The organism is Actinoplanes regularis (assembly GCF_900188005.1).
GTDB classification, from domain to species: Bacteria; Actinomycetota; Actinomycetes; order Mycobacteriales; family Micromonosporaceae; genus Actinoplanes; species Actinoplanes regularis.
The window spans coordinates 1-54,667 of record NZ_FZNR01000018.1 but is presented as its reverse complement, the minus strand read 5'-3'; the positions used below and the strand labels follow the sequence as shown (position 1 = coordinate 54,667).

The window sequence follows — 54,667 nt, the reverse complement described above, 5'->3', positions numbered from 1 at the left end:
CCGGCCACCCGGAAGCCCGGCCTGGTCACCGGTCCGGAACCAGTGCTCCAGCACCTGGATGGTCTCCGCCATCCGGTCCACGCGCGTCCCGAACGGTTCCCAGGCGACCCCGGCCGCGTCGAACTCGGATTTCATGTAGCCGGCGCCGAGCCCGACCTCGAGACGTCCGCCGGTGAGGATGTCCGTCGTGGCGATGTCCCGCGCCAGCAGGGCGGGATTCCAGAAGGCCGCGTTGAGCACCAGGGTGCCGACACGGAGCCGCTCGGTGGCGTTCGCGGCGGCGACCAGAACCGGGAACGGCGCCGGCGCGCCGACGTGGTCGGGGGCGAAGAGGGTGTCGTACCCGAGGCGCTCGACCAGCCGGCACCGGTCGATGAACGCCTCATGTGTCTCGACCCCGAACACGTTGCAGGAGAATCGAAAGTCACGCATGCGCCACAGTTCACCACAGGCGGCCGAATTCGGAAGATCAACTGTTTGTAGGGTTCCTCGGATGGGGATGGTGTTCTCGCTGGTGCTGCTGCTCGGGGTGCTCGGGTTCGCGGTGGCCCGCCCGGGGGGATTGCCGGAGGCCGTGGCCGCGGTGCCGGCCGCCGTGGTGGCGGTGGCCGCCGGGCTGGTGCCGGTCCCGGTGGCGTGGCGGGAACTGGTGGGGCTGGCGCCGACGGTCGCGTTCCTGGCGGTGGTGCTGGTGCTGGCGCACCTGGCCGACGAGCACGGGGTGTTCCGCTACGCCGCGGCGGTGGCCGCCCGGGCCGGTGCCGGTCGCCCCGGCCGGCTGCTGGTGGCGGTGTTCGCGGTGGCGTCCGCCGTCACGGCGGTGCTGAGCCTGGACGCGACCGTGGTGCTGCTGACCCCGGTGGTGTTCGCGGCGGCGTCACGGGTCGGCGCGCGGGCCCGGCCGCACGTGTACGCCTGTACGCACCTGGCGAACTCCGCCTCGCTGCTGTTGCCGGTGTCGAACCTGACCAACCTGCTCGCGTTCGCCGCCACCGGGGTCGGGTTCGCCGCGTTCGCCGGGCTGATGGCGCTGCCCTGGCTGGCGGTGATCGCTGTGGAGTATCTGGTGTTCCGGCTCTTCTTCGCCACCGACCTGGCCGTCGCGGCCGAGCCGGCGCCGGTCGAGCCCGTCCCGGCGCCCCGATACGCCCTGGTCGTGCTGGCGGTGACGGTCGCCGGGTTCGCGGCGGCCGAACCCGTCGGGGTACACCCGGCCTGGGTCGCCGCCGCCGGTGCCGTGCTGCTCGCCCTGCCCCGGCTGCGCCGGACCCCGGGCCGGGCCGCCGCCCGGATGCTGCGCGAAGCGAACCCGGCGTTCTGCGCGTTCGTGTTCGCCCTGGCCGTCGTCGTGCTCGCGGTGCGCCGCCACGGCCTGGACCAGATCGTGACCCTGCTGGCCCCGGACCGGGCGACCTTCGCCGGGTTGCTGGCGGCCGCCGGCCTCGCCGCGATCCTGGCGAACCTGATCAACAACCTGCCGGCCACCCTGGTGCTGGTGCCCGCGGTCGGTCACCATCCCGGGCTGGTGTTCGCCGTGCTCATCGGTGTGAACGTGGGCCCGAACCTGACCTTCTTCGGATCGCTGGCCACCCTGCTGTGGCGCCAGATCCTGCACCGGCGTGACGCGGCGCCGGACACCGCCGAGTTCCTCCGCCTCGGGGTGGCTACCGTGCCGGCGTCCCTGCTCGCCGGGGTTGCGACGCTGTGGCTGGTGCTGACAACCTCAGGGATGTCATGAAGATTCTGGTATGGCTGGCCGAGGGCACCTGGCGGGCGGGCGTGGACGCCGTCCGGTCCGTCCCGGCCGACGCCGAGATCGTCCTGGCGCACGTCGCCGACCCCGCGCTCGCCGCCGGTGTCGCCGCCGCCCGCGCCGGTCTGCTCGGCCGCGGCCGAGCCCCCGCCGGCGGTGGCGAGGCGATCGACCCCGCGGTCGAGGAAGCCGAACGGGCGTTGCTGGACGCGGCCCTGACGCGGCTGGGCCGCCCCGCCCGGCCGCTGCGGCTGCGCGGGCGCGCCGACCGGCAGGTGACCGCGGCCGCTGCGGACGTGGACCTGCTCGTCGTGGTCCGCGACGGCGACCACAGCAGGCTGGGACCGCACAGCCTCGCCCCACCCACCCGCTTCGTCGTCGATCACGCGCCTTGCCCGGTCCTGCTGGTCTGGCCCGACCGGCCGCCCGCGCTCGACACCATCGCGCCACCGCCCTGACCCGGGGGAGTGCGTCCACCTGTCTGCCTAAGCTGTCGCGGTGCCGCTGCTGACGTGGAACGACATGCTGCCCGGCCGGCCCAGGCGGGTGCTGGTCGCGGGAACCTCCGGTGCGGGCAAGACGACTCTGGCCACCCTCGTCGCCGAGAGCTGGCAGTTGCCGAGGGTCGAGCTCGACGCCCTGCACCACGGGCCGGACTGGCAGCCGCGTCCGACCTTCGTCGCCGAGGTCGAGGCGTTCGTCGAGCAGCCGGGCTGGGTCACCGAGTGGCAGTACACCTCGAAGCTCGGTGACATCCTGCAGAGCAGGGCGGACTGTGTGCTCTGGCTGGATCATCCCCGCTCCCTGGTGATGCGCCAGGTCCTCGGGCGCACGCTCGGGCGACGCCTTTGGCGCGAGCGACTGTGGAACGGCAACATCGAGCCTCCGCTCTGGACCGTGTTCACCGATCGTGACCATGTGCTGCGCTGGGCGTGGCGTACGCAGGGCGGCCCGGGAGAGCGGGTGGCGGCGCTGCTGGAGCGACGAGGACACGACGTCGTGGTGGTCCGGCTGCGAGGCCGCCGCCAACTTTCCCGCTGGGTCAGCCGCAACCTCGGCGAGCGCGATCGCTGACCGAAATTGAGTCAGTCGCGGCGGCGGGGGCCGGATGAGAGGCGGGCGATCGTCCACCAGACGCCCAGCGCCAGCAGGATCAGCACACCGGTGGGTGGCCGAGTCCGTGAACAGGGCCGGCGTAGTGCCCTGAGGCTCCCGTCAGCCGGGCGTATCGATCGGGCGCGGGCGCAGGACCATGAGCGCGTCCTCCGGGTTCGCCACCATGGCGAACGGGAACCGGTCGGCTTCCAGGCAGAGTGCGACGTCGTCGACGTGGATCCCGGGATGGCCGCGCAGCACCCCGTCCTTCAGGTCGGCGGCGGCCTGGGACTCGGCGGCACGGCGCAGGAAGCCGGCTACCTCCGTGCCCGGGTCGACGACCCGGCCGGCGATGTACTCAGCGCACGCCAGGTCCTCGTCGGCGCGTCCGTGGCCGCCGGTGACCACGAACGTGACGTCCTCGCCGTACGCCCGCAGCAGTTCGGCTGTCGCTCCCGCGACCGCGAAGCTGGCGCACAGCAGCAGCGAGGCGCCCCTGGCCGCGTGGACGCCGACCGTCCCGTTGGTCGTCTTCTGCACGACCGTCCGTCCGGTGAGGTCGATCGAGCTCAGCAGGCCCGGCGAGTTGACCAGGTCGAACCCGGGTGCCGGTGAACCGTCCTTGAGGGTGATCCAGTCCGGGTGGGCGGCCTTGAGGTCGAGGGCCTCCTCCAGCGATCCGGCGAGCACGATCTTCTCCGCGCCCTGGGCGAAGGCCCAGGCGGTCACCGTGAAGGCGCGCATGACATCGATGACGACAGCGACCGCCGGAACCTCGGTCATCTCGGCGATGCCGGCAAAGCGAGTGTTCATCCGAGAGATGATCTCGTATCCCGGGCCGCCGGGAGCGCCCGGTCAGGTCCGGCCGGAGGCGGGTGCGGAGGAGGAGCGGACGACCAGCTGGCAATCGACGGAGTGGACGCCGGGGGTGTGACCGTTCTCGATCGCCTGCAGCAGCAGCCGGCCGGCCTGCCGGCCCACCTCGCGCAGGTTCAGGTCGACGCTGGTCAGGGGTGGGCGGCACTCCTCGGCGATCGGGGCCCAGTTGTCGACGCCGACCAGGGCGACGTCTTCCGGGACCCGGCGGCCGGATTCGCGCAGACCGTCGGCGACGCCGCGGGCGATCGTGTCGCTGCCGCAGAACACCGCGTCCACGTCCGGGTGCTCGCGGGTGAGCGCGGCGGCGGCGAAGCGGCCCCACACCTCGCTCCAGCCGCCGTACCACGGGTCGCCGACCGGTTCGAGGCCGGCCGCTCGCAGCGCGCGGGACACCCCGGCGACCCGGGCGATCGCGGACGCGTGGCCGTGCGGGCCGGTGACGTGGGCGATCCGGCGCCGGCCGGTGCGTACCAGGTGCTCGATGGCGAGGACCGCGCCACCCTCCTCGTCGGTGACCACGCTGCAGTCGCCCTCGTCCGCGGAGCGGGCGAAGGCGTAGACGACCGGCACGGGCGCCCGGGTGATCAGCGGCGGGCGTGCCTCGGCGCGCCGGCCGGCCACGATGATTCCGTCGACCCGGCGGCCGAGCAGGCTGCGCACGTAGTGCTGCTCGCGGATCGGGTCGTCGCGGGTGTCGCAGACGAACGCGAGGGTCTCCGCCCAGCCGAGCGCGTCCTCCGCGCCGTGCAGGACCGGCAGGCTGAACCGGCCGTGGTGGTCGGTCATGATCAGGCCGACGGTGAACGTGCGGCCGGTGAGCAGGCTGGTCGCGACGGAGCTCGGGATGAAGCCGAGCTGCTCGGCGGCGGCCTGGACGCGGGCGCGGGTCTCCTCGCGCAGCTGTCCGCGATCGTTCAGCGCCTTGGAGGCGGTCCCGATGGAGACGCCGGCGAGGCGGGCCACGTCGGCGATGCCGGCCCGGCCTGAGGTTTTCCCTGGCACGAGCACACGCTACCGGCGGAAACCCTTTTCCTCAACCGCCTCCATTGACCACCGTGAACGTCCCTCGTAACCTGGCGGAAACCGCTGTCCCCCAACGGCAAAAACTTTCCGTACGCCCCAACGGAGACGAGCACTGATGAGACCCTCCCGGCTACTCGCCGCGATCGCCGCCGCCGGGCTGCTCACGGCCCTGCCCGCGGTCCCCGCCGCGGCCGCCGACGACCTGCCCGGCCCGGTGGTCGTCTACGACTTCGACCACGACGACCTGAGCGGCGTCATCACCGACACGTCCGGCCACGGACTCGACGGCACCCTGGTCAACGGCGGCACCGCGACGCTGACCGACGGCGCGCTGCGACTGCCCGGCGGGGCCACGAACTCGGCCGGCGCCTACGTCACGGTCCCGCGCGGCGTGCTCGCCGGCCGCACCGACCTGACCGTTTCCGTACGGGTCAACTGGGACGGTGTCACCGCGCCCTGGCAGTGGATCTACGCGCTCGGCAAGGACACCAGCCGCTACCTGTTCAGCACGCCCTACAACGGTGACGGGCTGCTGCGCACCGCGGTGACCTCGAACTACGGCGGCGCGGAGGCACAGGTCACCGGCGCGTCGGCGCTGCCGGCCGGGGTCTGGAAGACGCTCACCGTCACGCTCGACACCACGGCCGACCGGATCACCACCTACCTGGACGGTGTCGCGGTCTCCTCGGCCGCGACCACGGTCAGCGCCGCCGACCTGCTCGACACCGCGACCGGGATCTCCGGCTACCTCGGGAAGTCGTTCTACGCCGACCCGCTCTTCGGCGGGGCGGTCGACGACTTCCGCGTCTACGCGAGCGCGCTCACCGCCGAGCAGGTCGCGACCGTCCACGGCGGTGCCCTGCCCACGCTGGAGGGGCTGGCGCAGACCGATTTCGAGGTACGGACGACGATCGGCGTGGCGCCCGCCCTGCCGGCCACCGTCCGCGGAACGTTCTCCGACGGGTATGCCCGCGACGTCCCGGTCGCCTGGGCCGCCGTCGACCCGTCCCGGTACGCCCAGCGCGGAACGTTCACGGTGAGCGGCACCGCGGCCGGCCGGGCGGTGACCGCCACCGTGACCGTCCTCCGCGAGGGCGAGATGACCATCGACCTGGCGAAGTCCACCGGCCCGTTCCACGGCGGCGCCGCCGGCTCGCTCTACGGGCTGTACGGCGACGGGGTCCCGACCGGCAACCTGATCGAGGGCATGCACCTGCGCACCGTCTCGACCAAGGCGCAGGACGGGCCGCAGCACCCCGGCGCGGACGCCCTCGAGGTGGTCAAGCCGCTGGCCGACAGCACCGGCGGCGACGTCTACATCTACATGACCGACATCCACCGCGGCTTCCCCTACCAGTGGCCGGGCAGCACGCCCGCGGAGAAACTGGCGACGTACCAGCGGAAGATCGGCGAACAGGTCGACCAGGTGCTGACCCTCGAACCGCGATACCAGCGGCACGTCGTGTTCGTGCCGTTCAACGAGCCCGAGGGCAACATGTTCGGCACCGGCGAGTGGAGCTACAACGGCGTGAGCTGGCTCAGCGACCCGGACGACTACTTCGCCGCCTGGGACGCCGCCTACCGCCTGATCAAGGGGAAGATGCCCGCGGCGCGGATCGCCGGGCCCAACACCAGCGTGCTCTACACCCAGATCCAGGACTTCCTGCGGCACACGCGGGCGGCCGGCACCGTTCCCGACGTGATGACCTGGCACGAGCTGAGCCACCCGGAGAAGGTGCGGCAGGACGTCGCCCTGTACCGCGAGTGGGAGGCCGCGATCCTCGGCCGGGAACTGCCGATCAACATCAACGAGTACGCGTTCAACTACCACACCTCCGTACCCGGGCAGATGATCCAGTGGATCTCCGCGATCGAGGAATCCAAGGTCGACGCGGACATCGCGTACTGGAACATCGACGGCAACATCTCCGACTCCGCGGTGCAGGCCAACCGCGGCAACGGGCAGTGGTGGCTCTTCAACGCTTACGGCGGCATGACCGGGGACACCGTCCAGGTCACCCCGCCGTACCCGGGACGCAACTACACGCTGCAGGGCGTCGCCACCCTCGACCGGCATCGGAAGCAGGCCCGGGCGATCATCGGCGGGGCGACCAGCGCCGGGTACATCCGGTTCGACAACGTGCCGGCCGCCGTCTTCGGCGCGACGGTGCACGCTACGGTCCGGGAGATCCCCTGGACCGGCCAGGTGGGCGACTCGGCGCAGCCGCGGCTGCTGGCCGAGACGGATCTGCGGGTACGCGACGACGCCGTCGCCGTGGAGTTCGACGGGACCACGCTGCCGCGACTCGCGGACTCCTCGGCGTACGAGATCATCCTCTCGGCGGGCCCGGCCCGGCAGCAGTCCGGCGCCGTGCCGACCACCTGGAGCGGGTCCTACGAGGCCGAGAACGCCACCTACACGGGCGGCGGCTACAGCCGGAACGGCCCCGAGGGGTCGACCTCGGACGTGTCGAAGTTCTACACCTCGGGCGGCTACGACGTCGGCGGACTGCGGACCGGCAGCGACGGGGTGCTCGACTTCACCGTGGACGTCCCGGCGGACGGCACCTACGACCTGAGCGTCTTCGCCAACTCGCTCAACACCTACAACCTGGTCCGGGAGCAGGGCCCGACGAACGTGTTCCTGCGCGTCGACGGCGCCGCGGAGCAGGAACTGTTCCTGCCGCTCGGCTACAAGTGGGTGGTCTGGGACCACACCGACACGAAGGTCACGCTCAGCGCGGGCCGGCACACGATCTCCCTGGCCGCGAAGAGCCTCGACGGCACGAAGGCCACCAAGGGCGATGCGATCCTGGACCGGATCACCCTGTCGCTGCCGAACCCGGCGGCGGCCAACGCCCACTATCCGGCGGCGCGGGCGGAACTCACCCTCGCCACCCCGGTCGCCGACCGGATCTCGCTGCGGCGCGGCGGCACGGCGACGTTCTGGGTGTACTCGAAAGCGGACGCGGAATCGACCCTCGACGCCGGGATCCGCTCCGGGGCGGCGTCGGTGACGGTGAACGGCATCGCCGTACCGGCAAAGGCCGCCGTCTCGCTCTCCGGCGGCCTCAACAAGATCGTCGTCACCGCGAAGATCAACGGCACGACCCTCGACCGATTGACCGTACGACCGTCCGCGCACCTGCCGTCGATCGTCCTGGAAGCCGAGTCGGCGGCCCGGACCGGCACCGCCGCGGTGGTGCCGAAGTCACTGGCCGCCGGCGGCGCCGCGGTCACCGGCGTCGGCAACGGGCCGGCGAACACACTCACCTTCACGGTTCCGGCCGCTCGCGCCGGCACGTACGCGCTGCGGATCCGCTATGCCAACCCGGAACAGGCCGAGGCGACCCACTACAACCCGGATCCGCTGGCCCGGCACGCCGACATCTCGATCAACGGCGGCGCGGCCAGGCGGGTGCTCTTCCCGCACAGCTTCCACGACAACAACTTCTGGGAGCTGACCGTCCCGGTCACCCTGCGCCGCGGCGGCAACGAGGTCACGTTCTCGTCCGCCGAACTACCCAATTTCGACGGTACGACCTACGCCTCGCAGACGTGGCCGGGCGTGCTGCTGCGCTCGGCGTACGCGCCGGTCCTCGACCGGGTGACGGTCACCCCGTACTCGAAAGCCCTGTCCCGCTGACCGCGAGGCGGCCCGGCGCTGAAATGCCGGGCCGCTGCGGCCTCGGCCCATCGGATCGTCACCGAAGGACGGCTTCGATGAGGTCGGCGGCGCGGGCGGCACCGCCGTTCGCGCGCAGCTCCCGCTTGATCTCCGCGCTCCGGGCGGCCACCGCCGGATCCGTGGTGAGCCCCAGCAGAGCGGCGCGCAGATCGTCCGCGGTGACGGTCGCCGAGTCGACGACCCGGCCGACCCCGAGGGCGGCCAGCTGCTCGGCGTTGGCGAACTGGTCGGCGGCCTGCGGAGCGGCGATCATCGGCACACCGCAGTAGAGGCCCTCGCTGCTTCCACCCATGCCGGCGTGGGTGAGGAACGCGTCCGCCTGCTTCAGGATCGCCAGTTGTGGCACCCACGGGTGCACCTCGACGTTGCCGGGCACGGCGCCCAGCTCGGCGGGATCGACCTTGCTTCCGATCTGCAGGACGGTGTGCCAGGCCGGCAGCGCGCCGAAGGCGGCGATGCAGCGCCGGTAGAAGTCGGGATGCTGGGTGAAGGTGGATCCCAGCGACACGAGCAGCACTTTCTCGGCGGTGGCCGGCCTTTGCCAGTCGCCCTGCGCCGACCGGGCGCCGAGGATCGGGCCGACGAAGTCGTAGACGCCCGGGTCCACCCGGTCGGCCTGCGGTTGCAGCGCGCGGGGGATGAGGGCCAGGCAGCGGTCCGGCCGGCCCTGGAACGCGATGCTGTCGGTGCTCGACGATCCGCTGGCGGAGAGCCACGCGGAGAACCGCCGGTAGTAGTCGGCGCCGCGCGGATCAGCGCGGAGGCCCTCGATGGCGGCGGCCATGTCCTGTTCGTAGCCGTCCCACGCGACGAAGGTGGAGGAGAGCTGGACGGCCGGGATGCCCCATTGCTCGGCGAGGATGCGCGCCGGTGCTCCGGCGATGTCGTAGAGGAACAGGTCGGGGCGGTCGTCGGCGTACGCGGCCCGCAGTTGGGGAAGCATCGCGATCGCGTCGTCGAGAAAGCGGGTCAGGTGGTCGATCTGATCCCCGGTCCAGTCCTGGTCGGTGCTGGGCAGCGTCGACTCGTACGGCTTCAGTTCGGCTCCGGTCTCGCGGATCGTGCCGGCGAAGGAGGCCGCGTTGGCGTAGGTGACGCGATGGCCGCGGGCCACGAGGGTACGCACGATCTCCAGGCTCGGGTTGACGTGTCCGTGGGCGGGGATGCTGACCATGGCGATGTGCGGCATGCGGGTTCCTCTCCGGGGCGGTGCGAGACGAGACGGTCCGTCTCGCTATGGCAGTCGGAACCGTAGCATGACGCGAGACGATCCGTCTCGTCTCGGTTGCTGTAGGGTCGGCCCCGTGACCGCACCCCGCCGCAACGAGCGTTCCCGCCGGGCGATCCTCGCCGCGGCCCTGGAGCTTCTCTCCGAGACGAGCTATCCCGACCTGACCATCGAGGCGATCGCGGCCCGCGCCGGCGTCGGCAAGCAGACGATCTACCGCTGGTGGCGCAGCAAGGGGATGGTCATCCTGGAGGCCCTCGTGGACTCCGCCGGAGAGCCCGGCGACATGGCTCTGCCCGACACCGGCGACCTGCGGGCCGACCTGCGCACGGTCCTTCGTGCCACCGTCGCCGAGTTCGCCGATCCCAGACTGTCGGCCACCACCCGAGCGATCACGATCGAAACGCTCGCCGACGACGACCTCGCCGAGCAGGTCCGCGATCAGCTTCTGCGACCCCAGCTCAGCGCCGTGCGGGAGCGGCTGCGGGCGGGCCGGCGGGCTGGGCAGGTCCACGAGAGCGTGGACCTCGACCTGGCGGTCGAACTGCTCTTCGGGCCGATCTATCACCGCTGGCTGCTGCGCAACGGGCCGCTCACCGAGGCGTACGCGGACGACCTCGTCGACCTCGCCATGGCCGCGATGGCCCCGGGGCGGAGCCGGCTCGAGGCGGCGCCCTGAGGCACGGGAGACCACGCCCCAGCGCGAAGGCATTTGACGCGGGTGGCATCATCACGACCATGATCAATAGAATCGAGCCCTCCGTCCGCCGGTGAGCGTGACGACCGAGCCTGGGCTGCTCGGACCCCAGATCACCCTGTTCGACCACGCCCTGCGTCTGCACCAGCGGGATCCTGACGCTGTTCTGCCGCGCGACGGCGAGCCGTACCCGGACGACGAGCGCTACCGCTCGCGGACCCGGCCGGAGATCGATCCTCGTCTCGTCGGGGCCGACGTCGCCGCCATTCTCGACCGGCACCTCAGCCGACCCGACGCACCACCGAGCGAACTCGCCGGCGCGCTGCAGGGCGTCTTCGTCCCGATCCATCGCAACGAACACATCGAGGCCGCGGCGCTGCGCGCGGATCGGCGGCGGGTGCGGCAGGCCGGCCACTGGCTGGTACGGCACGGCACGGACCGAGATGTCGTCACGGTGGGGCTGGCACTGCTGGCCACCGACCGGACCGAAGGCGACATCCCGCTGATCCGAACCATCGGCCTGCTGTCGAACTCGTTCGGGGCGCTGGCCGCGGAGGCGCTGCAACGCCGCCACCGCGGCGGTTCGGAAGCGCTGCTGTGGCTCGCCGAGCGGGTCTCCGGCTGGGGCCGGGTCTACGTCGTCGAGGCGCTGTGCCGCTTCGGTGCCGGCAACTCCCGGGCCTGGCTGCTGCGGCACGCCTGCGACGGCGACTTCCTCGACGGCTACTTCGCCGGCAAGGTCGCCACCGCGGCCCACCTGCACGAAGCGATCACCGGCGCCGATGTGGACGACGATCTGATCGACCACACGGGCCGGCTCCTGAAAGCCATGGCCGACTGCGGTGGCATGAGCACGACCCTCGAGCACTACCCGCCGGCACCCATCGTCCTGGCCACGCACGCTGATCACCTCGGTCGGCAGGCGCCGACGGTGGCCCGGTACCTCGATGCCGCGGTCATCGCCGACCATCTGACGGCCAAGCCGCCGCAACGATCCGGATGCACGGTCGAGCAGCGGGATCGCATCGTGCGGCAGTACCTGGCGGCGCTCCAGCAGCCTGACTGGTGCGATGCGGTCCGTGCGGGCCTCGACCTGAACGGTGACTTCGCCGCCTGGTTCGCCGAGAACGTGGCAGCGCGGCTGAACCTTCGCGCCTTCGCTGATCCGGCGGGGTGACTCCGCGGCGGCCCGGCGCCCTCGAGGGGGTGCCGGGCCGCCGTGAACCGTCAGGTGTTGTTCGCGAGAGCGATCAGCCTGCTGCGGTCACCGTTGAAGTAGTTGCGGTCAACGGCACCACTGATGCCGGCGACCGAGCCGCTCGACGTGTACTGCCAGAAGCTGTGGTACGGGGCTCCGGCCGGCAGGGTGCCCGGCGCGCTGGCCCACCGGGCGATCCACAGCGGATGGTTGGCCCACGGGCCGCTCCAGTTCCCGGTGCAGCTCGTCCACCAGCTGGTCGTGGTGTAAATGACCGCGTACCGGGTGGTGCGGCTGCGGTAGGTGCTGAGGAAGTCCGAGATCCAGGTGCGCATCGAGGCCTGGCTGAGGCCGTAACACGAGGTGCCGTACGGGTTGGCTTCCAGGTCCAGGGCGGCGGGCAGCGTGCGGCTGTCCGCGGACCAGGCGCCGCCGTTGCTCGCCAGGTAGTTGGCCTGGGCCGCGCCGGTGGAGCGGTCCGGCAGCGCGAAGTGGTACGCGCCCCGGATGACACCGGCGTTGTAGGCGGCGACGTAATTCGTGTTGAAGTTGGGATCCTTGAAGCTGACGCCTTCGGTGACCTTGATGAAGGCGAACTCGATGCCGGCGTTACGTACGCTCGTCCAGTTGATCGAACCTTGGTAACGGGACACGTCGATGCCGGCGGTGGTCGCGGCCTGGGCCGGCGAGGGGGAGACCAGCAGGGTGGCGGTGATCGTGGCCGCCAGGGTGAGCAGTCCGGCTGCGAGTCGGGGTAGCGACCGCCGGGCAACGGGGGAGGTGGTCATCGTTCCTCTCGGGGGATGCGAGGGCGGATTAATGATCCATCTCTATACATGAATGCCATTTGGGTGGCAACACCCTTGATCGATTTGGGTGTGTCGCGCCTGACCTAGTCGTAAGTCAACTAGCTGTGCGACTCGTTTCTTGTGCTGAGAGGGATGTACGCTAGTCAACATGTCATACGACACCTCCGTAGGCATCATTCAGCGGCACAATGAGTTCGCCGAATGGTGGTGCGCCTCTCTCGGCCTGCCCCCTCCCAAGCCGTGGACCGAAGAGGATGAGTCGCGGTTCCAAGCCTGGATCGACGACGGAAATCGCCGGGCGGCAGAGTTCTTCGCCGGGCGTGGCAGCGAGGCCGCATGACCGGGAACCTCAGTGCTCGAAGCGCAGATTGTCCTGAACGCCGCCACGTCGACGTGGGATCACCTGCTGGCCGGCCGGGTCCTTGAGCCTCCGCTCGTCGGGCACGCCTCGATCGAGGCGGGTGACCTGGCCCGGCCCCGGCTGGAGAACTATCCGATGCACCGGGTGCTGACCGGCCCACCGATAGTCGGACAGGTGCTGCGTGAGGCGTTTGCGATGAGCGGCGCGATCGTCACCGCCATACCGGAGAACTACGGTGGCCATAGCGTGCTGCTGACCGTCATCGAGTAGACCCGCTGGGCGGGCGGCCGTTGTGGCGGGCGGCGTCGAGAGTTTGCCGCGTCCCCGACCATGGGTCGGGCAGACCGGGGCGTGCTGCCGGCGGGGACGCGTACAGCCAGTCGAGCCGGTCCAGCAGGTCGTGTTCCGTCCAGGCGGCGAGCATCGCGTCGCGCTTGTCAGCGGCTGGGCCGGAGGGGTGGTAGATCTCGCGGCCGAGGTAGCGCGAGGTCTGTTGCACACGCCGGGTGTGTGCACTCCGCCGCGCGGTGTAGTGGGCGAAAGCTGGGATCGGAGCCTGCTCGGCAAGAGCGTCGCCCAGGCAGACCGCATCCTCCAGCGCCTGGCAGGCGCCCTGCGCCGCGTACTGCAGCATCGGGTGGGCGGCGTCGCCCAGCAGGACGACTCGACCGTCCTGCCATCGGTCGCTCGGGTCCCGGTCGCACAGGACCCAGGCCTTCCAATCCTGGGCGAGGGTGATCAGGCGGCGCGGGGAGGGGTGGAGGTGCCCGAAGTTGGCGGCCATCTCGGCCGGCTCGACGGGGCGGCCGGCGACGGGCTGATCCGCCCCGGTGTCCCGGGTCAGCACCAGGTTGACCAGGGTGGATCCGGCGATGGGATAGTGCACGACGTGGCAGCCGGGGGCCGCCCACAGTGTGACGGCGTGCCCGCGCAGGTCCTCGGGCATCCGGGCGGCGGGGATCACCGCGCGGTAGGTCGTGTGGCCGGAGACTCTCGGCGGGCCGTCCCCGACGAGTTGCCCGCGTACAGCGGAGTGCAACCCGTCCGCGCCGATCAGGCCCACGCCGCGGAGCCGCCTGCCGTCCGTGAGCGTCACGGTCACACCGTCGTCGTCCTGGTCGTACCGCTCGACCCCGTTGTCGGAGCACAGGTCGACCGCGTCGCTGGACCGGCAGGCTTCGAGCAGTGCGCGATGCAGATGACCACGGTGCGCCACCGCATAGGGGTGGCCGTACCGCTTCCGGAAGGTCGTTCCCACCTCGAGCCCGGCGATGAGGTGGCCGGTCAGGGCGTCCATGAGCCGGAGCCGGTCGACGAAGACGGCCCGCTCGGCAACCGAATGGGTCACTCCCAGTTGCTCGAGGGCCCGGAACGCGTTCGGGCCCAACTGGATACCGGCTCCGAGCTCGCCGAACTCCGGCTGCCGCTCCAGGACCACAGCCCGGTACCCGGCTCGGACCACGGCGAGCGCGGCCGCGAGCCCGCCGATCCCCCCGCCGGCGATCATCATGGTCGACATCGTCTTACGAGTGTGGCGTCTTGGTGCCTGAGCAAAGTGATCCGAGGTAGGCGCTGACCGTTTGGCCTGAGGAGGAACGGTCAGCCGAGGCCGTCGCCCATGGCTTGCCGTTGCGCATCGCCACGTAGGTTTGCCTTGCCGAGTCCACATAGCCCTCCCGGACGTGGCGCCAGGTCACCGGCTGTTCGAACTGGGCCGCCAGGGCGGCCAGCGCGGTATCAGCGGTCTTCCCGTCCCCGGGCCGATAGACCCAGTCGATGAGAGAGCTTTGCGGTGAGGAACAGCCGAGAGCCGCGAGATCTCCCGTGTGCCATGCGCCGGCCGGGTCCAGCACCTCGATCGCCACCGGGGCGTCCTGGCTGCTCCCGGTGTCGTACGAGCAGTTCAACTCCATCCGCCCTGGAGCAGCACCGAGAATCAGGACGGTCCCCGAATCCACCGGATCGCCTCCGCTCACCCCTGCCCGCTGGTCCTGGTTGTAGTTGAGGTAGACACCGGACTTCCCGGACGTGTTCTGGACGCGAAGGTGCACGCCGTCGCGCTGGGCTGCGAACCGGGTCGCCGAGACCCTGGTGCCGGCCGGGGAGCAGACGACGTCCACCACCTCGGCGGCCACTGGCACAGGGCTCGGCGAGGCGGCCTGGTCGGCGCGCGTGGCAGGTGGGGTGGAGGTGCCGCATCCCGTGGTGATCCCCAGCGCCACCACGATCACGATCCTCGCGATGGGTCTTCTCATGTCCTGGCCCCGTTCGTCAGTGTCCCGCCGTCCAGCGGTCGCTTCTGGAACCGGTAGGACGCGCGTCCCTCGCCCAGGGTTCCCGATACGACGAACCGTCGTGTCGTTCGGCGAACTCGGCGCCGTCGAGGCCGATCCCGACGACATCGGTGCAGCGCGGGGAAATGCCCACCTAAAGCGTGAACTTAAGGGCGCTAATCGATCATGTCAACGGCCATGGTCCGGTGTCCGCGGCCGCCGCGATGTCGTGCCGGCGCTCGACGAAAGGCGGGGCTCAGGTCGTGGAGCGGCTCAGCGCGCGTGTGCGACCGTACTCGGCGAGGGCGTGGAAGGCGGCCTTGGGCGTCCACGAGCCGTCCGGCAGCACTCGCACGATGCCGCGCGCGGCCAGGTCGAAGTCGTGCTCCGGGTCGTCGGTGGTGGGTAGGTGCCGGTTCGCGAAGGTGTAGACGAACGCCGCCTCCACGCCGCCGGCCTCGTAGTCGCGCAGCAGGTCGACGATGTAGCGGGCCTGGCCCTGCTCGTCGCGCTCCAGCGTCGCGGTCAGCTCGGCGGCGTGACCGTGATCGTCGTACGTCACCGGCTCCGCCCCGCCCGCGACGTCGGCCGCGCCGCGGAAGGTGCAGCAGCCGAATTCGGTCGCGGCGTACGGTCTGCCCTGGCCCACGGCGGCCGCCAGGGTTTGCGGGAACGTCGCGGCGCTGGTCGCGTCGCGGTAGCCGGCGTCGCTGGCGATGATGTCGAACAGGGCCCAGTCGACATCCTCCAGCGGGATCGAGGCGTAGCCGATCGGTCCGCCGAAGCGTTCCCGTACCGCGGGCACCGCCTCGGCGAGGAAGTCGCGTACCGCGGCGCGAGCGGCCGGGATCGCCTCCCGCATCCGCATCGGATCGGTGAACAGGGTCAGGCGCTCGGCCAGGTCGCGGCCGGGCAGGAAGCCGTCGGTGAACATGGAGATCTCGGAACCGGTGAGGTAGACGACCGAGGCCCCGTCGCGCCGCAGCCGCTCGGCGCGCTCGGCACCGTCGAGGACGAACGCCATGAGGGCGTCGCGGTCGAGGCCGTTGGTGAACGGGCAGTACCACACCTCGAGCCCGGCCTCGGCGGCGAACCGCGCGGTCAGCTCGAGCCGGTCCTGGACCCCGCCGGTGATTCGCACCGCGTCGCAGTGCAGCTCGTCGCGGATGACGCGCAGGTCGCGCCGCACGGTCGCGGGGTCGAACGGCTCGTGGGTGGTGGAACCGGCGCTCACGAATCCGGTGTCGTAGTTCATGCCGAACACGCGCATCGGGGAATCTCCTCGCTCGTAAGGTACGCGGCGTACCTTATAGGGTACGTCCAGTACCCTGCAACGGTGAGCACGAGGCGCCGGGGTGCGGAACTCGAGTGGGCCATCCTGCGGGCGGCGGCGGAAGAGCTGCGCGAGTCCGGCTACCCGGGGATGACCATGGACCGGGTCGCCGCCCGGGCCGGGACCAACAAGAACGCCATCTACCGCCGGTGGCCGCACCGGGCGGCACTGGGTGTCGCGGCGTACCGCCACCTGACCGACGCCGTGATGCCGGACCCGGACACCGGCGCGCTGCGCGGCGACGCTCTCGAGATGCTGCGACAGGCGAACCAGACCTGGTCCTCGCCGCACGGAGCGGTCCTGCGCGGCCTGCTCGCCGCCGCTGTCGACGATCCGGAGCTGCTCACCCTCATGCGTGAGGGGTCCGGCGCGGACACCATGGACCGTGCCTGGCTCACGATGATCGAACGGGCCGTGGCCCGGGGTGAGGCGCCGCCGGCCGCCGCGCACCATCGGGTGGCGACCACGCCGATGATGCTGCTGCGCGCCGAGTACGCGATGCGCGGCGTCCCCTCGGTGCCCGATGAGGTGCTGATCGAGATCGTGGACGAGGTGTTCCTGCCCCTGGTGCGTGGCCGCGGCTGACACGGCATCGGCCGGGGGTCGAGTGCTTCCGGGAAGCTGACCGGGACTGGTCGCATGACATCTAGGCGTACGACTTCCTTTGTTCAAGTCAGGACTGTACGCTCGTCAACATGTCAGACGACACCCCTGAAGAAATCATCCGGACCCGGGAGTTCGCTGAAAGCTGGTGCGCTTTCCTCGGTCTACCCCCTCCGAAGCCGTGGACCGTCGAAGACGAGGCGCGCTACCAGGCGAAGAAAGCCGACACCGACCGACGGGTGAGGGAATGGGTTGCCCGGCGCGAGAGCGAGGCCGCATGACTCTGGAGCCTCCCCGGATCCTCGACGCATCCGCGCTGGTCCAGCTCTTTCACGGGCATCCCGACCTGATGAAGATCCTGAAAGACTCGGATCTCGGCCAGTTCAGCGTGGCGGCTCCGGCAGGCGCCGTCCTTGAGGCGCAGGTGGTTCTCAAGGCGACCACGTCGATGTGGGATCACTTTCTCGCCCACCGGGTCTTCGAGTTGCCGCTCAGTGGACATGCGTCGGTCGAGGCGGGGGACCTGGCGCGGTCCCGGCTGGAGAACCATCCGATGCATCGGGTGCTGACCGGGCCGCCGATGGTAGGGCAGGTCCTGCGTGAGGCTTTCGCGATGAACGGCGCGATCGTCACCGCGATCCCGGAGAACTACGGCGGCCACAACGTGGTGCTCGCCATCCTCGATTGAGGGCCGACGCGCGCTTTGCGTCGTACCGGAAAATTGTTCTGACCGGAAAGGGTCCGCCCGCCTCGGCTCGGCGATATTGGACGGTCTGCCGGGTCGAGGCGAGCGCGGCCGTGGGCGGTTGTCTGGGTCAGCGGGTCTGCGGAATAGCATGCGGGCATGTGGATCGTGGAGCTGACCTTCACCGAAGATCCTGAGCGGCTCGCCGCCCGGCCGGCGCACCGGGAGCTGCTCACCGCCCTGCACGAGGCCGGCACCGTGCGGATGGCGGGGCCGCTCGCCGACGACTCCGGTGTCCTGTCTCGTTGATATCGAGGCAGTCTTGTTACTGAAGATGTCAATTTCTCACGAGCATGTCGCCGGACATTTCGGTTGCGACATCTTCGTGAGAATTGATGGTCTAGCAGCAGTTGACCTCGTGGAACATCACGCATACGCCTGTTCCAGGACAGCCAGGTCGCGGTTGGCGAATTGCACGTGCGCCCACTGGTCATTGACGATGACTTGCACGCACTTAAGCGCCGTGCGTTCGGCGGGTGGAGGGCAGCCGATCGCGGTGTTGGGCCTCCGCACTCGGTCAAGCTCCTCCTGCGTGACCTGCGCCAGATACGCGCGCAGATCGGCGATCCGCTCGTCGCGCACGGCGAGGATTTCGCCGAGGGTGGGCGCGGCCGACTCGTCGATGCCGAACTCGGCGCCGTTGGTGGTGAACGATGCGGGCACGCCGATCGGATGGAACGGGTTCGGGCGAAGGGCTGCCGCGTGGCCATACCAGGCGTCCACGACGAAGATCGTGTGGCGCAGGGTTTGGGCGAGTGACCATTCGTCGTTCACTGATCTGTAGACGGCTTCCTCCGGCAGCGCGCTCGCGCGTCGGACCGTCGCGTGCCACAGCTCCTCGATGACATCCACCGCGTCGCGCGCCGTCTCGGGTGTGGTCGGCCGCAGTCGCAGCCGTTCGGGGTGCAGGCGATCCAGCTCGGCTTCGACCAACGGCTTGACCTCCACGCCATTAATCCGTAGCCCGTCGATCGCTCCGTCGATGTCGGCGTTGAACAGCAGCACGCCACGCATCCGGGCTTCGCTGAGATCAACCTCGCGGAAGGTGGCGCTGGCCATTGACAGGTCGATGAACTCCGCGCCCGTGTAGTCGGACTGCTGCACGAATCTCGTCATCGGCGCATTGTAGGAGCCCGGTATGACAAGACCACCAAATCAAGATCCAGCGTCACACGCGGCCAGCGTGCCACAACCGCGCCTTCTCCCGCCTCACCAAATCGAGCCCTGGACTCGCCAATCAAACAAGATGCGTCGGCGCAGAGGATGCCATTCCCGACGGTTGCCTCAAGATCAGCAAGACGCGGCAATTGGCCGCCTGTCGCACCTATCTGAGGCACCGCAGCTCAGCAAGCTGCTCACGCCTCATGATCAACGATACGGGACATCCGGGGCGGTCATCATCCTCGACACCCTGGATCCGGAGGCTGTCATCGCGGTCGATCCCTACTTCGCCACGCCCGGTGTCACGGTTGCGAGCGTCCGTGAGTGGCGGCCCTTCCTCGCCTGATCGTCCGTTCGAACGCCTCGTGGGCCAGGTTCTCGGCAACGGCCGCGGGTCGAGGAGGCAGGGGCGCGCTGTCTCGACGTCGTACGTGAGAATCGACGACCATGATGACGCGGGTGGAAGCGGAGAACCTGGCCCGGCGGATGTACGCGGCGGCGAGCGCCGGTGACGTCGCCGCCGTCGATGAGATCTTCACGGTGGACTTCTTCAGCCATCCGATGCAGACCCGTGGCCGGGAGCACATCCGGACCGCTTGGCAGGCGATTCTCGGAAAGTTTCCGGATCTGCAGGTTGAGGCGCAGGACATCCTGGTGGATGGCGACCGGGTTGCGGTGCGGGGCCGGATCCGGGCCGGTGGGCAGGATGCGACGCTGATGGAGATCTTCCGGGTGGCCGACGGGCGGATCGCCGAGCTGTGGGGCGTGAGCAGCCTCGCGCTGCGCTGAGGGCTATTCCGGTCGGGGCGGGTATCCGATCTCGGCGAGGTCCTCGGTGAGGTCGGCGACCAGAAGATCCGGGTTCAGGCGGCGGACGAGCTCATCGGTCAGCGGGCGCAGGGCGAAGATCTCGCCGATCGTCGCCAGATCCATCGTCGTCTCGTAGTAGTCCTCGGCGAACTGCTGGTACGCAAGCGGCGTGCCTTCCATCAGCACGTGGAACAGCCGGTCGGCGCCATCCGGGTCGTCCCTGTCCGGGAAGTCGACATCTCCGGCGTGCCACCGATCGTCGTCGTGCTGCCGCCACAGGCACACGGTCGCTTCCAGGGTGCCCTTGAAACTGAACGCCGGCTCGTTGACGCAGCCGGAGAAGACCTGCGGCACGGTGTCGACCAGTCCCGGCCAGAGATCACCTGGACCAGCGCACCGGGCCATCGGTGATTCGTGGTCGAAGCCGCGGATGAACGCGCCGGCCCGCGAGAACACGATCGACCACGCGTCGCCTGATCCGTTTCTCATGGATGCCATCTGCTCATCCGGCGCCCAGCGAGTGTCAAACGAGTAGTAGCGGTACTCCCAATCAGGGCTGACGATCGCGTCCAGCGTCGCCAACGCCTGACATCGCCGCCGAAGCGCCGGCAGGTCCGGCAGGGCGCGCGCTACGTCGTAAACGGTCACCGGCATATCTAACCTCGGCGCCGATGGTTTCGATCCGGAAGGCACGGCTTGTCATATTCCGTTATCGGAATATGATGGTGGGCATGGCACGAGCAGCGACGACGTCGGACGCATTCAACGCGATCGCCGAGCCGCAGCGCCGGGACATCCTGGCGCTGCTGCGGGCGGGTGAGCGGCCGGTGACCGACCTGGCCCAGCAGCTGGGGATGAGCCAGCCGCAGGCGTCCAAGCACCTGCGGGTGCTCCGGGAGGTCGGGCTGGTGCGGTTCCGCGGGGAGGGCAAGCAGCGCCTCTACGGCCTGGACGCCCGCGGGCTGCGGCCGATCCACGAGTGGGTCGGCGGCTTCGAGCGGTTCTGGAACGAGAGCTTCGACCGGCTGGACAGCTACGTGCAGGACCTCAAACAGACACGACAGGGGGAGTGATCGATGGCAGGGGAAACGCGGGCACAACCGGCGACGACCGACCGGGAGATCGTGCTCTCCCGGAGCATCGACGCCCCACGGGAGCTGGTGTTCGAGGCGTTCACCGAGGTCCGGCACCTGTCGCGGTGGTGGGGCCCGACGGGGTTCACCACCACCACGCGGTCCTTCGAGTTCCGCGTCGACGGGGTCTGGGATTTCGTGATGCACGGGCCGGACGGGACCGACTACGCCGAATGGATCACCTGGACCGAAATCGTCCCGCCGGAGCGGATCACGCTGTCGCACGGTGAGTCCCGCGACGACCCGAACGCCTTCGAATCGGTCCTGACCTTCGAGCCCGACGGTGCGGCGACCCGGATCGTGATGCGCACGGTGTTTCCGACGAGACAGCTGCGCGACGAGGCGATCGAGAAGTATCACGCGGTCGAGGGCGGCCGCCAGACCCTGAGCAGCCTGGCCGCCTACGTCACCGAGATCGCCCGGAAGGGGGCGGAGGGCTGATGGCCGGAAAGGTGTTCTTCAGCGTGTCGATGTCGCTGGACGGCTTCATCGCGCCCGAGTCCCCCGAGGAGCTGATGGGGCGGCAGTGGATGGAACTGCAGCAGTGGATCTTCCCGCTGCGCTTCTTCCGGGAGAACCTGAAGCTCGGCGGGGGCGGCGAGGAGGGGCGCGACAACGACATCCTGCGGGAGACGTTCGAGCGCACCGGCGCGAGCGTGATGGGCAAGCGCATGTTCGACGCCGGCGAGCGGGCGTGGCCGGAGGAGGCGCCGTTCCACACGCCGGTCTTCGTGGTGACGCACACCGAGCGTGACCCGTGGGAGCGGCCGGGCGGGACCACCTTCCACTTCGTCAACGACGGCATCGGGGCGGCGCTCGACCGGGCCCGCGAGGCCGCCGGCGACCGCGACGTCCGCGTCGCCGGCGGCGGTGCGACGATCCTGGAGTACGTGAACGCCGGCCTGGTCGACGAGTTCTCGATCGCGCTGTCGCCCGTGCTCTTCGGCGCCGGCATCCGCCTGTTCGACGGTGTGGACGCGTCCAGGGTCGCGCTGGAGCCGGTCCGTTCGGAGTCGTCGTCGCGGGTGACGCACCTGACCTACGCCGTACACCTGCGGAAGTAGCCTACGAAGGCCCCGCCGCCGGCGGGGCCTTCGTTCGTCCGTGGGTCAACGCTTCTCGCAGGCGATGCCGTCAACGTCGCGATCGGACTTCTTGTTCGCCAGGTACAGCGGGTTGGACACCTTGAAGTTGGTGACCTTCTTCGTCGTCCCACGCACCTTGTCCGTCGCGCCCTTGCGGCCCACACCGTGCGGGTAGACCCTGTTCAGGGCGGTGCAGTTCAGATACGTCTTCGCCGCGGCCTCGGCCGGGACGGTGACGATCGCGGCCACGCCGCCGAACACCAGAGCCGTGGCGAGACCGCCACGGATCACCATGCGGATCATCTGTCTCCTCGATGAGTGGATGGGCACGAACCGTATCGATCGCCCACGAACACGAAAGAGAACCCTCAGGTCGACAAATGCGGCGTGAACCGTTAGGGGACGGTGCGGTGCGCCGCGTCGCTCACGGCCGCGCAGACCTCCGGTCGCTCCAGAACGTCGGTGCTGTCGCAGATCTGGTCGATAGAGCCGACCGGCGCCCGGCCGTCGAGCAGGGCTTCGGCGAAGCGACCGGCGCCGATCACCGGATAGCCACGGTCGAAGAACGGCCGGCGCCGGGTCTGCAGCGGCGGGCAGAGTCGCAGGGCGTTCTGCCGGCGGGCGGCCTCCTCATAGGCGGCGCAGAGCGCAGCGGACCGGCGACCGGCCTCGTCCGCCGACAACGCGCCGGCGAGGTCCGCCGCCACCGGATCGCTTCTGATCGCGACGGACAACCACTTCTGGTACGGCGGCCAGCGCCGCTGTTGCAGCAGGAACAACCGGGCGAGATCCCGGACCAGGCGGGCCGCGACCATCCGGGATCCCGGGTCGTCGCCGATTTCCGCGGTACGGCCGACGAACGCCTCCTCCTGGCCGATCCGCGCCCACTGGCAGCCCAGCACGTACCGCCAGAGGTCGTCCGGATACCAGGACCACCGGCGGCGTACGGCGCCCAGTTCGCCCTCCGGATCGTGGAAGACCGCGCCGCCGGTGAGCTCGGCGAGCCGCTGCCAGGGCACGGCCAGCCAGCCGGGGTCGGCACCGATCCGGTCGCGCAGCCACGTCCCGAGGCCGGTGATGGTGACGTAGTGGTTCACCGGGCCGTCGGTGTCGGCCATCGAGCGGACCCGGGCGCCGGGCGGGACGAAGTTCGTCGGCCAGCCCAGGAAACGCTTCGGCAGCCGGTCACGCAGGCGTTCGTCGAGATCGCCGGGGTCGTCGAGGAACAACTCGACGCGCGGGCCCCAGTCGTGGTCGGTGGACCGCTCGGTGTCGAAGCCGAGCACGTCGCTGCCGGGGCCGATCCGGGCGGCGAGGTGCGGGCGGCCGTCGAGCAGCGGGCGGACCGCTTCCCGGTAGAAGCGGCGGGCAAGCTCCACGCCGGGGCGAAATTCGGGCATGCGGCCGGTCTACCATCCGAGACCATGTGGATCATCGGGATATTCGCATCGTGAGCGCCCCCGCCGAGGAGCTGATGCACGCCACGGCCAATGAGGTCACCGGCGGGGTGTGGCGGGTGCCGTGGGGCGACGGGACGGCGGTGCGGAAACTGGTCATGCCACGCCGGGCCGGGGCGGCGGCTCATCTGGCGGCCAGTGACGACCCCGGGAACTTCAACTACTGGCGGCGCGAGCCCATCGCGTACGAGAGCGGGTTCGCGCGCGACGCTTTCGCCGCGGGTGGACTGTCCGTTCCGGAGCTGTACGAGCTCGAGGAGCGACCGGACGGGTCGGTGGCGATGGTCCTCGCCGATGTCCGCGGGCTTCCGCTGGCGTCGTGGCGGCCCGGGCAACTGGGTGACATCGCGTACCGGCTGGGGGTCGCGCAGTCCCGGTGGCTCGGCGGTCCGCCGGCGGCGGAGTGGCTGGCCCGGGACTTCCTGCGCGACTACACGCTGGCTCAGCCCGTACCGCCGGAATTGGATTTTGATCATCCTGTCGTGGTCGAGGCCTGGGGGCCGGAGTTGCGGGCCCGGCTGCGGGAGATGTGGGAGCGGCGGCATGATCTGCTCGCCGCGGCCGACCGGTTGCCGCGCACCCTCTGTCATCACGACGTGTGGCCGATGAACGTGATCCTTGCCGACTCCGGGCCGGTGCTGCTGGACTGGGCGTTCGCCGGGCCGGGCGCGATCGGCGAGGACGCGGCGAATCTGGCGCTGGACACGTTCTTCGACGGGCTGATCGACCTGTCGTTGCTGGACGGCGTCCTGGAGGCGGTGGTCGACGGTTATGCGCGGGGGATGTCCGAGATCGATCCGTCGCTGGTCCGGCAGGCCATCATGATCACCGGGGCGGCGAAGTACTTCTGGCTGGCGCCCCGCATGATCGACAGTCTGCTGCGCAACCAGCAGTCGGCGGCTTACGACTCGCGCGGGTGGCCGGAGCGGTTCGCCGGGCGGGCCCCGGTGCTCGAGGTCGTGGCCCGGTGGGCGGGGGAGGCGCTGCGCTGACCCTCAGCCTGTGCTTCAACCCGTGCGGCGGGGTCTGGTGCCGTTCTCGTGGTGGGCCGGTCGCTGATGCGCCTGGCCGGTGACCAGGATGAGTCCCACGTCGTGGCGGGTGGCAGCGTGTCGGTTGCGGGAGCCGGGCGGGCGTCCGGGGCCAGGCCCGCCCGGTTCAGGTGCACACACCGCCGATCTCCGCCGTCGAGCACGACCGGACTCATGACCGGACGCTGAGAGTGGTGCGAGTGATCAGCGGACGGTTCCACCGGGCCAGCAACTCGTTCGACAGATCCGCGACCGCGAGCAGGTCCTGGTTCCTCGCCCGGACCCCGGCGGCGGACAGACCCTTCGGAACAGCGTCGGCGTCCAGGAGCACCCGCCAATCGTCCAGGTCGAGTTCCAGGTATTCCAGACCGGTCAGCAACGCGACCTCGCGCGGGTCGGCGAGACTGCCGGGGTCGGCCGCGAGGGTGCGCAGCCGGGGCAGTCCCGAGAGGGGCGCGAGGCGGAACTGCCCGGCCTTCGACGATCCGAGGCTGAGTACCTCCAGTTCGGGGTGAACGAGCAGGTTCCCGTCCCTGGCGTAGGCGATCACCGGGGTCTGGTCACCGGTGGGGCCGGCGTAGTCGTAATGACGCTCGCGCACCATCAGGTCGGTGAGCGATTCCGCGATCGGCGCGGCGCCGACGCTCTCCTCGTGGTTGATCAGGATCACCTGGCCCTGGTAACCGCGCGGGCCCGGGGTGAGGTCGATGGCGTACTGGTCACCTCCGCCGTTGCCGGCGAACGCGATCCAGCCGGGTGAGCCGACCACGCCTTGCACCAGGGCGTCCGGATAGGTGATCACAGCATCCTTGGCCGCGAACTCCCACGGGCAGGGCCGGGACGCGGCGTCGGCGACGAAGACGACGTCCGGCCCCAGCAGGTCGAAGCCGAGCGCCTCGAACAGGCCGTCGAGGGGATCCTCCCGGCCGGCCCGGACCACGCGGTAGAGCACCTTGAGTTCCTCGGGCAGAGCGACGCCGAGCCGCGCCTCGGCTGCGGCGATCTCCTCCTCGGTGGCGCCCCGGACCGTCGGCAGCCGCTCGCGAAGGTGCCGCTCCAGCAGCGCTGGATCGGCCGACGGGGACGCCGCAGTCCCGGGTGCCGGCGCCGGTAGGCGACGCCAAGGCTCCGCAATCGCGCCCTCGACCAGCAGGAGCGACCCGACGCTGGTACCGAGGCCGTCCACGGCAGGACCGGTTTCGATCAGGTGCAGCGCAGACCCGTCCAGCACGAAGGAGATGTCTTCGAGGTCGTCCTCGGTCAGGGCGCCGAGCACGCGCTCGACAGCCGCGTGCTCGATGTTCCAGTCGCGGTGGGGCCCCGGAACGCTCCACCCGGCCGGGCTGACATGGCCGTTCACCGGGCCGTCGGCGCCATTGCCGGCTCGCATCAGCTGGACCAGCAGTTCCCACGTGGTGACGTCGTAGATCGAGGGCATTGATCGATTATCAGTTATGCAACGCCTGCTGACGAACTGCTGTCCGGCAACACCGCGCCGAAGCCTGAGGTTGATTGCCAAGCTCAGTGCCGGTCACGCCACTTCAAGATCGAGTTATCGGGCCGGGCCGGCTTCAAATGCTGCCGCGTCGATGTCCGGAAGGCTGAGCGTCACAGAGGCGGCGTGTCCGATCGCTCGCGCCGTTCGTGGCCGCGTTCGGTACCTCCTACCGGTTGATCACCCGCTTTTACCTCCTACGCTGGCGACCATGCTTACCGACCCGATCAGGCCGCCGCGGAAGTACCTCACCCGCGTGCTGCTTGCCGGGTTGCTCGGTCTCGCCTTGCTCGGTCCTGCCGGTGCGCTGAGCCTGGTCGTGGAGGATGCGACGGGCAACCACACCTTGGGTGGCCTGGCCGCCTGGCTCTTCTCGGCACCCTTCGTGGTGTGGCTTGCGCCCAAGGTGTCGTATCGACGTCGCGACGCCCTGCTCGGCCCCTGGATGCTGGGGATCATCGCGTGGCGGATCTCGTACCTGCCGTACCACGATTGGTCGCCGCGCGACGACCAGGTTTCGCTGACGCAGTGCCTCCGCGAGGCGGAGTTCGGCGCGGAATGGCGGCCGGAATACGCCGGTCTGTGGCGGCTGCGGTCATGACCTTCACCGCCGGCCGTTGCGAGACAACTGCTCAGCCGGTGGTGCGTCGCCGGTAGCGGGACATCTTGTCCCGGCTGCCGCAGGAGTCCATCGAGCACCAGCGCCTGTTGCCGGCACGTGAGGTGTCGATGTAGAGCAGGGAACACTCCGGGCCGGCGCACTCGCGCAGCCGGGCCGCCTCCGGGTCGCCCAGCAGGTCGACCGCGTCGCGGCCGATCAGTGCGAGCAGGCCGGGTGGAGTCGGCTCGTCGAGCCGTGCCGACAGCCCGTCCGGGGTGGGCCGCAAGCTGATCGGGGCCGGCCGCCGGGCTGCCCACAGGTTCACCAGCGCGAGGTCCGCATCGTCGGGGTGGCCGTGTCCCAGTCGGGTGCGTGCCAACCGGTAGATCGCCTCGCGCAGGTGGTGGGCGTCCGACAGGTCCTCGGGGCCGGTCGCCATGTGCTGGTCGGTCACTCCCGCCTCGACAAACCACCGGGCGAGGTCGGCCGGCGTGGCCAGCCGCTCGACGCCCGGCTCGCGCCACCGCAGGCCCAGAGTCGCGGTGAAGTTGACCGACAGCCGGCCGCCCAGGAAGCGGAAGTCGCTCACGCTTGTCACGTTACCAGCTTAACCGGTAACTTTGACGGCATGAGGATTCTGGTGGTCGGAGCCGGTGCCACCGGCGGGTTCTTCGGGGCGCACCTCGCTCGGGCCGGGCGCGATGTCACGTTCCTGGTGCGCCCCGGCCGGGCCGCGCAACTGCGCGAGCGGGGGCTGCGGATCACCGGGCTGGGACCGGACGTCGTGCTCGACCCGCGGCTGGTCACCGCGGCAGAGGTCGATCGGCCGTACGATCTGGTGCTCCTCGCGGTGAAGGCCGCCGGGCTGCCGTCCGCGCTCGACGACCTCGCGACCGCGGTCGGCCCGGGCACCGTCATCGTCCCGTTCCTGAACGGCCTCGCCCACCTGGACGTGCTGAACGCGCGGTTCGGCGAGGAGCGGGTGCTGGGCGGTGTGGCGAGGGTGATGACGATGATCGACGACCAGGGCGACATCGTCCGGCTCGGCCCGATCGCCGACCTGGCCATCGGCGAGCAGGACGCGCGCCCCTCCGACCGGCTGAAGGCGATAGAGGCGGAGCTGACCTGCGCCGGGTTCGGCATCGCGGTCTCGTCCGACATCATCCGTGCCATGTGGCACAAGTGGGTGTTCATCAGCACGCTCGGAGCGCTCACCACGCTGATGCGCGGCTCGGTGGGCGAGGTCGTGGCCGTCCCCGGTGGCGACCGGCTCGCTCCGCGGATCCTCGCCGAGGCCACGGCGGTGTCGGCCGCGGCCGGATATCCGATGTCGAAGGGCGGGATCGCCGCCGTCACGGCGCTGCTCACCGAGGCCGGTTCCACCGACACCGCCTCGATCTACCGCGACCTGGTCGCGGGCCGTCCGGTCGAGGTCGAACAGATCTTCGGCGACCTTCTCGATCGGGCCCGCGCGCTCGGTGTGGCGACACCATTGCTCGACCTGTCCACCATGGGCCTGCGGGTCCATGAGAACCGCCGTGTGCGCCAGCGGTCAAAGTAGTTGGGCGCCGAGACCGGATCCTGATCGAGCGCGAGGAGAAAGAAAAGTGGACCAGCGGGTGGCCCGGCGGGCCTTCGGCTTTGCGTTGGTGGCCCATCTCCTTGCCGCGGCCAGTTTCCTGGTCCTGGACGCAGCCGACCTGGAAGGCTGTGATCAGGGCGACGGTGCCGCCGCAGCCCTGGCGCTGGCCATCGTTCTGGATCTGGTTCTCGCCGTGACCCTCCTGGTCGTCCTGCGCCGGCGGCACCCCGGCGAGCGCCGTCAGGTCCTTCTCGGCTGGGCGGCCGCCCTGATCCCGGCGATTGTCGGTGTCGTGGTGGCCTATGAGTACGTCGAGAGTTTCCTCTCAGGCTGCCCCTGACCCTCCGGCCGCTCGACTCGAGACGCCGGCGAGAAAGATGTCCACTCCGGCGAGGAACTGTTCGCGGTCGTCGTGCTCGCGCAGCAGCGACGCCGACTCCCGTACGAGTGGATGGTCGTCGTGCCGCGCCCACTCGGCGGCCAGGCGCTCGAGGTATTCCTTGCGGGCCGCGTCATCCTGGGCGCGCCGGGCGCCCATGGCGTACTGCGCGGCCGCGCCGAGCACATAGTTGACCAGCGCCGCTCCCGCGTCGGGCAGGGCCGTCCCGGTGACGCCGAGACGATGCAGTTGCACTCCGACGCTCTTCCAGATCCGCAGGACGGCGGGTTGGAACGGTTCGCGGGACAGCTGAGTCCCCACCCACGGGTGCGCGTCGATCGCCTCGAAGATCCCCAGCGCCAAGGCGCGGATCGCCCGCGCCGGGTCCTCATCACCGGCGGCCTTCTCCATCACCTGGCCGATGACGCCGTCCGCGGCCCCGGCGAAAAGTTCGTTCGCCGACGCCGGTGCCGCGCGACGGCGGCTCGCCGCGATGCTCGACGGGGCGGAGCTGGGCCAGGCGATCGCCGCGCACCCCGGCGACCCCGAGACCGCCCTCGCGGCCTTCGAGGAGGTCATGTTCCGGCGCAGCGAGGCCGAGGCCGTCGCGGCGCACGACACGGTCGAGCTCATCTTCGGCGCCGGTGCACCTGACGGACTCGTGAAGCTCCTGACTCCGGAACACTGACGGGCGCGTCGGCCTGAGCGGGTGGCGCCCGATGTAGCACGATGGGGCATGCTTGTCGTTCACGTGGACGTCCACGTGCGGCCCGAGCGGGTCGCCGACTTTCTCGAAGCCACCCTCGCCAACGCGCGCGCCTCGGTGCGGGAGCCGGGCGTTCTGCGCTTCGACGTGGTGCAGGACCAGGCTGATCCGGCGCATGTCGTGCTCGTGGAGGTCTATCGCGACGCCGACGCGCCGTCCGCGCACAAGGCGACCGCGCACTACGCCACCTGGCGGGACGCTGTCGAGGAGATGATGGCTCGGCCCCGGGCCTCGACCCGCTTCTCGCCTGTCTTCCCGGTCGGGGAAGCGGGCTGGGAGAGCCCGCCGGCATGAGTGAGCTTGCGAGCGAGTCAATGGGCACGGTTGTCGGCTCATGGGGACGCTGGAGCGCAGCGGAGGGGGCGTCATGAGCGGGGTGTCGTTCGGGTTCGCCACCGCGACCAGCGTGCTGTTCGGGCCCGGGCGGGCGGCCGAGTTGCCGGACCTCGTCGGTGGTCTCGGTGCCCGGCCGTTCGTGTGCACCGGGGCGCGCCCGGACCGGCATGCCGAGCTGATCGACCGGCTGCCGTCGCCGTACCGGATCTGGCAGGTGGCCGGCGAGCCGGCGGTCGACGACGCCCGTGACGCCGTCGCGGCCGCCCGGGCGCACGGCGCCGATGTCGTCGTGGCCGTCGGCGGCGGAAGCGTACTGGATCTCGGCAAGGCCGTGGCCGCGCTGCTCGGCAACGGCACCGACCCGCTCGACCACCTGGAGATCGTCGGGCGCGGCCGGCCGATCACCCGTCCCAGCGTGCCGTTCGTGGCCGTGCCGACCACCTCCGGCACCGGTGCGGAGGTCACGGCGAACGCGGTGCTCACCGTCCCCGAGGCGGGGCTGAAGGCCAGTCTGCGCGGCCCGCACCTGCTGCCCCGGGTGGCGTTGGTGGACCCGCTGCTTACGCTTGGCTGCCCACCGGCGGTCACCGCGTCCAGCGGACTGGACGCCCTGACCCAGTGCCTGGAGCCCTTCGTGTCGGCGTACGCGAATCCGGTCAGCGACGGGCTCGCCCGCGAGGGTCTGCGCCGGGCCGGACGGGCGCTCCGCCGGGCCTGTGCGGATGGGTCGGACGTCGAGGCCCGTACCGACATGGCGCTGTGCAGCCTGCTCGGCGGGATGTCCCTGGCGAACGCGAAACTGGGCGCGGTGCACGGGTTCGCCGGCGTGGTGGGCGGGATGGTCGCCGTACCGCACGGCGTGGCCTGCGCGGCCCTGCTCGCCCCGGTCGTCGAGGCGAACGTCCGGGCGCTGCGGGCCCGCGACGCCGCCGACCCGGCGCTGGAGCGGTTCGCGGAGGCCGCGCGACTGCTGACCGGACGGCCCGAGGCGACCGTCGAGGACGGGCTGGCCTGGCTGCGGGAGACGGTCTCGCTGCTGGGTGTGCGAGGGCTCGACGCGTACGGCCTGGCCGCGCGAAGCTCCGACGAGATCGTGACCAAGGCGGCCGGGTCCAGCAGTATGCGGGGGAATCCGATCGCCCTGTCTCCGGCGGAGTTGCACGCGGTGCTCGCCGCGGCCCGGTAGCCGTTCTATCCCTTGTGGCCGGTGTTTTTCCAGGTGGTGCCGCGCCTCTCGTATTCGAGGAGCTCCTCGACGGCGTGCGCCACGCGCGGGCCGAAGTCGCGTTCCAGCAGATAGAGGCCGAGGTCCAGGCCCGAGGTGACCCCACCTGCGGAGATCAGGTCGCCGTCGTCGACGACGCGGGCGCGGACCGCGTTCACACCGGCGGCCTCGAGCATGCCGAAGCCCTGGATGTGGGTGTTCGCGTACCGCCCCTCGATCAGGCCGGCCATCGCCAGGGCCAGGGAGCCGCCGCAGACGGTCGCGACCGTCACCTGCGGGTCGGCCAGCGCACGCCGCAGCAGCGGCGCCGCGCCGGCGGCGAACCGGGCGAGCAGCACCGGAATCGTCTCCACGCCCTCGTCTGGGTCACCGTCGATCGGGCCGGCCGCGCCGGGGACGACGACATAGCCGGGTGCCGAGGGGTCGAGGGCCGCGGTCGCGGTCAGGCTGATGCCCGGGGTTCCGGATGCGACCGTCCGCGGGCCGTCCACGCTGACGAGTGCGACGTCGTGTGCCGTGCCGGGGCCTGAAAACCCGCTTCCGGCGCAGAGGATTTCGTACGGGGCGACGACGTCGAGGGCGTCGAAACCGTCGAAGAGCAGGAACTGTGCACGCATGTCCCCATGGTCATCGGAGGCACGCGTTTCGAGCAGTGGCTGGAATGCCGCCTTCCGACGAGATCTGGCCACGGCTCGGGGATCGGGCGGAGCGGTCCGCTCCGCCCGATCGGGGATCAGCCGTCGTAGCTGGCCTGCTCGACCGCGAACACGTTGCGGTGGCCGATCGGCTCCTGCAGCGACCAGAGCAGGTCCGGGTTGGTGCTGTCCTCCCAGTAGCTGATGCTCTCGCCGCCGCTCACCCAGGCGTACGACGAGGGACCCGCGGCCGGCGTCCAGTAGTACAGCTTCTTGTCGCCCGAGGAGTTGAACCACCAGCGGCCGTTGTGCGAGGCGACCCCGTTCAGCTTGTACCAGGGCAGCTGCAGCGCCTCGGACGCCGTGGTGCTGGCCGCGAACGTGGTGAGGCCGGAGGCGAACGGGAAGCGGATCGCCCGGGGCGCCCGGTTCGGGTACGAGGTGCACCCGGACGTGCAGGTGTACTCGGTCATCACGATCGACGGGTCCGCCCGGTCCAGCGAGATCGACGACCAGGCCAGCGAGGTACCCGACGTGGTGGCGGCCGTGATCTTGCCGATCTGCGGCAGCACGTACGCGTAGTTGTGCGCGTAGTACGTGGTGTCGCTCTGCCGGCCGATCTGGTCGGCGGTACCACCGGTGCTGGTCTTGAGGATCTTCGTCATGTCGAACACCCGCATCCCGTGGCCGGTGTCCGCGACATACAGGTAGTTGCCGTACCAGGAGACGCCGCCCGCGTGGACCACGACGTCCTTGAAGCTCGGCGCGGCGGCCGTCCCGGTCGGCTCGACCAGCAGGATCTTGCGGTACTTGTTCGGGTAGGTCGCGTCCCAGTCGACCAGCGTGATGCGGCTGCGCGACGAGTCGCCGTCACAGCCGTCCTTGGTGTACCAGCTGACCAGGATCAGCTGGTGACCGTCGTAGTTTCCGCTGTTCGCGGTGCCGACCGCGTCCCGGCTGGTGGTGATGCCCTGCGGGAAGTTCGTGCAGTCGCCGACATCCCCGTCGTCGAACTGGAAACCGGTGCTGTAGCCGGGCAGGTTCAGCGAGTCGGTGATCGCCTGGCGGTCGTGGTTGGCGTTGTCCATCACGTCGGACACCGTCGCCGAACCCAGCTTCGTGGCCAGCGCGGTGTTGAGCGCGCTGAACTGGGTGTAGTTGGCGGTGAGCGTGAACTGGCCGGCCGGCAGCGAGGTCGGTGCCGCGGCGGCGAGCGCCGGACTCCCGGCGACCTGCGCGGCGGAGACGCAGAGCGTCAACGCGACCGCGGCGCGCAACACTTTCAGACGTATGGACATGTTTGGCCCTCGTGATCTAGATCGACATCGAGCGGCCACGATACGCCCATTCAAGATCGTGGTGGTCGCCAGGTTCCGCCCCGGCGCGACCGTCCTATCGCCCCAGGACGGCCTGCGGGCGGCCGGTCTGTGAGGATGACCAGGTCAGCTCGGCGAGACGGGGGACCCGAAATGATCATCGAGGATGTGGCCGTTCCGGCCGGTCAGCACTGCGAGACGACCGCGCTGGGCGTCCTGCTGCGCCAGGCGGGCTGGGAGCTGTCCGAGCCGATGCTCTTCGGGCTTGGCGAGGGGCTGGGCTTCGTCTACTGGGACGCCAGGAACCTGGACTTCCCGTTCCTCGGCGGCCGCTCCAAACCGATGACGATCACCCACACCCTCGCCGAGCGGCTCGGCCTGACCCTGCGCGTCGAACAGACCGCCTCGACGGCCAAGGCCTGGCGCAACGTCACCGCGGCCCTGGACGCCGGCCGCCCGGTCGGTCTGCAGCTGGACTGCTACCACCTGGAGTACTTCACGACGAAGACCCACTTCGGCGGGCACGTCGTCGCGATGTACGGCTACGACGACACGTACGCCTATCTGATCGACACCGCCCAGCAGGGCGGCGCCGTCACGACCAGCCGGCCCAGCCTGGAACTCGCCCGCGGTGAGCGCGGGCCGATGACCGGCCGGAACCTCTCCTTCACCCTCGACGTTCCCGCCACCCGCCCCGAACTCGGCGCCGTGATCCGGACGGCGATCCGCGGCAACGCGGACGTCTTCCTCAACCCGCCGATCGCCAACCTCGGCCACCGTGGCATCGCCAAGGCGGCCGCGCGGGTGCCGAAATGGTTCGACCGCTCCACCGACCCGAAATGTGACCTGCCGCTGGCCGCGATGCTGATGGAGCGCGGCGGAACGGGCGGTGCCCTGTTCCGCGCCATGTACCGGGACTTCCTCGCCGAGTGCGCCACGGTCGTCGACGACGACAGCCTGCGCCTCGGGCAGCGGATGTACGCCGAGATCGCCCCGCTGTGGACCGAGGTCGCCGCCCTGATCACCGCCGCCGGCGAGTCCGGCGACCCGGCCCACCTGGCCCGCGCGTCGCAGCTGCTCACCGACCTCGCCGCTCGCGAGCACACCGCCATGCGGACCCTGTCCCAGATCCAGGGCTGACGATCGGCGGGACGGCGGCGATCACGTACGCCTCATCACCGCGTTCTCCCGGGGCGACGGCAGCTACCGGACGGTGTCGCACCGGACCCGGCTCACGGCCGAGCACCTCAACTTCTGGTACAAGCTCGCGCGCCATGAGGACCGCGCTCCCAACCGCTGGCTGACCGGCGACTGGAACGGCGACGGCGCCACCGACCTGGTCGTCGCCTCGCCGAGCACCTTCGACGAGGCGCCCCAGCCGTTCCCGGTCACGGTCGCCTACTCCGTCCTGATGTCGGACCGTGCCGGTGGCTACACGCTCGAGCAGCCCCCCGCCGACGCCGTTCCACGACGACTGCTGGCGCAGCATGGATCTGGACGGCCGGGACCCGGTCGACATGATCGTGAGGTTGAGGCCGGGCTCCCGGCCCGGCAACGTGATCTCGCGCCTCGTCACGACCTACGGCGCCGGCCGGGCCGCCCAGCTCGGCGGCCGGATCCTTTCCGGCGTGCCGCAGGTCGGGCGGAACCTGGAGAAGCTCGTGGCCGGGTCGAGATTCACGCCGTCGCAGACCTTCGTCGACCTCGGTAAGGCGGAGGGGTATGCGGCGCGGATGAAGGCCGGCCAGTGGAACTGGAACGATCCCGCTAACAAGATCATCGTCGACAGTCGGGGCACCATCCTCTCCGGTCACCACCGGATCGTCGGCGCCCGGCTCGCGGGTATCGAGATCCCCGCGAGCGGCATCTACACCTCGGGCATCGTGCAGACACCCGAGAAGATCCGTTCGTGGACGCAGGTGATCTTCGAATGACTACGGCTGCAAGCGGTAGCCCATGCCGGGTTCGGTGATCAGGTAGCGGGGCCGGGTGGGTTCGGGTTCGAGTTTGCGGCGCAGGTGTTTGACGTACTGGCGCAGGTAGTCGGTCTCTTTCAGGTAGGTCGGTCCCCAGACCTGCTGCAGGAGCTGCCGCTGGCTGACGAGTCTGCCCGGGTTGCGGGCCAGGACCTCGAGCAGCTGCCATTCCACGGGCGTCAGGTGGACGCCGGGGGAGCCGTCCTCGGCGCGGATCGTGCGGTCGGCGATGTCGATGGTCAGCGGGCCGATCCGGATCGGTTCCGGTGTGCCGGTCGTGGTGGTGGTGCGGCGGGTCACGGCGCGGATGCGGGCGAGAAGCTCCTCGACGCTGAAGGGCTTGGTGACGTAGTCGTCGGCTCCGGCGTCGAGGGCGTCGACCTTCTGCCGGCTGTCGAGGCGGCCGGACAGGATGATGATCGGGATGGGCGTCCAGGCGCGCAGCCGGCGGATCACCTCGACGCCGTCCAGGTCGGGCAGGCCGAGGTCGAGCACGATCAGGTCCGGGTGCTCGCCGGCGGCGGCGTGCAGCGCTTCGGCGCCGTCGGCGGCGGTGACCACCTCGTACCGGCGGGCGTGCAGGTTGATCCGGACGGCGCGCAGGATCTGCGGGTCGTCGTCGACGACGAGCAGGCGGGTCACGGGGTGCTCTGCCAGTGGTCGACGCGGTCGAGGACGGCGGGGTCGGCGTCCTCCCCGGCGCCGCCGGGTTCGACGGCGGGCAGGCTGATGGTCATGGTCAGGCCTCCGCCGGGGGTGGTGTCGGGGGTGAGGGTACCGCCCATGGCCTCGATCAGCCCGCGGGACAGGGCCAGGCCGAGGCCGACGCCGGTGGTGTTGTCGCGGTCGCCGACGCGTTGGAAGGGCAGGAAGATCCGATCCCATTCCGGTACGGGGATGCCGGGCCCGTGGTCGACGACGCGGATCTCGACCCGGCCGCCGTGCTCGCTGGCGGTGATCAGCGGTGGCCGCTCCGGTGGGCTGTAGCGCAGGGCGTTGGCGAGCAGGTTGGCCAGGGCGCGTTCCAGCAGGGCCGGGTCGGCGTGCAACTCGGGCAGGTCGTCGGGGATGTGGACACGCACGTCGCGTGCGGAGCCGGCCAGATCGTCCACGACGCGGGGGACGGTGTCGGCGACGCTGAGGTGTTCCGGGGCCATGCCCAGCGCGCCGGCCTGCAGGCGGCTCATGTCGAGCAGATTCTCCACCAGGCGGGTGAGCCGGTCGAGCGACTCCCGCACGGTGTCCAGCAGCTCGTGACGGTCCTCGTCGGTGAACGGGAGATCGGGGTTGAGCAGGCCCTCGACCGCGGCGCTGGCCGAGGCGAGCGGCGTGCGCAGGTCGTGGCTGACGGCGGAGAGCAGGGCGGTCCGCAGCTTGTCGATCTCGGCGAGCGGCCCGGCGGCGGCCGCCTGCTCCGCCAGGCGCTCCTGGCGCAGCGCGATCGCGGCGTGCACGGCGAACGCCTCGACCAGGCGCCGGTCGGCGGCCTGCAGCGGATGCCCGCGCAGCACCAGCGACATCCGGTCGTCGGCGGCGACGTCGGCGTCGCCCTGCGCCGGGGTCAGGCACGGCTGGTCACCGACCGCGGCGACGAGCCGCCAGGCGGCCGGCTCGCGGTTCAGGTTCGGGCCGGCCGGGGTGCCGTCGCGTCGTTCGAGCAGCGTCACCCCGGTCAGCCGCAGGGTCTCCCGGATCTGGTCGAGCAGGGCGGGCAGCGGCCGGCTGCCGCGCAGGACGCTGCCGGCGAGGGTGGACAGGGTCTCGGCCTCGGCGCGGGCGCGGGCGGCCTCGCGGGTGCGCCGGGCGGCGAGGTCCACCACGGCGCTGACCGCGACTGCGGCCAGCAGGAACACGGTCAGGGCGAGGATGTTCTCGCGCTCGGCGATGGTCAGCTCGTGCACGGGCGGGGTGAAGTACCAGTTGAGCAGCAGGAACGCGGCGACGGCGGCGAGCAGCGCCGGGTACAGGCCGCCGACCAGGGCGACCGCGACGACCGCGGCGAGATACAGCAGGATGTCGCTGGGCAGGCTCAGGGTGCCGTGCGCCTGGGTGAGCGCGATGGTCAGCAGCGGCAGCCCGGCGGCGGCCAGGGCGAATCCGGCCGCTCGCCGCCGGGTGGTCAGCCCGCGGTTCGCCGCCGTCGGGCGCCGGCCCCTGCGGACCTGTGCGTGGGTGACCAGGTGGACGTCGATGGGCCCGGATCCGGCGGTGGTGGTGACCCCGACGCCGGAGGAGAAGAGCTGCGCGAAGCGGCCGCGCCGGCTCGCGCCGAGCACCAGCTGGGTGGCGTTGACGCCGCGGGCGAAGTCGAGCAGCGCGGCCGGGACGTCGGCGCCGACGACCTGGTGGTAGCTGCCGCCGAGATCCTCCACCAGGGTGCGCTGGCGGGCCAGGTGGGCCGGGTCGGCGCCGGCGAGACCGTCGTTGCGGGCCACGTGGACGGCGAGCAGGTCCGCGCCCTTGGTACGGCCGGCGATCCGGGCGGCTCGCCGGACCAGGGTCTCGCCCTCGGCCCCGCCGGTGAGCGCGACCACGACCCGCTCCCGGGTCTCCCAGGTGGAGGTGATCCGGTTCTCGGCGCGGTAGCGGTCGAGCTGTTCGTCGACCTTGTCGGCGACCCAGAGCAGGGCCAGTTCGCGCAGGGCGGTGAGGTTGCCGACGCGGAAGTAGTTGCCCAGCGCCGCGTCGACCTTCTCCGGGACGTAGATGTTGCCGTGGGCCATCCGCCGCCGCAGCGCCTCGGGGGTCATGTCGACCAGTTCGATCTGGTCGGCCTGGCGGACCACCGCGTCGGGGACCGTCTCGCGCTGCGGCACCCCGGTGATCTGGCGGACGACGTCGTTGAGCGACTCCAGGTGCTGGATGTTGATCGTGGTGACGACCGTGATCCCGGCCTCCAGCAGCGTCTGGATGTCCTGCCAGCGTTTGGCGTGGTGGCTGCCGGGCACGTTGGTGTGCGCCAGCTCGTCGACGAGCGCGACCTCGGGGCAGCGGGCCAGCACGGCCTCGAGGTCCATCTCGGTGAACGACGCCCCCCGATAGGTGATCGTCGTGCGGGGTATGACCTCCAGGCCCTCGACGAGCGCCTCGGTGTGCGGGCGGGCGTGACCCTCGACGAAGCCGACGACCACGTCGGTGCCGCGGGCCCGGCGGCGGTGACCCTCCTCGAGCATCCTGTAGGTCTTGCCGACGCCGGGGGCGGCGCCCAGGTAGACGCGGAGCTGTCCCCGTGCGGTCACCGTTCCATCCTCTCCCGGTCCGGCTCAGTCGTGGAACGGATAGGTCGTGTCGAGGTCGGCGTTGAGGCCGGTCACGTTCACCGCCGGCGCGCCCAGGAAGCCCAGGGCCCGGCCGGTGGTGTGCGCGGCGACCAGTCGCCGCAGCGTCGCCGGGTCGATGCCGCGGGCGCGGGCGATCCGGGCCACCTGCAGGTCGGCGTAGGCGGGGCTGATGCCCGGGTCGAGGCCGGAGCCGCCGGCGGTGACCGCGTCCGCCGGCACGGCCGGGTGGGCGGGGGCGTCGCCGCGGACCGGGGTGACGACCCCGGCGGAGTAGTCCTCGCCCGCTGCCGCGCACCGCACGGTGATCCCCTGGTAGGTGGCCTGGAACGGGGTGGCCGGGCAGGCTTCGTTGACGCTGACCACGCGGGTGACCGGGCCGGTGAGCCCGTCGCGGCGGAACACCGCCAGCACCGCCCCGACCCCCTGCGGGGTGCAGTACGGGCGGCGCCCGTCGACGCCCTCGCGGGCACCGATCGCGTTGCTGCGCGCGCACACCTGGGTGAGCAGGCTCGGCCGGTCCGCCGCGGTGTCCACCACGCTCTCCGGACCGAGATTGGACGCGCCCGTGGCTGTCGGGTCGTAGCCGGCGGCCGAGGGACGCGACTGGAAGTACTGCACCAGCGGTGCGCCGTCCGGGCCGGTGAATGACTGTCCGATGAGGGCGGACGCCACCGTGGTGTCGCCGGAGCGGACGAGGGATCCGTCGGCGTGATGTCGCAGTCCGGGCAGGCGCGCGGCCGCGGTGACGGCGAGCGGGTAGAGCACACCGGTGAGGACGGTCAGTACGAGCAGGGCGCGCAGGGCCGCGAGGTGCTGGGCGAGCCAGCCTGGAAGTCGCATCAGGAGATCCCCGGGACGGACTGGACGAGCAGGTCGATGAGTTTGATGCCGGCGAACGGTGCGACGATCCCGCCGAGGCCGTAGACCAGCAGGTTGCGGCGCAGCATCGCCGAGGCGCCGGCCGGGCTGTAGCGCACCCCGCGCAGGGCGAGGGGGATCAGCGCGACGATGACCAGCGCGTTGAAGATGACCGCGGACAGGATCGCCGAGGTCGAGCTGTGCAGCCGCATCACGTTGAGCGTGTCCAGCGAGGGGTAGACCGCGGCGAACATGGCCGGGATGATCGCGAAGTACTTGGCGATGTCGTTGGCGATCGAGAAGGTGGTCAACGCTCCCCGGGTGATCAGCAGCTGCTTTCCGATCTCGACGATCTCGATGAGCTTGGTCGGGTCGGAGTCGAGATCGACCATGTTTCCGGCCTCCTTCGCCGCCGAGGTGCCGGTGTTCATGGCGACCCCGACGTCGGCCTGCGCGAGGGCGGGGGCGTCGTTGGTGCCGTCGCCGGTCATCGCGACCAGCCGGCCGCCGGCCTGCTCCCTCCTGATGAGCGCGAGCTTGTCCTCCGGGGTGGCCTCGGCGAGGAAGTCGTCGACGCCGGCCTCGGTGGCGATCGCCTGGGCGGTCAGCGGATTGTCGCCGGTGATCATGACGGTACGGATGCCCATCCGGCGCATCTCGTCGAAGCGCGCCCGCATTCCGGCCTTGACGACGTCCTTCAGGTGGATCACGCCGAGCGCGCGGGCGGATCGCCCGTCGACGTGTTCGGCCACCACCAGCGGGGTGCCGCCGCTGGCGCTGACCGCGTCGACGATGCCACCGACCTGGTCGGTGGGGTGACCGCCGTGGTCGCGGACCCATTTCATCACCGCGGCGGCGGCGCCCTTGCGGATCCGCCGGGTCGCTTCTGGACCGTCGGTGGCCAGGTCGACGCCGGACATCCGGGTCTGGGCGGTGAACGGTACGAAGGTGGCCGTACGCATCAGGGCCGCCTCTCGTTCCCGCAGGTTGTGCCGGGTCTTGGCGAGTACCACCACGGAGCGCCCCTCGGGGGTCTCGTCGGCCAGGCTGGACAGCTGCGCGGCGTCGGCGAGCTCGAGCGGGGTCACGCCGTCGACCGGGAGGAACTCCGCGGCCTGCCGGTTGCCCAGGGTGATCGTGCCGGTCTTGTCCAGCAGCAGGGTGTTGACGTCACCAGCGGCCTCCACGGCGCGCCCGGACATGGCGAGCACGTTGCGCTGCACGAGCCGGTCCATGCCGGCGATCCCGATGGCCGACAGCAGCGCCCCGATCGTGGTGGGTATCAGGCAGATCAGCAGCGAGACCAGCACGATCCCGGTCATGCCGTGCGCGGTGAGCGTGGCGTCGTCGGCGGCGGCGGGATTGGCGGCCTTGGAGTAGATCGCCAGCGGCTGCAGCGTCGCGACCGACAGCAGGAAGATGATCGTGAGCGCGGCGAGCAGGATGTTCAGCGCGATCTCGTTCGGGGTCTTCTGCCGGCTGGCGCCCTCGACCAGCGCGATCATCCGGTCGATGAAGCTCTGCCCGGGCCGCTGGGTGATCCGCACGACGATCCGGTCGGAGAGCACCCGGGTCCCGCCGGTGACCGCCGACCGGTCGCCGCCGGACTCGCGGATCACCGGGGCCGACTCGCCGGTGATGGCCGACTCGTCCACGCTCGCGATGCCCTCGATGACGTCGCCGTCGCCGGGGATGATCTGGCCCGCCTCCACCACGACGACGTCGTCCCGCTCGAGCTGCGGCGCCGGGACCGTCTCCTCGCCGGCGGTGTCCGGCCAGGCGGGCAGCCGCCGGGCCAGGGTGTCGCGCTTGGCCTGGCGCAGCGTGTCGGCCTGGGCCTTGCCCCGGCCCTCGGCGACCGCCTCGGCCAGGTTCGCGAAGACGACGGTCAGCCACAGCCAGACCGTGATGACCCAGGCGAACACGCTCGGCCGGCCGATCGCGAGGACGGTGGTGAAGACCGAGCCGATCTCGACGATGAACATCACCGGGTTGCGCCACAGCGTGCGCGGGTCGAGCTTGCGCACCGCGTCCGGCAGGGACTTCCACAACATCCGCGGGTCGAGCAGCCCGCCCGGGGCCCGCCGCGGGCTCTGCCGCCGCGGGGCCGCTTCCACTGTGCTGACAGTCAACGTGGTCCTCCTACAGGCCCTCGGCCAGCGGGCCGAGCGCGAGGGCGGGCAGGAAGGTCAGCGCCACCAGGACGAGCGTGACGCCGACCAGCATGCCGACGAACAGGGGCTGATCGGTCCGCAACGTGCCGGTGGAGGCGGGCACCGGCTGCTGCGCGGCGAGGGAGCCGGCCAGGCCGAGCACGAACACGATCGGCAGGAAGCGGCCCAGCAGCATGCAGAGCCCGAGCGCGGTGTTGTAGCCGGTGCCCGAGACGGTCAGCCCGGCGAACGCGGAGCCGTTGTTGTTCGACGCGGACGCGAACGCGTACAGCACCTCGGAGAGCCCGTGGGTGCCGGAGTTGAGCATCCCGGCGCGGCCCCAACCGGTCACGATCGCGACCGCGGTGCCGGCCAGGACGAGCGTCGGGGTGCTCAGGAAGTACAGGGAGGCGAACTTGACCTCCCGGGCGCTGATCTTCTTGCCCAGGTACTCCGGGGTGCGCCCGACCATCAGCCCGGCCACGAAGACGGTGAAGACCGCCAGGATCAGCATTCCGTACAGGCCCGATCCGGTGCCGCCGGGCGCGATCTCACCCAGCAGCATGTTCAGGATCGTCACCCCGCCGCCCAGTGGCGTGTACGAGTCGTGGGCGGAGTTCACCGCCCCGGTCGAGGTCAGCGTGGTCGCCGCCGCGAACGTCGCCGAGTCGAGCACCCCGAAGCGGGACTCGGTGCCCTCCGTGGCCGCGCCGACCGCCGTCGGCACGGTGCCGTGGTGCGACCCCTGCAGTACGTTGATCGTGACGATGCTGCCGACCGCGAGGACCGCCATCGCGGCGACGATCGCGTAGCCCTGCCGGTCGCCGCCGGCCATGCGCCCGAACGTGCGTGGCAGGCTGACCGGGATCGCCAGGAGCAGGAAGACCTCCAGCCAGTTCGTCCAGGCCGTCGGGTTCTCGAACGGGTGGGCGCTGTTGGCGTTGTAGAACCCGCCGCCGTTGGTGCCCAGCACCTTGATCGCCTCCTGGGAGGCGACCGGCCCGCCGGTCACGTGCTGCACGGCCCCGGTCAGGGTGTGCACGTCGGTGCCGCCCGACAGGTTCTGCACCGCCCCGCCGGCGATCAGCACGAGCGCCGCGACGGCCGAGATCGGCAGCAGGACCCGCACCGTGACGCGGACCAGGTCGACCCAGAAGTTGCCCAACCGGTCGGTACGGGAGCGGGTGAACCCGCGCACCAGGGCGACCGCGACCGAGATCCCCACCGCCGCCGATACGAAGTTCTGCACCGCCAGCCCGGTCATCTGCACCAGATGTCCCAGCGTGGACTCACCGGAGTACGACTGCCAGTCGGTGTTCGTGACGAAGCTGACCGCGGTGTTCCACGCCCCGTCCGGGTCCACCGCGGGGAGACCCAGCGACAGCCACAGGTGGTTCTGCAGCCGCAGGAACGCGTACAGGAACAGCACCGACACCGCGGAGAACGCGAGCACGCCGCGCGCGTACCCGCTCCAGGACTGCTCCCCGCCGGGATCCACGCCGACCAGCCGGTAGATCACCCGCTCGGCGCGCAGGTGCCGGGTCGAGCAGACCACCCGGTACAGGTGATCGCCGAGCGGCCGGTACACCACGGCCAGCGCCGCGATCAGCGTGGCGATGAACAGGATTGCCGCCGTCGTGTCGCCCATCAGAACCGCTCCGGGAACAGCAGGGCCGCCAACAGGAACACGGTCAGCGCCCCGGCGAGGACCAGGCCGGCCAGATTCTCCAGGTTCACAGTCGCTCCACCGCTCGTACCACCAGCGCCAGCGATCCGAACAACGCCACCGTCAACAGCACGTACGCCAGGTCGGCCATGCCGTCTCTCCCTTCCACGACGGAGCCAGTCAACTGCCCCGCCCCGACGCCGGACAGGGGGCTTCACGCGATTTTCACGACGCCGTCGCGATCAGGGCGTCGCGGACCGCGCTCGCCCCCGGCTTGAGGCGTTCGGTGTAGTGGACGCGTTGCCAGTCGTCCCACCGGACGGATCCGGCCACCTGGTCGGGCCCGGTCCCGGTGCCGAGCAGGATCCCGACGGCGGGGCTGGTCTCCGTGGCGGCGGCAGTGCCCTCGGGCACCAGAACCTGCCGGGAGGACGGGTCGGCGAAGCCGGCCAGGGCCCACGGGATCCGGATCGTCAGCTCGGTGCCGTCGAGGCGCCACAGGGCCCGGCTGTCCGCGTGCGGGTCGGCGGGATCCCAGCTGCCGTAGCGCAGCCGGCCCACGTCGAACAGCTCGACCGGCAGGCGCCGGCCGGAGACCGGCACGGTCAGGGCACGGTTGACGATCTGCTGGTAGTGCTGCCAGCCGTCGACCGGTGCGGGCCGCGCGGCCGCCGGGACCGGGAAGTCCAGCGGCATCGGGTCGAGCGGGACGCGGATCCACGCCTGCCCGGTGTGGGCGGCCAGGTCCAGCGCGAACGCGGTGTCCGGCTGCCGGTCGACGGCGCCCGGCGGGGGCGGGCCGGTCAGCCGGGGCAGGACGTCCAGGCCGACGGTGAGCTTCGCCGGCAGCGGCTCGGCCAGCCGCAGGACGAGACGCAGATAGGAGTCGTCGACGGTGGCCCGGACGGCGGGCGCGGGACGGGCGGCCGGATCGTCGACGAGCGTCCGCGGGGCGACGTCCGGGTCCGTCACCGCGTCGGTGGCGATCAGCCCGAAGTACTGCTCGTTGGTGAGCGGGTCGTGCCAGAGCTGCCGCCGGTCGGCGGGGATCTGGTGGGTGACGGTGTTCCAGGTCAGCTTGAACCACTCGTCGGTCCAGGCGAACACGAACCCGCCGGCCAGCCCGAGATCCTTGATCATGCGGAGCAGCTCGGCGTCGATGCGCATGGCCTCGGCCTCGTCGTGGTCGCCCTGGTCACGGCCGAGCGGCCCGTGGTGGGCGTCGCCAATGCTGGACGGCACCCCGAACTCGGTGATCAGGACCGGCATGCCGGTGTGGTGTTCGCGGAGCTGATTCAGGTAGCCCGCGTACGGGTCGGCACGTCCCGCGTACCGGAAGGTCTGCAGTTCGGGCTGGTGGCGCTGGAAGTCCGGGTAGTAGGGATAGGCGTGGTAACTGGCGAAGGTGCCGCCCGGCCAGGCCTCGGTGGGCTGGACGTGGTTGGCGTCCACCCCGGCCAGGTCCTCCTGCTCCAGCGGCTCGTACCGGTGGGTCAGCGGGTCGGTGGTCGGCCAGTTCGCGAACGCGATCGGAGCACCACGCCCGGCTGCGGCCTCGGCGGTGGCCAGCTCCTCCATCCGGGCGGCCAGCCACCGCTCCGTCGCGGTGGCCGTCCCGGCGCTGCGGAAGTAGCGGCCCGTCACCGCGGGAACCGTGGTGCCGATCCGGTCGGTGGCGGCCGTGGCGTACGGGTCCCACTCCACCCCGATGATCCAGCCGGCGAGCCAGTCGCCGACGTCGACATCCCAGGTCCCGCTGGCGCGTCCCGGCGTGGGCGACCGGGACAGGTGCCCGCCCACCGCGAGGGAGGCGTCGCGCAGCTCGGCGGTGAACGAGGTGGTGACCTGCGGGTCGAACAGGTTGCCCTTGGTCACGTACGACTCGTCCGGCAGGTAGACGCCCTGCATCAGGTACAGCGGCCGGTCCGGGTGCGCCCGATTGTGCGCGGCCAGCTCCCCGTAGAACGCGGGTGGATGGATCGTGTAGACGCGGACCACCCGGACGCCCAGCCGGTCCATCGCGGCGAACCAGACCCGGTAGTCCGTCGCGGTGATCGCCAGTTCCCCGGGCTGGTGCCCGGGCGTGGTACTGCCCAGATTCACCCCGGGCAGGAACCGCTTGTCACCGCTGGCGGTGTGCAACGCGAAGCCGTCCGGTCCGGCCGTCGCCACGGTCCGCAGCCCGGCGGCGGACACCGGTCGTGACGCCCAGGACGGGCCCGCCGGTGCGGGTGGCACGGCGTCCAGCCCGGCGATCTGCGCCGTACCCGGACTGGACCGGACCGGTCCCGGAGACGATCCGGGCCGCGCGACGACCAGCCAGCCCGCCAGGAACAGGGCGCCGAGTGGGAGCACCATCCACCACCAGCGCCGCCGCCGGTGGATCCGGGGCGGGAGATCGGCGAACGACACGCCACCATCTTTCCCGCGACCTGGCGGGCATGTGAGCGAACGCGGGCCAATTCGGTGCCGCAACGCTCGTGACCTGCGATGATGTAGAAGATCATCCAAATTCCAGCTGACCGCGACGGTCACGGTGCGAGGTGCGACATGGCACTGGTCCTGGTGGCGGACGACGACGCGGACATCCGTGACCTGGTCACGTTCAAGCTCGAGGGACTCGGCGAGGAAGTGATCGCGGCCGAGGACGGCGAGGCGGCGCTGGCGGCGATCCGGGAGCGACACCCGGCCCTGGTGATCCTCGACATCGCCATGCCCGGCCTGTCCGGCATCGACGTCTGCCGGATGATCCGCGCGGATCCGGCGATCGCGCAGACCCCGGTGCTGCTTCTGACCGCCCGGGTGCAGGAGCAGGACGTCGAGAGGGGCTTCGCGGTCGGCGCCGACGACTACGTCACCAAACCGTTCAGCCCACGCGAGCTGGTGTCCCGGGTGCAGACCCTGCTGAGCAGGGCGCGGGCGTGAACCTGCGAGCCCGCCGCCCCAGGAAGGGATCGGGCACGATCGGCCGGCTGCTCGGCCGCGCCTTCGGTGGGCTGGTCGGGCTGGTGTTGCTGATGGGCGTGGTGGGGCTGGTGGCGGCGGTCGCGGCGTCCGTGGCGGTCAGCCAGCCGATGCGGGAGACGCTGCGTGCTCAGGCGGCCACCGCCGAAGTGCGCAGTCTGATCGGCAACGGGCAGATGGGCCTGAACAGTTACCTGCTGAGCGGCGACGAGACGTATCGCGACTCCTACGAGTCGGCCCGGCGGGCCTATCCGGCCGCGATGGCACAGCTGCGTTCGGTCGCGGTCGATCAGACGCGTGCGCTCGTCGCGGATCTGAACGCCGAGGCGGCCCAATGGTGGGCGCTGGCCGACCGGCAGATCGCCGGAATGCCCGGTGCCAGGCCGCCCGCTCCGGCGAGATGGGCCAGGCAGGCACAGTTGGTGCGGGCGCAATCCGCCACCCGCGCGCTCGACCAGGCCCTGTCGGCCCGGATCGGCCGGCTCAACCACAGAAATGACGTCCTGAACACGATCGCCCTGATCGTGGTCGCGGTCACGACCGTGGGGGCCGTGCTGTTCGGGCTGTGGATCGGCCGATCGGCCACCCGGCGGATCACCACGCCGCTCGCTCAGGTGCTGGAGACCGCCGACCGGCTGCGCCGAGGCGAGCACGACGCCCGGGTGCCCCGTGCCGGGGCCCCGGCGGAGATCGAGGCGGTCGCGGCGGCCGTCAACGCCAACGCCGACGAGGCGGACACCGAGCGTCGCATGTTCGACAACTTCCACGAGCACAGCGCGGCGATCCGCCAGCACCTGTCGCGCGGTGACGCGCTGGCCGCGGCCGCTCGGGGCCTGGGTGACCTGCTCGACGCCGACCATGTGGTGATCCGCCTGGCACCGGACCAGGATCGGCCGGCCGCGGCCGAGGTGTGGAGCGCCGAGGGCGCACCGGGGGACACCACCGCCCTCGCCGAGGCCCCGGTCGACTGGGCGCGGCTGCGGCCGGGCAAGGCCGTCATCCGCGACCTCGAGGGAGCCTCGGCCGGGGCCGGATCAGTGGTCGAGGTGACGTTCGGGGAAGGCCAGGAGGCCGTGGGGCGGCTCACCGTCGTGAAGCGGCAAGGGCGGGACCCCTGGCGGCCGTACGAGGAACACCTGGTCAGCATGCTCGCAGCTGACCTGGCGCGGGCGCTGACCCAGGCGAAGCTGTTCGAGCAGGCGCACGAGCTGGTGGCCCGGTCGCAGGAGGTGGACGCCGCGAAGACAGAATTCCTGTACACCGTCTCGCACGAGCTGCGCACGCCGCTGACCAGCGTCTCCGGCTACCTGGAGGTTCTCGTCGACCAGGATGCCGGGCCGCTGAACCCCACCCAGGAACGGATGCTCGGCGTGATCGAACACAACGTCGGACGACTCCGCCTGCTCATCGAGGACCTCCTGCTGGTGTCCCGGATCGAAGCGGGCCGGTTCGCGGTGGACGAGGAGACGCTCGACCTCACCGCGATGCTGAACGCGGCGTATGCCGCGATCCAGCCCGCCGCCCAGCAGGCCGGAGTCACCATGACCTGCGAGATCGACGAGTCGATCACGATGCCCGGCGACCAGGATCACCTGAATCGGGCGATCCGCAACGTGTTCTCCAACGCCGTGAAGTTCACGCCCTCCGGCGGGACGGTCAGCGTCGCCGCGCATGTCGACGGGCCGTGCGCGGTGATCGTGGTCCGCGACACCGGCATCGGCATCCCGGCCGACGATCTGCCGAAGCTGTTCAGCCGGTTCTTCCGGGCCGCCAACGCCACCCGCCGGGCGCTGCCCGGCACGGGCCTGGGCCTGTCCATCGTCTCGGCCGTCGTGCAGCGGCATGGCGGAACCGTCGCGGTCGACTCCGAGGAGGACGCGGGCACCACGGTCACGATCCGGCTCCCACTCACAGCGGTGGCGCACAACGCCGGAACACCTGAGCGGCAGGCGGGCGCCCATGAATATTCGCAATGACCTCGGCTGGCTGACCATCGTCCTGCTGCTGCTCACCGGGCTGATCACGGTCCTGATCGTGGGGGCCGCTCTGATCCGGACGATCCGCCTGCTGCGCGATCGGCGCCAGGAGCAGTTGGCGGCGGCCCCGCGCCGGGCGTTGCTGGCGTTCGTCGCCGAGGGCGGCGAGGAGGGCTCCGAGGAACTGCTCGCGATCAGCCCACGCGCCTGGCGGGCCGTCGAACCCGCCGCCGTGGCACTGCTCGGCAAGGTCCGGGGCGACGCCCACCGCGCGCTGGCCGAGGTCTTCGAACAGCGCGGTGCCGCGCGGCGGGCGGTGGCGCAGTTGCGCCACCGCGACGCCGTGCACCGGGCGCGCGCCGCGGAGACCCTGGGCCACCTGGGACGACCGGACGTGATCGACGCGATCCATCCGCTGCTCGACGACAAGAGCCCGGAGGTACGAATGGTCGCGGCCCGCGCGCTGGGCGCGATCGGCTCGCCCGCCTCCGCCGCGCCGCTGCTCGCCGCGCTCAGCCGCCGTCAGATGCCCGCGCACCTGATCGCGTTCGACCTGTCCCGGATCGGTGCCGGCGCGGTTCCCGCCCTGCAGGCCGCGCTGAGCGACGCGGAACCGTCCGTACGCGCGACGGCGCTGAACGCGCTCGGCCTGATCGGCTCGATCGGCAGCGTCACGGCGATCACCGAACTGCTGGATAGCGAGTCCCATCCGGATGTACGCCTGGCCGCGCTCACCAGTCTGGGCCGCTTGGGCGGCCGGTCCTCGATCGCACCGCTGCGGGCGGCACTGGACCCGGCGCGGACACCCGGGCTGCGGGCCGCGGCGGCCCGGTCGCTGGGTGAGGTCGGCGGGCGGGAAGCGGCAGAGGTGCTGGGCACCCTCCTCGCCGATCCGGACTACCACGTGGCCCATGAGGCCGCCCAGGGGTTGCGCCGGCTGGGTGTCCCAGGCCGGCGGCGATTGCAGGAGATCGCCGAGGGCGTCCCGGCCGGGCCGGGCGCGGCGCACGCGCGTCAGGCGCTGGCCCTGCTCGACCTGGACGAGGGCGGCGACCAGCCCTGACGATCACCTTGGGAGCTGACCCATGCGGTTGCTGGTCGAGGTCGGCAACGACCTTCTGCTGGTGTATTTCGTCGTGCTCAACAGCTGCTACCTGGCGCTGATCGGGCTCGCCTTCGTCGAGTTCGGCCGTGCTCAGCGGCGCCGGACGTTCAGCGGCACCGACGAGCTGTTCCGCAACCCGCTGACCCCCGCGGTGTCGCTGCTCGTGCCCGCGCACAACGAAGGGCCGGTGATCGTGCCCGCGGTCCGTGCCCTGACCGCGCTGCGCTTCCCGCGATTCCAGGTCGTCGTGATCGACGACGGCTCGACCGACGACACGTTCGAGCGCCTGCGCGCCGGGTTCGATCTCGTCGAGGTGCCGTACGTGGTGCCGGACGACGTACCGCACCACGGCGAGGTCCGGTCGGTGCATGTCGCCCGGGACTCGCCCGACACGCTGCTGGTCGTCCGCAAACGCAACGGCGGCAAGGCGGATGCCCTCAACGTCGGCGTCAACCTGGCCCGCCACGAGCTGGTCTGCATGGTCGACGCGGACTCCATCCTCGATCACGACGCGCTCCTGGCCGTGGTCAAACCCTTCGCCGAGGACCCGTTGCGGGTCGTCGCGGCCGGTGGGGTGGTGGGCATCGTGAACGGCTGCCGCGTCTCCGCCGGTCGCGTGGTCGATGTCCGGATGCCCCGCCAGTGGGTGGTCCGCATCCAGATCGTGGAGTACCTGCGGGCCTTCCTGACCGGCCGTACCGGCTGGTCCCGCCTCGGCGGCCTGATCGTCATCTCCGGTGCCTTCGGCCTGTTCCGCCGGGACGTGCTGGTGCGAGTGGGCGGTATGGCCCTGGACACGGTCGGCGAGGACGCCGAGGTCGTGGTCCGCCTGCATCGCCGGCTGCGCGAGGCCGACGCCGACTACCGCATCGTCTTCCTGCCCGAACCCATCTCCTGGAGCCAGTCACCGTCGACGCTGCGCGTCCTGGGCCGCCAGCGCCGCCGGTGGCACCGCGGCCTGGCCGAGGTGCTCCAGACCCACCGGGTGATGATCGGCAATCCCCGGTACGGCCGGATCGGGCTGATCGCGCTGCCGTACTACCTGCTGTTCGAGCTGATCGCCCCGTTCGTGGAACTGCTCGCCCTGATCCTGCTGCCCCTGGGCCTGCTCATCGGCGCGGTGAACGTCCAGTTCGCCTGGCGTTTCGTCCTCGCCGCCTACGGCTACGGGATCGTGGTGAGCCTGGCCGCGCTCATCCTCGAGGAGCTGTCCTTCCACCGCTACCGCCGCTGGCGTGACATCACCTGGGGCTTCCTTGCCGCGGTGGCCGAGAACCTGGGCTACCGCCTGCTGCTGGCCCCGGCTCAGGTCTACGGGGTCTGGCTGGCGTGGCGGGGGCGCGAGGCGGTGTGGGGTACGAACCTCCGCACCGACTTCGAGGAGCCCACCGGGCGGTGACAAAAATTTCGGACGGGATGTCAAGGTTGTCGCGGCGGCTACGACCTACCGCTGAAGAAGGGTCCCGACCTTGCGGAGGTAGCGATGAAGTTCCTGATCAGCCTGCACATCAACCCGGCCGTGCTGGACGCGTTGACCGACGAGGAGAGGGCGGCGATCGGTGCCGGGCACGGCCGGTTCATGGAGGAACTGAAGGAGTCCGGGGAGCTGCTCATCACGCAGGCGCTGGTCGACCCGTCGCAGGCGGTGGTCGTCTCGGTGCGTGACGGACAGCCGGTGGTCACCGACGGGCCGTTCGTGGAGTCCAAGGAGTTCCTGGGCGGGTACTACCTCGTCGACGTCGAGGACAAGGCCCGGGCGGTGGAGCTGGCGGCGCGGATCCCGGACGCCGCGATCGAAGGGCTCGGGGTCGAGGTGCGGCAGGTGATGTTCGCGGACGGGCTGCTGGAAGCGTGACCGGGCCGGGCGTCGAGGACCTGCTGCGCGAGCTGCTGCCGCAGGTCCTCGGTGCGCTGGTCCGCCGGTACGGGCAGTTCGAGGGGTGCGAGGACGCCGTCCAGGAGGCGGGTCTCGCGGCCTCGGCGCAGTGGCCGGTGGAGGGCGTGCCGGGGAACCCACGGGGCTGGCTGCTGACCGTGGCCGCGCGGCGCTTCGTCGACGAGGTGCGCAGCGAGTCGGCGCGACGGGAACGGGAGTCGGCGGTCTCGGCGTGGGAGACGCCGGCGCCGGTCCCGGACACCGATGACACGCTCCTGCTGCTCTTCCTGTGCTGCCATCCGGCGCTGACGGCGGCGTCGCAGACGGCGTTGACGTTGCGGGCGGTCGGTGGGCTGACGACAGCGGAGATCGCGCGGGCGTTCCTGGTGCCGGAGGCGACGATGGCGGCGCGGATCAGCCGGGCGAAACAGCGGATCAGAGCGGCCGGCGGTTCGTTCCCGCCACCGGACGGCGATTCCCGGCTCCCGGTGGTCCTCCAGGTGCTCTACCTGATCTTCAACGAGGGGTACACGGCGTCGTCGGGCTCCTCGCTGGACCGGCCCGATCTGGCGGGGGAGGCGATCCGGCTGGCGCGGCTGGTGCACGCGCGGCTGCCCTCGGACGGGGAGGTGACCGGATTGCTGGCGTTGATGCTGCTCACGCACGCGCGGCGGCCGGCGCGGACAACGCCGGGCGGGGATCTGGTGCCGCTGGATCGGCAGGATCGGGCGAAGTGGGACCGCTCGCTGCTCGAGGAGGGGATGGCGCTGGCGAAGGCTTCGCTGGGAGCGGCGCGGCTGGGGCCGTATCAGCTGCAGGCGGCGATCGCCGCGACGCACGCGGACGCGGTGACGGCCGAGGCGACGAACTGGCGTCAGGTGTACGCGTTGTACCTGGTCCTGGAGCGGATCGCGCCGAATCCGATGGTGACGTTGAATCGGGCGGTGGCGCTGGCGGAGCTCTCCGGTCCGGCGGCCGGGCTGGCGTTGCTGGCCGAACTGGACGGTGACGAGCGGCTGGCGGGGCATCACAGGTTGGCGTCGGTGCGGGCGCACCTGCTGGAGAAGGCCGGGGAGACCGCGCAGGCGTACGACTGGTACCGGCGGGCGGCGCGGGCGACGGCGAGCCTGGCCGAGCAGCGCTACCTGGAGTCCCGGGCGAGCCATCTCCGCGACCCATCCCACTTCCTATCTTCCTAGGATGCCGTAGGCGGTGTGGCTCGCCGGCCGACCCGAAACGCAATGCGGGCACTGGGCAGCGGTAGATCGACGGCTTGCTATGGGAGCATCTCGGCATGAGTGTCTTGCGGGGGCTGTTCCTGACGGTGAGCCTCGGGGCGCTGGCGGTCATCGGCGGCATTCTGTCGAACTGGATACCTCGGCCGGCGAAGGTGAAGACCCGCTGGACCGTGATCGGTTTGGCCGGAGTCGTGCTGGTGGCGTCGATCGTCGCCCTGGTGGCTGACGGACGGTCGCGGCCGCTGGGGGAGTGGGTCTCGGACGTGAACAAGAGCTGTGCGCCCTTCACGGCTCGGATAGCTGAAGCGACAGAACACCGTGGCGCCATCGACCAGTCGCGTCCGGTCAGGGACCATCTGCCGCCCCTGAGGGAGCTGGAAGCGGCCCATTCGGATCAGTATCGCGAAGTCAGTGGAATCGAATTGCCCTCGGATCTCAACGACCGGGCCGCTGCGGAAAGCTGGCTGAACGCCTACGGCGTGCGACGCGATCGTCTCGTGAACTTCGTGGACCAGATCGAGGGCGTCCCGGACTCTCTGACCTTCGCGGACGTTCTCGCCGCGATCCAGATAGGTCAGTCGGCGCAAGCCTTCGCTGAGGCGACCACCGAGGAGACCCGCAAGAGCGAGACTCTCGGCATCTCGTGTCGATAGGTCCCGCGCTTGCACAGATCTCACCATCCTAGGACGGCTTACAGGCAGCGCGGCAAGCCACACCCAACATCAATAAGGACGGCTTCGCCGACCAACCCTGAAGATCCCGGCTGGCCCGTACCGGAACCGGCTGGTCCTAGGCGCCGTCACCTTGGAGCTGATCTTGGGCGCGGTGATCCGGTGCACACCGAGACGAGACCGAGTGCGCGTTCTCTGCAGCCAGAAGTGCTCACCCGTGGGCCCGGCAGCAAGGTCGACCCGATCACCACTTTGTGACCGCGGTAAGGAGGCCGTGTAGAGGCTTCGTGTGCGGCCTTCCGCGGGTTGAGAGTGCGAGTGCAAGATCCTCGCCATGGACTTCTTCCAGTGGGATCCGGACGATCAGGTGACCGAGCCGTCCTCGACGGCGGCGTGGAGCGGGCGCGGCTTGTTGCAGGCCGTCCTGAGTTGCGCCGGTTGGCTGCTGCTGATTCCCGCCTGGTGGCTCGCTGAGACGCCTCTGCTCGGGGGTTCGTTCGTCGGCTGGTGGATCTCGTTGTTGGCTGCGGTGTTCGCTGTACTCGTCTCGATTGCGGCGATCCTGATCGCCTGTGTACGCCGTTCCTGGGGAGTCGCCGTGGTCAGCTTGTGTCTGGCCGCTGCCGCCTTTGTCGTCGTCTCGCGGCAGGATTCACAGGTCTACCCCGTTGACTATCGGTATCGGCTGCATCGGGCCGCGCTCGCCGAACTGGCCAAGGACTACCGGGCCGGCCATTTGAACGGCGGACTGACCCTGCCGGCCGACATGCGCTCCCTGTGCCCGTCCGGAGTCGCGTACGCCACCCCGACCGTGTTGTTCATACAGCTGTGGCAGAACTGGCGAGCCGAATCGGGAACAGGACTCGCGTATTTCGCCGAGCCGCCCACCGAGTCGACGGTCATCGAGACGGCCTGGGGCGACCAGGGATACCCGCAACGGGAGGTGGGCGACGGCTGGTGGTGGGTGGCGTAATAGGCACAGCCCGGCGACGGCTACTTTCGGCTACTCCGTGTACTCGTCGGACGGGCCCGCGCCCCGGCGAACGTACCGGGGCGCGCCGGTGGACCGAGGACGAAAGTGCGGCGGGTGGTGGGCTGGCAGGTCACTTATCCGGAGTCCGTGCGGGTGAAGGTCGTCGCGATGCATGAGCTGGTCCGCGATGACGAGGTCTCCTCGCGGGTAGCGCAGCCCTTGTCGTTCGGCTCGGAGTAGTTCACCAGGGCCGAAACACCCCGCCTGTCGGGGTCCTGCCCCCAGGGGCTGCCCCGCAGTCGCACAGGAGCTATTGCCATTGGTTCGTGGAGGCGTAACGTTCGAAAAAAGACGAAAATCGGGGGATTTGCCACGAGGGCGTTCTTGCTTGCTCTGGCTGTCGCGGCCCTCGCCGTAGCCGGTGTGCTGGCGGTTGACGTCGCATCCACACCGGCGGCACCTGCCTACGCCTGCGACATCGAGCCCTGCTGACATCTCCCGGCTGGTCGGAGGGAGTCGCGCGATGAGGAAACTTCTTACCGCCATCGGGCTGATGTGTGCGTTGACCGCACCGGTCGCCGTGTCATCGGTCGCCGCCTCTGCAAGTACGAACACGCACGCCGTCGTGCTCTGCGACGACTGCGCGACCTGTGTCTGCTGAAGGAGATGTCGTGAAAAGGCTGCTGATCGCCACCGCTGTCGCGCTCCTGACCGCCACGAGTGTCGTCGTGGCAGACGCGACTGCCGCGCCCCTGTCTGTCAGGGTGAGTTGAGGCCAGCGGTTCATAGCAAGTCCGCCGGACAGGGCGAGTTCAGGATCGGTAAGCGTTGAATACTGCTGTTGACGTCGTGACGGCCCAGGATGGGGTCATGAGTCGCAAGAAGGGTCCTCGCTCAGGCGGGCCACGGGCACGTCGGCCGTTCACGCCGGGGCAGAACCTGGATCTGCTGACCCGTTATGAGCAGGCCCTCACGGCCGGTGAGGGCGGGGCGTTCCTGCGGCGGGAGGGCTTGTACTCGTCGTTGATGACGGAGTGGCGCCGGGCCCGCGATGCCGGCCTGTTGCAGGGAAAACCGGCCGGTGAAACGGTCGGGCGGCCGTCACCTGAGCAGGCCGAGATCGCCAGGCTGCGCCGCGTGAGTTTCCCCCGCTTTGATGGAGCAGTTTTCCCTGCTACCGGCTGGTGGCAGGGGTAGCCAAGGCAGGCTTGGGCTGCTCGTCCTGGTGTCGAT

Annotated in this window: 58 protein-coding genes and 1 pseudogene (1 of these 59 cut by a window edge); 35 read left to right on the top strand and 24 right to left on the bottom strand. The window is 70.7% G+C overall.

Going from position 1 to position 54,667, the window contains the following annotated elements; all coding sequences use genetic code 11:
* Nucleotides 1-432 carry the beginning of an LLM class F420-dependent oxidoreductase gene (locus tag CHC09_RS33640; protein WP_089297304.1) on the bottom strand. Its footprint begins 492 nt before the window's first position, so 432 of the gene's 924 nt are visible here — the first part of the coding sequence; it begins with the start codon at nucleotides 430-432; its stop codon lies beyond the left edge, outside the window.
* Between the two features lie 61 nt (nucleotides 433-493).
* Between CHC09_RS33640 and CHC09_RS33635 the strand changes: the two genes are divergently transcribed.
* From CHC09_RS33635 to CHC09_RS33625, 3 genes are read left to right on the top strand one after another with little or no spacing between them, the layout of a single operon-like run.
* Nucleotides 494-1,738, top strand: coding sequence for an ArsB/NhaD family transporter (locus CHC09_RS33635; RefSeq protein WP_089297303.1), 1,245 nt, complete (start codon nucleotides 494-496; stop codon nucleotides 1,736-1,738).
* Nucleotides 1,735-2,211: a universal stress protein gene (locus CHC09_RS33630; protein ID WP_089297302.1), complete on the top strand. Its 477-nt coding sequence runs from the start codon at nucleotides 1,735-1,737 to the stop codon at nucleotides 2,209-2,211. The genes CHC09_RS33635 and CHC09_RS33630 overlap by 4 nt, the downstream gene beginning before the upstream one ends.
* Before the next feature lie 40 nt (nucleotides 2,212-2,251).
* The gene (locus CHC09_RS33625) at nucleotides 2,252-2,827 is read left to right on the top strand and encodes a P-loop NTPase family protein (protein ID WP_203833290.1); all 576 of its coding nucleotides are present in this window, start codon (nucleotides 2,252-2,254) and stop codon (nucleotides 2,825-2,827) included.
* A 141-nt stretch (nucleotides 2,828-2,968) separates the two neighbouring features.
* Here the strand turns inward: CHC09_RS33625 and CHC09_RS33620 are convergent, their stop codons facing one another.
* Complete coding sequence (locus CHC09_RS33620) at nucleotides 2,969-3,661, bottom strand: 2-phosphosulfolactate phosphatase (RefSeq protein WP_089297301.1); 693 nt, start codon at nucleotides 3,659-3,661, stop codon at nucleotides 2,969-2,971.
* Nucleotides 3,662-3,703: 42 nt separating this feature from the next.
* Nucleotides 3,704-4,729, bottom strand: coding sequence for a LacI family DNA-binding transcriptional regulator (locus CHC09_RS33615; protein ID WP_239138635.1), 1,026 nt, complete (start codon nucleotides 4,727-4,729; stop codon nucleotides 3,704-3,706).
* Between the two features lie 136 nt (nucleotides 4,730-4,865).
* On the opposite strand from CHC09_RS33615, the gene CHC09_RS33610 reads away from it, so the two are divergent.
* Nucleotides 4,866-8,396, top strand: a complete 3,531-nt coding sequence (locus CHC09_RS33610) for a LamG-like jellyroll fold domain-containing protein (RefSeq protein ID WP_089297299.1) — start codon at nucleotides 4,866-4,868, stop codon at nucleotides 8,394-8,396.
* A 58-nt stretch (nucleotides 8,397-8,454) separates the two neighbouring features.
* Here the strand turns inward: CHC09_RS33610 and CHC09_RS33605 are convergent, their stop codons facing one another.
* A complete protein-coding gene (locus tag CHC09_RS33605; protein WP_089297298.1) occupies nucleotides 8,455-9,627 on the bottom strand; it encodes a macrolide family glycosyltransferase in 1,173 nt (390 codons plus the stop codon).
* A 115-nt stretch (nucleotides 9,628-9,742) separates the two neighbouring features.
* Here CHC09_RS33605 and CHC09_RS33600 point away from each other — a divergent pair, with 115 nt between their 5' ends.
* Both CHC09_RS33600 and CHC09_RS33595 read left to right on the top strand, forming a co-directional pair.
* Nucleotides 9,743-10,345 (top strand): TetR/AcrR family transcriptional regulator, encoded by a 603-nt coding sequence (locus CHC09_RS33600; RefSeq protein WP_239138634.1) that lies wholly within the window; start codon nucleotides 9,743-9,745, stop codon nucleotides 10,343-10,345.
* A gap of 91 nt (nucleotides 10,346-10,436) precedes the next feature.
* Nucleotides 10,437-11,540: a hypothetical protein gene (locus CHC09_RS33595; protein ID WP_239138633.1), complete on the top strand. Its 1,104-nt coding sequence runs from the start codon at nucleotides 10,437-10,439 to the stop codon at nucleotides 11,538-11,540.
* A gap of 50 nt (nucleotides 11,541-11,590) precedes the next feature.
* On the opposite strand, the gene CHC09_RS33590 is transcribed toward CHC09_RS33595, so the two are convergent.
* Nucleotides 11,591-12,349 carry a GH25 family lysozyme gene (locus CHC09_RS33590; RefSeq protein ID WP_089297295.1) on the bottom strand — a complete coding sequence of 253 codons (759 nt, stop codon included), beginning with the start codon at nucleotides 12,347-12,349 and terminating at the stop codon, nucleotides 11,591-11,593.
* 169 nt (nucleotides 12,350-12,518) lie between these two features.
* On the opposite strand from CHC09_RS33590, the gene CHC09_RS45625 reads away from it, so the two are divergent.
* Nucleotides 12,519-12,710, top strand: coding sequence for a hypothetical protein (locus CHC09_RS45625; RefSeq protein WP_143232748.1), 192 nt, complete (start codon nucleotides 12,519-12,521; stop codon nucleotides 12,708-12,710).
* A 12-nt stretch (nucleotides 12,711-12,722) separates the two neighbouring features.
* Complete coding sequence (locus tag CHC09_RS33585; protein ID WP_089297294.1) at nucleotides 12,723-13,001, top strand: hypothetical protein; 279 nt, start codon at nucleotides 12,723-12,725, stop codon at nucleotides 12,999-13,001.
* On the opposite strand, the gene CHC09_RS33580 is transcribed toward CHC09_RS33585, so the two are convergent.
* The 3 genes from CHC09_RS33580 to CHC09_RS33570 form a co-directional block, all read right to left on the bottom strand.
* Nucleotides 12,991-14,250, bottom strand: a complete 1,260-nt coding sequence (locus CHC09_RS33580) for an FAD-dependent monooxygenase (RefSeq protein WP_089297293.1) — start codon at nucleotides 14,248-14,250, stop codon at nucleotides 12,991-12,993. The genes CHC09_RS33585 and CHC09_RS33580 overlap by 11 nt on opposite strands.
* 4 nt (nucleotides 14,251-14,254) lie before the next feature.
* Nucleotides 14,255-14,986, bottom strand: coding sequence for a hypothetical protein (locus CHC09_RS33575; RefSeq protein ID WP_089297292.1), 732 nt, complete (start codon nucleotides 14,984-14,986; stop codon nucleotides 14,255-14,257).
* Between the two features lie 274 nt (nucleotides 14,987-15,260).
* Nucleotides 15,261-16,274: a glycoside hydrolase family 113 protein gene (locus CHC09_RS33570; RefSeq protein WP_089297291.1), complete on the bottom strand. Its 1,014-nt coding sequence runs from the start codon at nucleotides 16,272-16,274 to the stop codon at nucleotides 15,261-15,263.
* Nucleotides 16,275-16,340: 66 nt separating this feature from the next.
* Between CHC09_RS33570 and CHC09_RS33565 the strand changes: the two genes are divergently transcribed.
* The 4 genes from CHC09_RS33565 to CHC09_RS46700 all read left to right on the top strand — a co-directional run bounded on the left by CHC09_RS33565 (nucleotide 16,341) and on the right by CHC09_RS46700 (nucleotide 17,934).
* Nucleotides 16,341-16,922: a TetR/AcrR family transcriptional regulator gene (locus tag CHC09_RS33565; protein ID WP_089297290.1), complete on the top strand. Its 582-nt coding sequence runs from the start codon at nucleotides 16,341-16,343 to the stop codon at nucleotides 16,920-16,922.
* Nucleotides 16,923-17,032: 110 nt separating this feature from the next.
* Nucleotides 17,033-17,221, top strand: coding sequence for a hypothetical protein (locus CHC09_RS45620; RefSeq protein WP_143232747.1), 189 nt, complete (start codon nucleotides 17,033-17,035; stop codon nucleotides 17,219-17,221).
* Nucleotides 17,218-17,628, top strand: coding sequence for a hypothetical protein (locus CHC09_RS33560; protein WP_089297289.1), 411 nt, complete (start codon nucleotides 17,218-17,220; stop codon nucleotides 17,626-17,628). The genes CHC09_RS45620 and CHC09_RS33560 overlap by 4 nt, the downstream gene beginning before the upstream one ends.
* Nucleotides 17,629-17,784: 156 nt before the next feature.
* Entirely contained in the window at nucleotides 17,785-17,934 is a 150-nt protein-coding gene (locus CHC09_RS46700) for a YciI family protein (protein ID WP_179277391.1), read from the top strand.
* 117 nt (nucleotides 17,935-18,051) lie between these two features.
* Here CHC09_RS46700 and CHC09_RS33555 read toward each other — a convergent pair whose 3' ends face one another.
* A complete protein-coding gene (locus CHC09_RS33555; RefSeq protein ID WP_089297288.1) occupies nucleotides 18,052-18,801 on the bottom strand; it encodes a DinB family protein in 750 nt (249 codons plus the stop codon).
* Between the two features lie 492 nt (nucleotides 18,802-19,293).
* On the opposite strand from CHC09_RS33555, the gene CHC09_RS33545 reads away from it, so the two are divergent.
* Nucleotides 19,294-19,635 carry an ester cyclase gene (locus CHC09_RS33545; protein ID WP_089297286.1) on the top strand — a complete coding sequence of 114 codons (342 nt, stop codon included), beginning with the start codon at nucleotides 19,294-19,296 and terminating at the stop codon, nucleotides 19,633-19,635.
* Between the two features lie 3 nt (nucleotides 19,636-19,638).
* Here the strand turns inward: CHC09_RS33545 and CHC09_RS33540 are convergent, their stop codons facing one another.
* On the bottom strand, nucleotides 19,639-20,310 hold the full coding sequence (locus CHC09_RS33540; RefSeq protein ID WP_089297285.1) for a hypothetical protein: 672 nt from the start codon (nucleotides 20,308-20,310) through the stop codon (nucleotides 19,639-19,641).
* A 77-nt stretch (nucleotides 20,311-20,387) separates the two neighbouring features.
* Here CHC09_RS33540 and CHC09_RS33535 point away from each other — a divergent pair, with 77 nt between their 5' ends.
* Genes CHC09_RS33535 through CHC09_RS33525 form a run of 3 tightly spaced genes read left to right on the top strand, consistent with a single transcriptional unit; the run spans nucleotide 20,388 to nucleotide 21,853 of the window.
* The gene (locus tag CHC09_RS33535) at nucleotides 20,388-20,729 is read left to right on the top strand and encodes an ArsR/SmtB family transcription factor (protein WP_089297397.1); all 342 of its coding nucleotides are present in this window, start codon (nucleotides 20,388-20,390) and stop codon (nucleotides 20,727-20,729) included.
* Between the two features lie 3 nt (nucleotides 20,730-20,732).
* Nucleotides 20,733-21,230 (top strand): SRPBCC family protein, encoded by a 498-nt coding sequence (locus CHC09_RS33530; protein ID WP_089297284.1) that lies wholly within the window; start codon nucleotides 20,733-20,735, stop codon nucleotides 21,228-21,230.
* On the top strand, nucleotides 21,230-21,853 hold the full coding sequence (locus tag CHC09_RS33525) for a dihydrofolate reductase family protein (protein WP_089297283.1): 624 nt from the start codon (nucleotides 21,230-21,232) through the stop codon (nucleotides 21,851-21,853). Before CHC09_RS33530 ends, CHC09_RS33525 begins: the two co-directional genes overlap by 1 nt.
* A 45-nt stretch (nucleotides 21,854-21,898) precedes the next feature.
* On the opposite strand, the gene CHC09_RS33520 is transcribed toward CHC09_RS33525, so the two are convergent.
* Nucleotides 21,899-22,177 (bottom strand): excalibur calcium-binding domain-containing protein, encoded by a 279-nt coding sequence (locus tag CHC09_RS33520; RefSeq protein ID WP_089297282.1) that lies wholly within the window; start codon nucleotides 22,175-22,177, stop codon nucleotides 21,899-21,901.
* 92 nt (nucleotides 22,178-22,269) lie between these two features.
* Nucleotides 22,270-23,274, bottom strand: a complete 1,005-nt coding sequence (locus CHC09_RS33515) for a DUF4037 domain-containing protein (protein ID WP_089297281.1) — start codon at nucleotides 23,272-23,274, stop codon at nucleotides 22,270-22,272.
* Nucleotides 23,275-23,324: 50 nt separating this feature from the next.
* Between CHC09_RS33515 and CHC09_RS33510 the strand changes: the two genes are divergently transcribed.
* Complete coding sequence (locus CHC09_RS33510) at nucleotides 23,325-24,323, top strand: phosphotransferase (protein ID WP_239138631.1); 999 nt, start codon at nucleotides 23,325-23,327, stop codon at nucleotides 24,321-24,323.
* A gap of 211 nt (nucleotides 24,324-24,534) precedes the next feature.
* Here CHC09_RS33510 and CHC09_RS33505 read toward each other — a convergent pair whose 3' ends face one another.
* Nucleotides 24,535-25,800 (bottom strand): SMI1/KNR4 family protein, encoded by a 1,266-nt coding sequence (locus tag CHC09_RS33505; protein WP_089297280.1) that lies wholly within the window; start codon nucleotides 25,798-25,800, stop codon nucleotides 24,535-24,537.
* A 268-nt stretch (nucleotides 25,801-26,068) separates the two neighbouring features.
* On the opposite strand from CHC09_RS33505, the gene CHC09_RS33500 reads away from it, so the two are divergent.
* A complete protein-coding gene (locus CHC09_RS33500) occupies nucleotides 26,069-26,458 on the top strand; it encodes a hypothetical protein (RefSeq protein ID WP_239138630.1) in 390 nt (129 codons plus the stop codon).
* A 31-nt stretch (nucleotides 26,459-26,489) separates the two neighbouring features.
* On the opposite strand, the gene CHC09_RS33495 is transcribed toward CHC09_RS33500, so the two are convergent.
* Nucleotides 26,490-27,047: a CGNR zinc finger domain-containing protein gene (locus CHC09_RS33495; RefSeq protein WP_179277390.1), complete on the bottom strand. Its 558-nt coding sequence runs from the start codon at nucleotides 27,045-27,047 to the stop codon at nucleotides 26,490-26,492.
* 39 nt (nucleotides 27,048-27,086) lie between these two features.
* On the opposite strand from CHC09_RS33495, the gene CHC09_RS33490 reads away from it, so the two are divergent.
* Both CHC09_RS33490 and CHC09_RS33485 read left to right on the top strand, forming a co-directional pair.
* Entirely contained in the window at nucleotides 27,087-28,019 is a 933-nt protein-coding gene (locus tag CHC09_RS33490) for a ketopantoate reductase family protein (RefSeq protein WP_089297278.1), read from the top strand.
* A 46-nt stretch (nucleotides 28,020-28,065) separates the two neighbouring features.
* The gene (locus tag CHC09_RS33485; RefSeq protein WP_089297277.1) at nucleotides 28,066-28,380 is read left to right on the top strand and encodes a hypothetical protein; all 315 of its coding nucleotides are present in this window, start codon (nucleotides 28,066-28,068) and stop codon (nucleotides 28,378-28,380) included.
* Here the strand turns inward: CHC09_RS33485 and CHC09_RS33480 are convergent.
* On the bottom strand, nucleotides 28,366-28,833 hold the full coding sequence (locus tag CHC09_RS33480; protein WP_143232746.1) for a TetR/AcrR family transcriptional regulator C-terminal domain-containing protein: 468 nt from the start codon (nucleotides 28,831-28,833) through the stop codon (nucleotides 28,366-28,368). The genes CHC09_RS33485 and CHC09_RS33480 overlap by 15 nt on opposite strands.
* A gap of 7 nt (nucleotides 28,834-28,840) precedes the next feature.
* Between CHC09_RS33480 and CHC09_RS33475 the strand changes: the two genes are divergently transcribed.
* The 3 genes from CHC09_RS33475 to CHC09_RS33465 all read left to right on the top strand — a co-directional run bounded on the left by CHC09_RS33475 (nucleotide 28,841) and on the right by CHC09_RS33465 (nucleotide 30,707).
* On the top strand, nucleotides 28,841-29,107 hold the full coding sequence (locus CHC09_RS33475; protein WP_179277389.1) for a hypothetical protein: 267 nt from the start codon (nucleotides 28,841-28,843) through the stop codon (nucleotides 29,105-29,107).
* Nucleotides 29,108-29,155: 48 nt separating this feature from the next.
* On the top strand, nucleotides 29,156-29,479 hold the full coding sequence (locus CHC09_RS33470; protein WP_089297275.1) for a putative quinol monooxygenase: 324 nt from the start codon (nucleotides 29,156-29,158) through the stop codon (nucleotides 29,477-29,479).
* A gap of 73 nt (nucleotides 29,480-29,552) precedes the next feature.
* Complete coding sequence (locus CHC09_RS33465; RefSeq protein ID WP_089297274.1) at nucleotides 29,553-30,707, top strand: iron-containing alcohol dehydrogenase; 1,155 nt, start codon at nucleotides 29,553-29,555, stop codon at nucleotides 30,705-30,707.
* Between the two features lie 5 nt (nucleotides 30,708-30,712).
* Here the strand turns inward: CHC09_RS33465 and CHC09_RS33460 are convergent, their stop codons facing one another.
* Together CHC09_RS33460 and CHC09_RS33455 are read right to left on the bottom strand one after the other, a co-directional pair.
* Nucleotides 30,713-31,363: a DJ-1/PfpI family protein gene (locus CHC09_RS33460; RefSeq protein WP_089297273.1), complete on the bottom strand. Its 651-nt coding sequence runs from the start codon at nucleotides 31,361-31,363 to the stop codon at nucleotides 30,713-30,715.
* A gap of 116 nt (nucleotides 31,364-31,479) precedes the next feature.
* Nucleotides 31,480-32,679 carry a hypothetical protein gene (locus tag CHC09_RS33455; RefSeq protein ID WP_089297272.1) on the bottom strand — a complete coding sequence of 400 codons (1,200 nt, stop codon included), beginning with the start codon at nucleotides 32,677-32,679 and terminating at the stop codon, nucleotides 31,480-31,482.
* Between the two features lie 171 nt (nucleotides 32,680-32,850).
* Between CHC09_RS33455 and CHC09_RS33450 the strand changes: the two genes are divergently transcribed.
* Together CHC09_RS33450 and CHC09_RS33440 are read left to right on the top strand one after the other, a co-directional pair.
* A complete protein-coding gene (locus CHC09_RS33450) occupies nucleotides 32,851-33,837 on the top strand; it encodes a BtrH N-terminal domain-containing protein (RefSeq protein WP_089297271.1) in 987 nt (328 codons plus the stop codon).
* Between the two features lie 287 nt (nucleotides 33,838-34,124).
* The gene (locus CHC09_RS33440; RefSeq protein WP_143232745.1) at nucleotides 34,125-34,631 is read left to right on the top strand and encodes a ParB N-terminal domain-containing protein; all 507 of its coding nucleotides are present in this window, start codon (nucleotides 34,125-34,127) and stop codon (nucleotides 34,629-34,631) included.
* Here CHC09_RS33440 and CHC09_RS33435 read toward each other — a convergent pair whose 3' ends face one another.
* From CHC09_RS33435 to CHC09_RS33405, 7 genes are all read right to left on the bottom strand, one after another.
* Nucleotides 34,632-35,315, bottom strand: a complete 684-nt coding sequence (locus tag CHC09_RS33435; protein ID WP_089297268.1) for a response regulator — start codon at nucleotides 35,313-35,315, stop codon at nucleotides 34,632-34,634. It abuts the gene before it with no gap.
* Entirely contained in the window at nucleotides 35,312-37,912 is a 2,601-nt protein-coding gene (locus CHC09_RS33430) for a sensor histidine kinase (protein ID WP_239138629.1), read from the bottom strand. Before CHC09_RS33430 ends, CHC09_RS33435 begins: the two co-directional genes overlap by 4 nt.
* 24 nt (nucleotides 37,913-37,936) lie before the next feature.
* The gene (locus CHC09_RS33425; protein ID WP_089297267.1) at nucleotides 37,937-38,794 is read right to left on the bottom strand and encodes a potassium-transporting ATPase subunit C; all 858 of its coding nucleotides are present in this window, start codon (nucleotides 38,792-38,794) and stop codon (nucleotides 37,937-37,939) included.
* The gene (kdpB, locus tag CHC09_RS33420; protein WP_089297266.1) at nucleotides 38,794-40,944 is read right to left on the bottom strand and encodes a potassium-transporting ATPase subunit KdpB; all 2,151 of its coding nucleotides are present in this window, start codon (nucleotides 40,942-40,944) and stop codon (nucleotides 38,794-38,796) included. Before kdpB ends, CHC09_RS33425 begins: the two co-directional genes overlap by 1 nt.
* A gap of 10 nt (nucleotides 40,945-40,954) precedes the next feature.
* Entirely contained in the window at nucleotides 40,955-42,613 is a 1,659-nt protein-coding gene (gene kdpA, locus CHC09_RS33415) for a potassium-transporting ATPase subunit KdpA (protein WP_089297265.1), read from the bottom strand.
* A complete protein-coding gene (locus tag CHC09_RS33410; RefSeq protein WP_089297264.1) occupies nucleotides 42,613-42,702 on the bottom strand; it encodes a potassium-transporting ATPase subunit F in 90 nt (29 codons plus the stop codon). The genes kdpA and CHC09_RS33410 overlap by 1 nt, the downstream gene beginning before the upstream one ends.
* Nucleotides 42,703-42,856: 154 nt before the next feature.
* Nucleotides 42,857-45,043, bottom strand: a complete 2,187-nt coding sequence (locus CHC09_RS33405) for a hypothetical protein (RefSeq protein ID WP_089297263.1) — start codon at nucleotides 45,041-45,043, stop codon at nucleotides 42,857-42,859.
* A gap of 138 nt (nucleotides 45,044-45,181) precedes the next feature.
* On the opposite strand from CHC09_RS33405, the gene CHC09_RS33400 reads away from it, so the two are divergent.
* From CHC09_RS33400 to CHC09_RS48010, 10 genes and pseudogenes are all read left to right on the top strand, one after another.
* On the top strand, nucleotides 45,182-45,556 hold the full coding sequence (locus CHC09_RS33400) for a response regulator transcription factor (RefSeq protein ID WP_089297262.1): 375 nt from the start codon (nucleotides 45,182-45,184) through the stop codon (nucleotides 45,554-45,556).
* Nucleotides 45,553-47,571, top strand: a complete 2,019-nt coding sequence (locus tag CHC09_RS33395; RefSeq protein ID WP_089297261.1) for an ATP-binding protein — start codon at nucleotides 45,553-45,555, stop codon at nucleotides 47,569-47,571. The genes CHC09_RS33400 and CHC09_RS33395 overlap by 4 nt, the downstream gene beginning before the upstream one ends.
* The gene (locus CHC09_RS33390) at nucleotides 47,555-48,634 is read left to right on the top strand and encodes a HEAT repeat domain-containing protein (protein ID WP_143232744.1); all 1,080 of its coding nucleotides are present in this window, start codon (nucleotides 47,555-47,557) and stop codon (nucleotides 48,632-48,634) included. Before CHC09_RS33395 ends, CHC09_RS33390 begins: the two co-directional genes overlap by 17 nt.
* A 22-nt stretch (nucleotides 48,635-48,656) precedes the next feature.
* Complete coding sequence (locus CHC09_RS33385; RefSeq protein ID WP_089297259.1) at nucleotides 48,657-50,075, top strand: glycosyltransferase family 2 protein; 1,419 nt, start codon at nucleotides 48,657-48,659, stop codon at nucleotides 50,073-50,075.
* An 84-nt stretch (nucleotides 50,076-50,159) separates the two neighbouring features.
* A complete protein-coding gene (locus tag CHC09_RS33380) occupies nucleotides 50,160-50,531 on the top strand; it encodes a YciI family protein (RefSeq protein WP_089297258.1) in 372 nt (123 codons plus the stop codon).
* Nucleotides 50,528-51,751, top strand: coding sequence for an RNA polymerase sigma factor (locus tag CHC09_RS33375; RefSeq protein WP_089297257.1), 1,224 nt, complete (start codon nucleotides 50,528-50,530; stop codon nucleotides 51,749-51,751). Before CHC09_RS33380 ends, CHC09_RS33375 begins: the two co-directional genes overlap by 4 nt.
* A gap of 95 nt (nucleotides 51,752-51,846) precedes the next feature.
* Entirely contained in the window at nucleotides 51,847-52,443 is a 597-nt protein-coding gene (locus CHC09_RS33370) for a hypothetical protein (protein WP_089297256.1), read from the top strand.
* A 352-nt stretch (nucleotides 52,444-52,795) separates the two neighbouring features.
* Nucleotides 52,796-53,434, top strand: coding sequence for a hypothetical protein (locus tag CHC09_RS33365; RefSeq protein WP_089297255.1), 639 nt, complete (start codon nucleotides 52,796-52,798; stop codon nucleotides 53,432-53,434).
* Between the two features lie 105 nt (nucleotides 53,435-53,539).
* The gene (locus CHC09_RS48890) at nucleotides 53,540-53,674 is read left to right on the top strand and encodes a DUF6192 family protein (protein WP_373871982.1); all 135 of its coding nucleotides are present in this window, start codon (nucleotides 53,540-53,542) and stop codon (nucleotides 53,672-53,674) included.
* 630 nt (nucleotides 53,675-54,304) lie between these two features.
* Nucleotides 54,305-54,571 (top strand): annotated as a pseudogene (locus CHC09_RS48010) (IS3-like element ISAar46 family transposase); the annotation flags it as partial.
* Between the last annotated feature and the right edge of the window lie 96 nt (nucleotides 54,572-54,667).

Bases quoted from the DNA above. Each gene is read 5' to 3' on its own strand.
- CHC09_RS33570 (WP_089297291.1), bottom strand. From the start codon at position 16,274: ATGCGCGTGTTCGGCATGAACTACGACACCGGATTCGTGAGCGCCGGT.
- CHC09_RS33540 (WP_089297285.1), bottom strand. From the start codon at position 20,310: ATGCCGGTGACCGTTTACGACGTAGCGCGCGCCCTGCCGGACCTGCCG.
- CHC09_RS33590 (WP_089297295.1), bottom strand. From the start codon at position 12,349: ATGACCACCTCCCCCGTTGCCCGGCGGTCGCTACCCCGACTCGCAGCC.
- CHC09_RS45625 (WP_143232748.1), top strand. From the start codon at position 12,519: ATGTCATACGACACCTCCGTAGGCATCATTCAGCGGCACAATGAGTTC.
- CHC09_RS33370 (WP_089297256.1), top strand. From the start codon at position 51,847: ATGAGTGTCTTGCGGGGGCTGTTCCTGACGGTGAGCCTCGGGGCGCTG.
- CHC09_RS33525 (WP_089297283.1), top strand. From the start codon at position 21,230: ATGGCCGGAAAGGTGTTCTTCAGCGTGTCGATGTCGCTGGACGGCTTC.
- CHC09_RS33555 (WP_089297288.1), bottom strand. From the start codon at position 18,801: ATGACGAGATTCGTGCAGCAGTCCGACTACACGGGCGCGGAGTTCATC.
- CHC09_RS33465 (WP_089297274.1), top strand. From the start codon at position 29,553: ATGAGCGGGGTGTCGTTCGGGTTCGCCACCGCGACCAGCGTGCTGTTC.
- CHC09_RS33630 (WP_089297302.1), top strand. From the start codon at position 1,735: ATGAAGATTCTGGTATGGCTGGCCGAGGGCACCTGGCGGGCGGGCGTG.
- CHC09_RS33460 (WP_089297273.1), bottom strand. From the start codon at position 31,363: ATGCGTGCACAGTTCCTGCTCTTCGACGGTTTCGACGCCCTCGACGTC.
- CHC09_RS33635 (WP_089297303.1), top strand. From the start codon at position 494: ATGGGGATGGTGTTCTCGCTGGTGCTGCTGCTCGGGGTGCTCGGGTTC.
- CHC09_RS33490 (WP_089297278.1), top strand. From the start codon at position 27,087: ATGAGGATTCTGGTGGTCGGAGCCGGTGCCACCGGCGGGTTCTTCGGG.
- CHC09_RS33365 (WP_089297255.1), top strand. From the start codon at position 52,796: ATGGACTTCTTCCAGTGGGATCCGGACGATCAGGTGACCGAGCCGTCC.
- CHC09_RS33390 (WP_143232744.1), top strand. From the start codon at position 47,555: ATGAATATTCGCAATGACCTCGGCTGGCTGACCATCGTCCTGCTGCTG.
- CHC09_RS33530 (WP_089297284.1), top strand. From the start codon at position 20,733: ATGGCAGGGGAAACGCGGGCACAACCGGCGACGACCGACCGGGAGATC.
- CHC09_RS33425 (WP_089297267.1), bottom strand. From the start codon at position 38,794: ATGCGACTTCCAGGCTGGCTCGCCCAGCACCTCGCGGCCCTGCGCGCC.
- CHC09_RS33575 (WP_089297292.1), bottom strand. From the start codon at position 14,986: ATGAGAAGACCCATCGCGAGGATCGTGATCGTGGTGGCGCTGGGGATC.
- CHC09_RS33580 (WP_089297293.1), bottom strand. From the start codon at position 14,250: ATGTCGACCATGATGATCGCCGGCGGGGGGATCGGCGGGCTCGCGGCC.
- CHC09_RS33450 (WP_089297271.1), top strand. From the start codon at position 32,851: ATGATCATCGAGGATGTGGCCGTTCCGGCCGGTCAGCACTGCGAGACG.
- CHC09_RS33500 (WP_239138630.1), top strand. From the start codon at position 26,069: ATGCTTACCGACCCGATCAGGCCGCCGCGGAAGTACCTCACCCGCGTG.
- CHC09_RS33545 (WP_089297286.1), top strand. From the start codon at position 19,294: ATGATGACGCGGGTGGAAGCGGAGAACCTGGCCCGGCGGATGTACGCG.
- CHC09_RS45620 (WP_143232747.1), top strand. From the start codon at position 17,033: ATGTCAGACGACACCCCTGAAGAAATCATCCGGACCCGGGAGTTCGCT.
- CHC09_RS33505 (WP_089297280.1), bottom strand. From the start codon at position 25,800: ATGCCCTCGATCTACGACGTCACCACGTGGGAACTGCTGGTCCAGCTG.
- CHC09_RS33470 (WP_089297275.1), top strand. From the start codon at position 29,156: ATGCTTGTCGTTCACGTGGACGTCCACGTGCGGCCCGAGCGGGTCGCC.
- CHC09_RS33380 (WP_089297258.1), top strand. From the start codon at position 50,160: ATGAAGTTCCTGATCAGCCTGCACATCAACCCGGCCGTGCTGGACGCG.
- CHC09_RS33620 (WP_089297301.1), bottom strand. From the start codon at position 3,661: ATGAACACTCGCTTTGCCGGCATCGCCGAGATGACCGAGGTTCCGGCG.
- CHC09_RS33475 (WP_179277389.1), top strand. From the start codon at position 28,841: ATGACGCCGTCCGCGGCCCCGGCGAAAAGTTCGTTCGCCGACGCCGGT.
- CHC09_RS33520 (WP_089297282.1), bottom strand. From the start codon at position 22,177: ATGATCCGCATGGTGATCCGTGGCGGTCTCGCCACGGCTCTGGTGTTC.
- CHC09_RS46700 (WP_179277391.1), top strand. From the start codon at position 17,785: ATGTGGATCGTGGAGCTGACCTTCACCGAAGATCCTGAGCGGCTCGCC.
- CHC09_RS33400 (WP_089297262.1), top strand. From the start codon at position 45,182: ATGGCACTGGTCCTGGTGGCGGACGACGACGCGGACATCCGTGACCTG.
- CHC09_RS33385 (WP_089297259.1), top strand. From the start codon at position 48,657: ATGCGGTTGCTGGTCGAGGTCGGCAACGACCTTCTGCTGGTGTATTTC.
- CHC09_RS33610 (WP_089297299.1), top strand. From the start codon at position 4,866: ATGAGACCCTCCCGGCTACTCGCCGCGATCGCCGCCGCCGGGCTGCTC.
- CHC09_RS33515 (WP_089297281.1), bottom strand. From the start codon at position 23,274: ATGCCCGAATTTCGCCCCGGCGTGGAGCTTGCCCGCCGCTTCTACCGG.
- CHC09_RS33455 (WP_089297272.1), bottom strand. From the start codon at position 32,679: ATGTCCATACGTCTGAAAGTGTTGCGCGCCGCGGTCGCGTTGACGCTC.
- CHC09_RS33535 (WP_089297397.1), top strand. From the start codon at position 20,388: ATGGCACGAGCAGCGACGACGTCGGACGCATTCAACGCGATCGCCGAG.
- kdpA (WP_089297265.1), bottom strand. From the start codon at position 42,613: ATGGGCGACACGACGGCGGCAATCCTGTTCATCGCCACGCTGATCGCG.
- CHC09_RS33605 (WP_089297298.1), bottom strand. From the start codon at position 9,627: ATGCCGCACATCGCCATGGTCAGCATCCCCGCCCACGGACACGTCAAC.
- CHC09_RS33560 (WP_089297289.1), top strand. From the start codon at position 17,218: ATGACTCTGGAGCCTCCCCGGATCCTCGACGCATCCGCGCTGGTCCAG.